Genomic DNA, 55,752 nt, shown 5'->3' with positions numbered 1-55,752 from the left:
AGCTACGTTCCTGTAGCCGGCGTGGACAATTACGCACAAGGTGCAAAATTCGAAAAGGATGAAGAATTCATCCTGGGCAAGATCGGTTCGGCCTTCCTGCCGCGCAAAGACGCCGGGCAGGAAACTTCGGACCTGTGTGTCGAAGCAGCTAATGCGCTGTTCGCCAACAATCCCGATTTGAACCGTGAATCCATCGACGTGCTGATCGTCGTCACTCAGAACGGCGACGAAGAAGGCCTGCCGCACACGGCGGCCATCGTTCAGGACAAACTCGGACTGCCGACCACCGTCGCCGCGTTTGATATTTCCCTGGGCTGCTCCGGCTACGTCTACGGCATCTACGCCATCAAGGGTTTCATGGAAGCTGCTGGCTTGAAGAATGGCCTGCTGATCACCGCTGATCCGTACTCGAAGATCGTCGACCCGGAGGACCGCAACACCACCATGCTGTTTGGTGATGCCGCCACCGCGACCTGGATGGGTGAAAACGCGCCATGGCAATTGGGCAAGGCCAAGTTCGGCACCGACGGTTCCGGTGCGCCGCACCTGAAGGTGACCGACGGGGTGTTCTTCATGAACGGCCGTCAGGTGTTCAATTTTGCGCTGCTTAAAGTCCCGGCGCATTTGCACGAGTTGCTGGCTGATTCGCAACTGACCGCTGACGATATCGATGCCTTTTGCATCCATCAGGGCAGTGCAGCGATTGTCGATGCCGTGGCGCGACGCTTCGAAGGCGAGCCTGAGAAGTTCATCAAGGACATGGTCGAGACCGGCAACACGGTGTCATCGAGCATTCCGTTGCTGTTGGAAAAACATGTACTGGACTCCACCTGGAAGCGCGTGGCGTTGAGCGGTTTCGGCGTTGGTTTGTCATGGGGCTCGGCGATTATCTATCGCCCTTGATCTTTCAAAAGCCAGGCACAAAAAAAGCGTTCAAGGTGTAACCTTGAGCGCTATTTTTTTGCCCGAACGAAAAGTGAGGCTCCATGAGCGAGTTCTTTGAGAGCAACGTCGACGTCATACAGCGCCGCTGGCCGATGCTTTCTGCGCGCTTGCTGGTTGAGAACACAAGCCTGTTGCAGGCTGAGCTGGTGGAAGGCCTGGGCTCGACGCTGAGCATCAACGGCATTCAGCTGACCAGTCGCCATGACCGCACCCGTGAGGCCAGCCTTCAGGCTGACAGCCTGCCGATCGACAGCCCCGTGGTGCATGTGTACGGCACCGGGCTTGGTGACCTGCAAATGGAGTTGTTGGCGCGCACCGGGCTTGAACGTTTGTACGTGCACATCCTCAACGGTGCGGTGTTTGCCCTGGTGCTGCAACTGTTGGATCAGCAGCAGTGGCTCAGCGATCCGCGGGTCGAGCTGATGTACGCCGGCGATCTGGCGGAAATCCAGCTGCCGTTTTTCGCCTTGCCGTCCGAGCTGGGATTGGCGGATGACTTCAATGCCAAGATCCGCGATCGCCTGATCAGTGAAACCCACTTGATGTTCAATAACCGTGAGTTTGATCCTCAGGCTCCGGACATCGTCGAGCGCTTACAGGCGAGTCTCAGCCTGGTCCAGGCCGATGATGATGTCGCCCGGCTGTTCGATACGCGGCCTGGGCTGGAAGTTTTCGTGATCGCCACCGGGCCGAGCCTGGAGCTGCACTTCGAGACATTGCGCGCAATCCGCCATCAGGTAGAGCGGCCGCTGTTCATCTGTGTCGATACCGCTTATAGGCCGCTGCTTGATCACGGCATCCGTCCCGACATCGTCGTCAGTATCGATCAGCGCATCTCGACCCGGCACCTGCCGCCTGAAGGAACGACGGACATTGCCCTGGCATACATGCCGATGGTCGATCCACATGTGCTGAAAGCCTGGCAGGGGGCGCGGTATGTCGGTTACTCCGCCAGTCCAATTTATCAACACATGCGACAGCAGTTACCGAGAGGCGAGCTGTATGTCGGTGGCAGCGTGATTCATCCGGCGGTGGACCTAGCGGTGAAAATGGGCGCGGCGCAAATTACCCTGTTCGGTGCCGACTTTGCCTTTCCAAACGACAAGACCCATGCGGGCTGGGACGATGGCGACCTGGGGCCACAACTGGGCGCGGCCAAACACTGGGTGCTTGATGGTCACGGCCAACGAGTCAAGACCCAACTCAACTTCCGTAGCTACCTGTGTGAGCTGGAGCGCTATATCACTGCGCATCCACACGTCGTCTTCTACAACAGCAGTCGAGCCGGGGCCATGATTGCCGGCACGACATTTCATCCGGAGTTCAGTCAATGAGCGAAGTGTTACTCGTTGATCAGGCCCGGCAATGTTCAGCATTGTTTCGCTTGGGAAGGGATGTCGAGGCTGCGCTGGTCATGGTCGAGATAGCGGAGCGGGTGCAGTCGCGGGTCGGCGGGGCAGACAGCCAGATTGCGGCCCGGTGGATGGCATTGCTGACATGCCTACTTGATAGTCAGGAGCGACAGGACTGGCTGGCGCTGGCGGACTACCTTGAATACGAACTGGTCGATTTGCTGGTGGCTGTCGATTCCGCGTAATCTGTAGCAGATCAGCGGGAGCGGGGCTGTAAGGAGGTTTTTCGGCAGTTCTCTGGCGTCATTTTTTGGTGGTTGGATCGTCGCTAGGCCTTTGTTTTAAAGGGGGTGGCAGGGTGATGGCAAAAAAAATTCAAAATCCCCTAAAGCAACCTGCGTTGGCGACGATAACTATTACGAAGGTTCTCTAGGCCATACCGGGCGGTTGCCAGGGCCGGAAGCCGCAGTACCCAACCAACGAGGAATTCGTCATGGCTTTAACAGTAAACACCAACACTACATCTCTGAATGTTCAGAAAAACCTGAACCGCGCTTCCGACGCTCTGTCGACTTCGATGACCCGTCTTTCTTCCGGCCTGAAAATCAACAGCGCCAAAGACGACGCCGCCGGCCTGCAGATCGCTACTCGTATGAATTCGCAAATCCGTGGTCAGAACATGGCTATCAAAAACGCCAACGACGGTGTTTCGATCGCTCAGACCGCTGAAGGCGCTCTGCAAGAGTCGAGCAACATTCTGCAGCGTATGCGTGAAATCGCCCTGCAATCGCGAAACGACTCCAACGGCACTGCTGACCGTACCGCTCTGGACAAAGAATACCAACAGTCGATCGCTGAACTGACCCGTATCGCTCAGTCGACCAACCTGAACGGCAAGGCACTGATCGACGGTACTGCTGGCGCGATGCAATTCCAGGTAGGTGCAGGTACTACTTCCGACAACCAGATCACTCTGACCCTGTCGACCAGCTTCGACGCCAGCGCCCTGGGCATGACCGGTACTACCATTTCCGGCGTTTCCAACACAGCTAACCACATCTCTGTTGATGCTTCTATCTCGGCTATCGACACTGCTCTGGCAAACATCAACGCCACTCGCGCTGACTTGGGTGCTGCTCAGAACCGTTTCTCGACTACCATTTCCAACCTGCAGAACATCAACGAAAACGCCAGTGCTGCACTGAGCCGCGTACAAGATACCGACTTCGCTGCTGAAACTGCACAGCTGACCAAGCAACAAACTCTGCAACAAGCTTCCACCGCAGTTCTGGCTCAGGCCAACCAGCTGCCATCCGCTGTACTGAAACTGCTTCAGTAATAGCTGATGAGTTTTGGCGGGGGAGTGCGCTTGTCGTGCTCCCTCGCTTTTTACTTTAAGAGGTGATGGACATGGATATGAGCGTGAAGCTGAACTTGTCTTATCCAGCTGCGAAGCCGGCGACGACCGTTGCTGACAAGCCGGTGGAAAAGCCTCGAGCCGATGCCCTTGTGGTGGCGCCGGTCAAGGATGAACAAAAGCAAGACTCGGTATCCGAGCGGGACAAACTCAAGATGGCCGTTCAGGAAATTGAAAAGTTCGTTCAGTCGGTCAAGCGCAATCTGGAGTTCTCGATCGACGAGCCTTCGGGCAAAGTAATTGTCAAGGTTATTGCCAGTGACTCGGGTGAGGTGGTTCGCCAAATCCCCAATGAAGAAGTCCTGCGGCTGGCCAATAGTTTGAATGATGCAAGCAGCCTGTTGTTCAGCGCGAAAGCCTGACAGCTGGCATGAATATTGTTGCTATGTTCTTTTGGACGTTGTAGTGGTCAAAAGACCGGCGACACACTGAAGGGAGATATGCATGGCAAGTCCAATTTTACCGGGCACGGGTTTAGGCTCTGGCCTTGATACCGGTGCTATTGTCAAAGCCTTGGTCAATGCCGACAAAGCAGCCAAGCAGAACCAGATCGACCGTCAGACGACCACCAACACCGCGCAGATTTCCGGTATCGGTAGCCTCAAAAGTGTCCTGGCGAACTTCCAGACTGCAATCAAGAATCTGGGCAATACCCAAACTCCGCAATTCCTGGGTTACAACGCCACCTCCGCTGACGCGAAAGTATTGACCGCTGTAGCCAGCAACACGGCTGTCAACGGCACTTACGTGATCAAGGTCGCTAATCTTGCGACCTCGTCCAAAGTAGCTACCGCAGCTTTTAGTGGCGGTACCAGCAGTGCCATTGCGAGCGGCACGCTCAATATCACGCAAAACGGCGTTTCCAGTTCTGTAACCATTCCGGCGGGCGCGACGTTACAGTCGGTTCGAGATGCGATTAACACCCAGCAGGGCGCCAACGGCTTCAGTGCCAACATCGTGACCGACTCGTTTGGCTCGCGTCTGGTGATGGGTTCCACGGTGACCGGTGCCGGTTCCGATATCACCCTCAGCGGTATCGCTGGTCTGGAGATCAATGCCGGCCAGCAAATGGGTGCAACACCGACAGCTACTTCGGCGGGTGCCATCGGCGAATTCGCGGTGGACGCCAAGTTCACCGTGGACGGGCTCGCGCTGACCAGCAAAAGCAACAAGGTTGACGCGGCCATTTCCGGCTTGACCCTGAATCTGGTCGCCGGTGGTGATGCAACCACGACGGTAACGGTCGGCCCGAACAGTGATGGTCTGAAAAAATCCATTCAAGCTTTCGTTGATGCGTATAACCAGGTTGTGACCAGTGTTAATGCGCTGACCAAGCCTTCCCTGGATGACGATGGCAAACCGACCATTGCTGCTGCACTGACCGGTGACCCGTTGGCACGCGGCATTCTGGCATCGATTCGTTCGCCGTTGGTCACTACCGGTGCGGGTGACAAACTTACTGTTCTGTCGCAATTGGGTATCACCACCAATCAGAAAACCGGTGCGCTGGATTTCGATAGCACCAAGTTCACCACTGCGATGGATACCCAGAAGCTCGGTGGTGAGGTTCAGAAACTGTTCCTGGGTGATCCGGCGGCGACTGGCGATGCCGCCAAAGGCCTGTTGACGCGCATGAACGATGCAATCACCCCTTACACAGTCACTGGCAGTGAGGGTGTCCTCGATGCCCGTTCGACCAGCCTGGCCAAGGCCAAGTCGAATCTGGCCAACCAGCAGCTAGCTCTGGATCGCCGTATCGAGACGCTGACTGCTGTGCTGACCAAGAAGTACAACGACATGGATTCTCTGGTGGGCAAACTCAAGGCAACTGCCAGTAACATCACTTCGATGTTCGAGGCGATGAACGCGCAGAAAAACGCCTCATAGCGCATAAACGCCAAAAGCCCGGCAGCGGATTCCGCTTGTCGGGCTTTTTTTGGTTTGGTCTAAAGATTTTTGACGCCGTGTCGATACACTGGCTATACGAATCGCAGAGTTTTGATGAGGTACAGCATGAACCCGATGTTAGCCCTTCGGCAGTACCAGAAGATTGGTGCTCAGGCCCAGACTTCCGAAGCCAGTCCCCATCGTCTGGTGCAAATGCTCATGGAAGGCGGTCTGGATCGCATCGCTCAGGCCAAAGGTGCCATGGAGCGCAAAGATATTCCCAATAAAGGCATTTTCATCGGCAAGGCGATCGGGATCATCGGCGGCTTGCGTGAAGGTCTGGACCTGGAGAATTCTGTCGAGTCCGTGGGTGAGTTGAACAAGCTGTACACCTACATGATGAAGCGCCTGACGGAAGCCAACGTCAAAACCGATCCAAAGATTCTCGACGAAGTCGCCGACCTGCTTCGCACCGTCAAAGACGGCTGGGATGCTATCGCCGCGCCGGGTCCGCAGTTTTAAGGAGATCACCATGAGTCTTGTATTGCAGCGAATCGAACAAACCCGCGAAGGCCTTGTCGGTGCTTTGGCCGAGCGTAACTGGGAAGCCATTGGTGAATTGGACCTGGCTTGCCGTTCCTGCATGGAAGACGTCTTGAGTGAAGCTTCGGTGGACGAGGCCGCGTTACGCGATAATCTTGAGGAGTTGTTGGGGGTGTATAAACAGCTTCTGGAGGCAGCGACAGGGGAGAGGCAAGCGATAGTTGATGAGATGTCGCAGATCCACCAAGCGCAGAGCGCGGCAAAGGTTTACCATCTGTTCGGTTAATTAATCCCCGGTTAATCCAAACATAGTGCGCCATAAATTTGACTGTGCACGGTTTTTTGACTTAACTAGTGGCTGGTTGAACATTTCAGGCGTCTACAGGCATCAACGTGTCTGCAAGCGTCTAGCTTGCCCCCTCATTTCGGGCATTGAGTTGACTAGGGAAGTTGCAATTGCATGTGGCGTGAAACCAAAATTCTGCTGATTGATGACGATAGCGTCCGTCGCCGCGACTTGGCGGTGATTTTAAATTTTCTCGGCGAAGAAAATTTACCCTGCGGTAGCCATGACTGGCAGGAGGCTGTCGGCTCATTGTCATCAAGTCGTGAAGTCATCTGTGTCCTGATCGGGACCGTCAATGCTCCTGGCGCACTTACGGGCCTGTTAAAGACACTCTCAACCTGGGATGAGTTCCTTCCGGTTTTGTTAATGGGCGATAATTCTTCCGTTGACTTGCCAGAGGACCAGCGTCGCCGAGTGCTTTCGACCCTCGAGATGCCGCCCAGCTACAGCAAATTGCTCGACTCCCTGCACCGTGCCCAGGTCTATCGAGAGATGTACGACCAGGCCCGCGAGCGCGGTCGTCATCGCGAACCCAATCTTTTCCGTAGTCTTGTCGGCACCAGCCGGGCGATTCAACACGTCCGTCAGATGATGCAGCAAGTCGCCGACACCGATGCCAGCGTGCTGATTCTCGGCGAGTCCGGGACCGGCAAGGAAGTGGTCGCGCGCAACCTGCACTATCACTCCAAGCGTCGTGACGCGCCGTTCGTACCGGTCAACTGCGGGGCGATCCCGGCCGAGTTGCTGGAAAGCGAACTGTTTGGCCACGAGAAGGGCGCCTTCACCGGGGCAATCACCAGCCGCGCCGGGCGTTTCGAACTGGCCAATGGCGGCACGCTGTTCCTCGATGAAATCGGCGACATGCCGCTGCCGATGCAGGTCAAGTTGCTGCGCGTATTGCAGGAGCGCACCTTCGAGCGCGTGGGCAGCAACAAGACCCAAAGCGTCGATGTGCGGATCATCGCGGCGACCCACAAGAACCTCGAAAGCATGATCGAGGTCGGCACCTTCCGCGAAGACTTGTACTACCGTCTGAACGTATTCCCGATCGAGATGGCGCCGCTGCGCGAGCGTGTCGAAGACATTCCGCTGCTGATGAACGAGTTGATCTCGCGCATGGAGCACGAGAAGCGTGGGTCGATCCGTTTCAATTCCGCGGCGATCATGTCGCTGTGCCGCCACGGCTGGCCGGGCAACGTCCGCGAGCTCGCCAACCTGGTGGAGCGCATGGCGATCATGCATCCGTACGGGGTGATCGGCGTGGTCGAACTGCCGAAGAAATTCCGTTACGTCGATGACGAAGATGAGCAGCTGGTCGACAGCCTGCGCAGCGACCTTGAAGAGCGCGTGGCCATCAACGGTCATACTCCGGACTTCTCGGCTGGCGCCATGCTGCCGCCGGAAGGCCTGGACCTGAAGGACTACCTCGGTGGTCTGGAACAAGGGCTGATTCAGCAGGCGCTGGATGATGCCAATGGCATCGTTGCGCGCGCCGCCGAACGCCTGCGCATTCGTCGCACCACACTGGTGGAAAAGATGCGCAAGTACGGCATGAGCCGCCGTGACGGTGATGAACAGGCAGATGATTGACGCCTGTTTTTCAAGTCCTTCATTTGTAGGCGGTTTTTTTTAGGCACGGGTATTGCTACATCCCTCGCAACGTTCCGTTTAACTGACGGTCAGCCAAGCGAGAGAGCACAATGCCCCAAGCCGCCCAGATGTCTCCTGTCCCTGACGCTTCGGGACAACCGTCGTCCGTAGAGCAGGCGAGCCGGCTTGGCCTTGAGCAGGCGTTTGCACTGTTCAACCAGATGTCGAGCCAATTGACCGATTCCTACAGCATGCTCGAAGCCCGGGTCACCGAGCTCAAGGGTGAGCTGGCGGTGGTCAGCGCTCAGCGCATGCAGGAATTGGCGGAAAAAGAACGCCTGGCCAACCGGCTGCAAAACCTCCTCGATCTGTTGCCCGGCGGTGTCATCGTCATCGACGCCCAAGGCATCGTGCGCGAAGCCAACCCCGCTGCTTGTGAGCTGCTCGGTCTGCCCCTTGTAGGCGAGTTGTGGCGTCATGTCATTGCCCGCTGCTTTGCACCTCGGGAAGACGACGGTCACGAAATCTCGCTCAAGGACGGTCGGCGTTTGTCGATCTCTACTCGCTCGCTGGATGCCGAGCCCGGTCAGTTGGTGTTGCTCAACGACCTGACTGAAACCCGTCATCTGCAAGATCAGTTGGCCCGCCACGAACGTCTGTCGTCCCTCGGCCGAATGGTCGCTTCGTTGGCTCATCAGATTCGTACCCCCTTGTCCGCCGCCTTGCTCTACGCCAGTCATTTGACTGAGCAGGCGTTGCCGGTCGAGACCCAGCAACGTTTTGCCGGGCGCTTGAAAGAGCGTCTGCATGAGCTGGAGCATCAGGTTCGCGACATGCTGGTGTTTGCGCGCGGCGAGCTGCCGCTGACCGATCGCGTCACACCCAAAGTGCTGATGCAGTCGCTGCAGGCGGCAGCACTGCCCCATGTGCAGGACCTGCCGATTCGTTGGCAGTGCGACAGTCACGCAGGTGAATTGCTGTGCAATCGCGACACCCTGGTCGGGGCGATCCTGAACCTGATCGAGAACGCCATCCAGGCCAGTGGCGATGACGTCCGCTTGAAGGTCCACCTCTATACCCGTGACAACAACCTGCGCGTATCTGTCAGTGACAGCGGCAGTGGCATCGACACGAAAGTGCTGGCACGACTCGGCGAGCCGTTTTTTACCACTAAAACCACCGGGACCGGCCTTGGCCTGACCGTGGTCAAGGCAGTGGCGCGTGCCCATCAGGGAGAATTTCAACTGCGCGCCCGGCTGGGGCGCGGCACTTGCGCGCAGGTCATCCTGCCGCTTTTTTTCGGTGAAAAGCCCAGCGCTCAGGGAGCGGAGTGAAGGACATGGCAATCAAGGTTTTACTGGTCGAGGACGACCGCGCGCTACGCGAAGCACTGGCGGATACGCTGCTGCTCGCGGGGCACGACTATACGGCAGTAGGTTCGGCAGAAGAGGCGCTGGCGGCGGTCGGTAATGAGGCGTTCAACCTGGTGCTGAGTGACGTCAACATGCCGGGCATGGACGGCCATCAACTGCTCGGATTGCTGCGCACTCGTCAGCCGCAGTTGCCGGTGTTGCTGATGACGGCTCACGGCGCCGTGGAGCGGGCAGTCGATGCGATGCGCCAGGGCGCGGCGGATTACCTGGTCAAGCCATTCGAGCCCAAAGCCTTGCTCGATCTGGTGGCGCGTCATGCGCTGGGCAGCCTCGGTGCGACCGAGGGCGAGGGGCCTGTAGCGTTCGAGCCGGCCAGTGCGCAATTACTGGAATTGGCCGCACGGGTGGCGCGCAGTGATTCCACGGTGTTGATCTCCGGTGAGTCCGGGACCGGTAAAGAAGTGCTGGCGCGTTACATTCATCAGCACTCCCATCGTGCCAGTCAGCCGTTCATTGCGATCAACTGTGCAGCCATTCCCGACAACATGCTCGAAGCCACGTTGTTCGGTCACGAAAAGGGCTCGTTCACTGGCGCCATCGCAGCGCAGGCCGGCAAGTTCGAGCAAGCTGATGGTGGGACCATCCTGCTCGACGAAATTTCCGAAATGCCCCTGGGCCTTCAGGCCAAGTTACTGCGGGTATTGCAGGAGCGCGAAGTCGAGCGAGTTGGCGCGCGCAGGCCGATCACGCTGGACATACGAGTGGTCGCCACCACTAACCGTGACTTGGCCGGTGAGGTGGCAGCGGGGCGTTTTCGTGAAGACCTTTACTATCGCCTGTCGGTGTTTCCGCTGGCCTGGCGTCCGTTGCGCGAACGTACCGCCGACATCCTGCCATTGGCCGAGCGTCTTCTGGCCAAGTACGTCAATAAAATGAAACATGCCGCGGCAAGGCTGTCGCCTGAGGCACAGGCGTGTCTGATCGGTTATCCATGGCCGGGTAATGTGCGTGAGCTGGATAACGCGATTCAGCGGGCGCTGATCCTGCAGCAGGGTGGATTGATACAGCCTGAGGACTTCTGCCTGGCCGGGCCGATCGCCTGTGCGCCGTTGCCAGCCTTGGCGCCAACGTCTGTGCGAACCGTGGAGGTCGAATCCGAGTCGGCCGGGGCGCTGGGTGATGACCTGCGTCGCCGTGAGTTCCAGATGATCATCGACACCTTGCGCTCCGAACGCGGCCGTCGCAAAGAGGCCGCCGAGCGGTTGGGCATCAGCCCGCGCACCCTGCGTTACAAGCTGGCGCAGATGCGTGATGCCGGAATGGACGTGGAAGCTTATTTGTTCGCCACCTGAAAGTTGACGCAAGCAACACCGATCTAAATGTGGGAGCGGCGGTGCGACGATTCGACTTGCTCGCGAAAGCTGTAGACCAGCCAGCATCTCTGTTGAATGGAAAACCGTATTCGCGAGCAAGTCGAATCGTCGCACCGCCGCTCCCACATTTGTTTTGCGGTGGTTCACGGTTGAGCAAAGCCCGGAATTGGCTTTTGTTTAGAGCGACCACGGAGCTGGCACCCTTGTTGCTAACACCTCACTACCCGCCGAGTGAGTGTCAAAAAATTGCGGGTCGCCAAAGACGTAGCTCGTCAAAGAGAGAGACCATGAGCCAAGGTATTGAATTCAATCGATTGATGCTGGACATGCGTTCCATGCAAATGGATGCCATGTCTGCGTCGAAATCGACTGCCGCCGTTCCTGAAATGGGTGGCAGCAGCTTTTCCGACATGCTCGGTCAGGCCGTCAATAAAGTGAACGAGACGCAGCAGGCGTCCAGTCAGTTGGCCAGTGCCTTCGAGATCGGCAAGAGCGGCGTCGACCTGACGGACGTGATGATTTCCTCGCAAAAGGCCAGCGTCTCTTTTCAAGCGTTGACCCAAGTACGCAACAAGCTGGTTCAGGCATACCAAGACATCATGCAGATGCCGGTTTAAGGACGAATTGAGTCATGGCAGAAGCAGTCGCCGATAATGTTCCGGCCAAGGCCACTCCAATAGACGGCAAGCCGCCGCTGTTCGGGTTGTCCTTCCTGGAAAACCTCTCCGAGATGACCATGTTGCGTCAGGTAGGCCTGTTGGTCGGCCTGGCTGCGAGCGTGGCGATTGGCTTTGCCGTGGTGTTGTGGTCCCAGCAGCCGGACTACCGGCCTCTGTACGGCAGTCTTGCCGGTATGGACGCCAAACAGGTCATGGATACCCTGGCCGCAGCCGACATTCCCTATACCGTTGAACCGAATTCCGGTGCCTTGCTGGTCAAGGCCGATGACCTGTCCCGCGCGCGAATCAAACTCGCGGGCGCTGGTGTCACTCCCAGCGACGGCAACATCGGTTTTGAAATTCTCGACAAGGACCAGGGCCTGGGCACCAGCCAGTTCATGGAAGCGACCCGCTATCGTCGTGGTCTCGAAGGCGAACTGGCCCGCACCATTTCCAGCCTGAACAACGTCAAGGGTGCCCGCGTGCACCTGGCGATTCCGAAAAGTTCGGTGTTTGTGCGCGACGAGCGCAAGCCGAGCGCTTCGATTCTGGTGGAACTGTATTCCGGCCGCTCGCTGGAGCCTGGCCAAGTGCTGGCGATCATCAACCTGGTGGCCACCAGCGTTCCCGAACTCAGCAAATCCCAGATCACTGTCGTCGACCAGAAGGGCAACCTGCTGTCGGATCAGGCGGAAAATTCCGAACTGACCATGGCCGGCAAGCAATTCGATTACAGCCGTCGCATGGAAAGCATGCTGACCCAGCGCGTGCACAACATTCTGCAACCGGTGCTGGGCAACGATCGCTATAAAGCCGAAGTCTCGGCCGATGTGGATTTCAGTGCCGTCGAGTCGACCTCCGAGCAATTCAACCCGGACCAACCGGCGCTGCGCAGCGAGCAGTCGGTCAACGAACAACGTACCGCCAGCAATGGTCCGCAAGGTGTGCCGGGTGCTTTGAGCAACCAGCCGCCGTCGCCCGCCTCCGCACCGCAAACCACCGGTGGCGCTACCGCGTCGGCCGGCATGGTGCAGCCAGGCCAGCCACTGCTGGATGCCAACGGTCAGCAAATCATGGACCCGGCCACCGGCCAGCCCATGCTTGCACCGTACCCGGCGGACAAGCGTCAACAATCCACCAAGAACTTCGAACTCGACCGTTCCATCAGCCACACCAAACAACAGCAGGGCCGTTTGAATCGTCTCTCGGTGTCGGTGGTGGTGGATGACCAGGTCAAGATCAACGCGGCCAACGGTGAAACCACCCGTGCGCCGTGGACCGCCGATGAATTGGCGCGCTTCACTCGCCTGGTACAGGACGCCGTCGGCTTCGACGCCAGCCGTGGCGACAGTGTCAGCGTGATCAACATGCCGTTCTCCGCCGAGCGCGGTGAAGTGATTGCCGAAATTCCGTTCTACTCCCAGCCTTGGTTCTGGGACATCGTCAAGCAAGTGCTGGGTGTCTTGTTCATCCTGGTGCTGGTGTTCGGTGTGCTGCGTCCGGTGCTCAACAACATCACCGGCGGCGGCAAAGACAAACAGCTGGGTATCGGCAGCGACGTCGAGTTGGGTGGCATGGGCGGCCTGGACGGCGAACTGGCCAACGACCGCGTCAGTCTCGGTGGCCCGACCAGCATTCTGCTGCCGAGCCCGAGCGAAGGCTATGACGCACAGTTGAATGCAATCAAGAGTCTGGTGGCAGAAGATCCGGGTCGCGTGGCCCAGGTCGTGAAAGAGTGGATTAACGCAGATGAGTGATAACCGAGCCGTTGCCGCCAAACTGACCAAGGTCGACAAAGCCGCGATTCTGCTGCTGTCCCTCGGTTCTACCGACGCCGCCCAAGTGCTGCGCCACATGGGGCCCAAAGAGGTCCAGCGTGTGGGTGTGGCCATGGCCCAGATGGGTAATGTGCACCGCGAGCAAGTCGAGCAGGTGATGAGCGAGTTCGTCGACATCGTCGGCGACCAGACCAGCCTCGGCGTCGGCTCCGATGACTACGTGCGCAAAATGCTCACGCAGGCCCTGGGCGAAGACAAGGCCAATGGCCTGATCGACCGGATCCTGCTGGGCGGCAACACCAGTGGCCTCGACAGCCTGAAGTGGATGGAGCCACGCGCCGTCGCCGACGTGATCCGTTACGAGCACCCGCAGATCCAGGCGATCGTGGTGGCGTATCTCGATCCGGACCAGGCAGGCGAAGTGCTCGGCAACTTCGACCACAAGGTGCGTCTGGACATCATTCTGCGGGTCTCCTCGCTGAACACTGTGCAGCCTGCGGCCCTGAAAGAACTCAACCAGATTCTCGAGAAGCAGTTCTCCGGCAACTCGAATGCCTCGCGCACCACCCTGGGTGGCATCAAGCGCGCGGCGGATATCATGAACTTCCTCGACAGCTCGATCGAAGGTCAGCTGATGGATTCGATCCGCGAAGTCGACGAAGACCTGTCCGGTCAGATCGAAGACCTCATGTTCGTGTTCAACAACCTGTCCGATGTCGACGATCGCGGGATTCAGGCGCTGCTGCGCGAAGTGTCTTCCGACGTGCTGGTGCTGGCCCTCAAGGGTTCGGACGAAGGCGTCAAAGAGAAGATCTTCAAGAACATGTCCAAACGGGCGGCCGAACTGTTGCGCGACGACCTCGAGGCCAAAGGCCCGGTGCGCGTCAGCGACGTGGAAACCGCGCAGAAAGAAATCCTCACCATTGCCCGCCGTATGGCCGAAGCCGGAGAAATCGTTCTCGGCGGGAAGGGCGGCGAAGAGATGATCTAAGGTCACTATGTCGTCCAAACATGATGAGTCCAACACCGACCTGATCCGTGGCAAGGACGTCAGTGGTTTCGACGTCTGGTCGCTGCCCAGTTTCGATCCGTTCGTGCCGGAACCCGAGCCTGAGCCGGAACCCGAGCCGCCGGAAATGGAAGAAGTGCCGCTGGATGAAGTCCAGCCACTGACCCTCGAAGAACTCGAAAGCATTCGCCAGGAGGCCTACAACGAAGGCTTCGCCACGGGCGAAAAAGAAGGTTTCCACAGCACCACGCTCAAGGTCCGTCAGGAAGCCGAGGTGGCCCTGGCCGCCAAGGTTGCCGCTCTGGAGCAACTGATGGGGCATCTGTTCGAGCCCATCGCCGAGCAGGACACCCTGATCGAAAAGTCCCTGGTCGACCTCGTGCAGCACATTACCAAACAGGTGATTCAGCGCGAACTCGCCATCGACTCGACGCAGATCGAACACGTCATGCGCGAGGCTCTCAAGCTCTTGCCGCTGGGCGTGGGCAATGTGCGGCTGTACGTCAATCCGCAAGATTTCGAACAGGTCAAAGCCCTGCGCGAACGCCATGAAGAAACCTGGCGCATCGTCGAAGACGAGGCGTTGTTGCCCGGCGGTTGCCGGGTCGAGACTGAACACAGCCGCATCGACGCCACGGTCGAAACCCGCGTTGCGCGGGTCATGGACAAGCTGTTCGATCAGTTGCACGAACAGGCTTTGCACCCGGCCGAGCCGGATCTGAGCCTGGAATTGCCAATCAGCGACAAGCCAGCGGTCGTGCCGGTCGAACCTGAACTGGACGTTCCCGATGCGCCTTGATCGCACCAGCTTCGCCAAGCGCCTCGGCAGCTACGCCGAGGCCACGGAGCTGGAAGGCGCGCCGATCCTGGAAGGCCGCTTGCTGCGCATGGTCGGCCTGACCCTCGAGGCCGAGGGCTTGCGCGCCGCCATGGGCAGCCGCTGCATGGTCATCAACGACGACAGTTATCACCCGGTGCAGGTCGAAGCTGAAGTCATGGGCTTCTCCGGCAGCAAGGTATTTCTGATGCCGGTCGGCAGTGTTGCCGGCATCGCTCCCGGTGCCCGCGTGGTTCCTCTGGCTGATACCGGCCGCTTGCCGATGGGCATGAGCATGCTCGGGCGGGTGCTTGATGGCGCCGGTCGTGCGCTGGACGGCAAGGGCGGGATGAAGGCCGAAGACTGGGTGCCGATGGACGGCCCGACCATCAACCCGCTCAAGCGCGAACCAATCAGCGAGCCGCTGGATGTGGGCATTCGCAGCATCAATGGTTTGTTGACGGTCGGTCGCGGTCAGCGTCTGGGCCTGTTCGCCGGTACCGGCGTGGGCAAGAGTGTGCTGCTGGGCATGATGACCCGCTTCACCGAGGCCGACATCATCGTCGTCGGGCTGATCGGTGAGCGGGGTCGTGAAGTTAAAGAATTCATCGAGCACATCCTCGGTGAAGAAGGGCTCAAGCGTTCGGTCGTGGTGGCGTCTCCGGCGGACGATGCGCCGCTGATGCGTCTGCGCGCGGCGATGTACTGCACGCGAATTGCCGAGTATTTCCGCGACAAGGGCAAGAACGTCCTGTTGCTCATGGACTCCCTGACCCGTTTCGCCCAGGCCCAGCGGGAAATCGCCCTGGCCATCGGCGAGCCGCCGGCGACCAAGGGTTATCCGCCATCGGTGTTCGCCAAACTGCCGAAACTGGTGGAGCGGGCCGGTAACGCGGAGAAGGGCGGCGGTTCGATCACCGCGTTCTACACCGTACTGTCCGAAGGCGATGACCAGCAGGACCCGATTGCCGATGCTGCGCGAGGCGTGCTCGACGGGCACATCGTGCTGTCCCGGCGTCTGGCCGAGGAAGGTCATTACCCGGCCATCGATATCGAAGCGTCCATCAGCCGGGTCATGCCGTCGGTGGTTACGCCCGAACACATGATGCGCGCCCAGTATTTCAAGCAACTGTGGTCGCGGTATCAGCAGAGTCGTGACTTGATCAGCGTCGGCGCCTATGTCGCGGGTGGTGATCGGGAAACCGACCTGGCGATCTCCCTGCAACCGCAGCTGGTGAAATACCTGCGCCAGGGCCTGAACGACAGCATCAGCCTGGGCGAAAGCGAAGCCTATCTCGGCACGATTTTCGCTCCCGCGGCCGGCGGCTAACCGGCCATGGCCCAGAGCCGAGCCTCGCGCCTGGCCCCCGTGGTCGAAATGGCCGAAAAGGCCGAGAAAACCGCGGTCCTGCGTCTGGGGCACTTTCAGGGGCAGGTCCGTCTGGCCGAAAGCAAGCTCGCCGACCTCGAAGCCTTTCGTCTCGACTATCAGGAACAATGGATCGTGCGCGGCAGCAGTGGCGTGTCGGGCCAATGGTTGCTGGGTTATCAAGGCTTCCTGGCGCAACTGGGTACTGCCATCGACCAGCAGCGACAAAGCCTGGTATGGCATCAAAACAACCTGAACAAGGCGCGGGAATCCTGGCAGCAGGCGTTTGCCCGGGTCGAAGGCTTGCGCAAACTGGTGTTGCGCTACATGGATGAGGCGCGGCGGCTGGAAGACCGGCGTGAGCAAAAGCTGCTGGATGAGTTGTCCCAGCGGTTGCCGCGTCAGGATCCCTATTGATCAGGCAGGGTTCAACCGTTTTCCCGCCTTGCTCCTGCCCTCGCCAAGTGCTAAACCTTGTACACGTACGTTCACCAATGACAAGGAAGCCGTTAAATGCCAGTCGTTACAGAAGTCTCCCAAGATGGGCAAAAGCTGACGATATCGGTCAAGGGACGATTCGATTTCGCCAAGCATCAGGAATTTCGTGAGTCCTACGAAAATCTTCAGCCAAAACCCGAGTCCTTCGAAGTAGATCTGAAAGACGCCACCTACCTCGACAGCTCAGCGCTCGGCATGCTGTTGCTATTGCGTGATCACGCTGGCGGCGAGAATGCCGAGATCACGTTGACCAACGCTAACGCAGATGTGCGCAAGATCCTCGCCATCTCCAACTTCGAACAAATCTTCGACGTGGCGTGACCGCCATGCAGTCCTTGTTCGAACCGCTGACGATCCTGATCGCCGAAGACAGCGCGGCCGATCGCATGCTGCTGTCGACCATCGTTCGTCGCCAGGGGCATGAGGTGCTGACGGCCGCCAACGGTGCCGAAGCCGTCGAAGCGTTTCGCCAGCAACGACCGCAACTGGTACTCATGGACGCGATGATGCCGGTGATGGACGGTTTCGAGGCGGCGCGGCAGATCAAGGTATTGGCAGGGGAAACCCTGGTGCCGATCATCTTCCTCACCTCGCTGACCGAAAGCGAAGCGCTGGCCCGCTGTCTGGAAGCCGGGGGCGATGACTTTCTGGCAAAACCCTACAACCAGGTGATCCTGGCCGCCAAGATCAAGGCGATGGACCGCTTGCGGCGGTTACAAGCCACGGTGTTGCAACAGCGCGACCAGATCGCCAGGCACCACGAGTACCTGCTCAACGAGCAGCGGGTGGCCAAAGCCGTGTTCGACAAGGTGGCCCACTCCGGCTGCCTGAGTGCACCGAATATTCGCTACCTGCAATCGCCCTATGCGTTGTTCAACGGCGATCTGCTGCTGGCCGCGTTTACCCCGGCCGGCGACATGCACGTGCTGCTCGGCGATTTTACCGGTCATGGTTTGCCGGCCGCGGTCGGTGCCATGCCCTTGGCCGAAGTTTTCTATGGCATGACCGCCAAGGGTTACGGCCTGTCCGAAACCCTGCGCGAGATGAATGCCAAGCTCAAGCGCATCCTGCCGGTGGACATGTTCTGTTGTGCAACGCTGCTGTGCCTGAGTTTTCAGCGACGTTCGGTGGAGGTCTGGAACGGCGGAATGCCGGACGGTTACCTGCACAGCATCGCCAGCGGTGAACGAACGCCGCTGACGGCTCGGCATTTGCCGCTCGGCGTGCTGAGCCCTCAATCCTTTGATGACCGCACCGAGGTGTTTCCGATGGCGGTCGGGGATCGAATCTTCCTATTGTCCGACGGGGTGATCGATACCTGCGATGCCAACGAACAGTTGTTTGGTGTGGAGCGATTGCAGCAGGTGTTTGCGGCCAATCGTCAGCCTGATGAGTTGTTCGAAGAGATCGAGCAGGCGTTGCGGGATTTTCGCGGTGAGGCCCGTGATGACGTGAGCATGGTCGAGGTCAGTCTGCTGGAGGCCGCACAACTGAGCCCGCCAGCGCTGGTGTATTCCGACAGTGGTCAGTCCTGCCCGCTGGACTGGTCAGTGAGTTTCGAATTTCGCGCCGCCACGCTCAAACGCTTCAATCCGCTGCCGTATCTTCTGCAATTGCTGCTTGAGGTCCACGGTCTGCGGGCTCAGAGCGGGGCGCTCTACAGTGTTTTGGCCGAACTGTATTCCAATGCCCTGGAGCATGGAGTGCTGGGGCTGGATTCGGCGCTCAAGCGCGATGCCTTGGGTTTCACCCGCTATTATCAACAACGCAATACACGCCTGGACGCGTTGCAGGACGGCTTCGTACGGGTGCATTTGCAGGTGACACCCAAGGGCGAGGGCGGGTGCCTGACGGTTCGGGTTGAAGACAGCGGCAAGGGTTTCGATGTCGCGCGGGTGATGGAGCGGCCCGTCGATGGTGTCCGTCTGTCGGGGCGTGGCGTCAGTCTGATCCGTCAGCTGGGCCACAATGCGAGTTGGTCCGACGATGGTCGAAGTGCCCGCGTGGAGTTTTTCTGGGGGGCTCTGGCATAATCCACGCATTCTTGATCAAGGAGTGAGCAAGTGGCTGACACACACCTGGACCGCGACGTGCTGAACGCGTTGCAAGAGGTCATGGAGGATGAGTATCCGACCTTGCTGGATACCTTTCTCGCCGATTCGGAAGAGCGTTTACGCATCTTGCGAAAGGCTGAAGATGCTGCGCAACTCATGAATGCAGCCCATAGTTTCAAGGGCAGCAGCAGCAACATGGGCGCCATTCGCCTGGCTGAGTTGTGCCATGAGCTGGAGCAACGCGCCAAGCAAAAAAGCCTCGCTGGCATTGAAAAACTGGTAGGCGAAATTGATGACGAATTTGCGTTGGTCCGGCCGCTCTATGAGGCCGAGCGTCAGCGTTCCCTCTCTGCCAATGAGACCGTCCGGCGCTTTTAGCGCCTGTCACTCAAACCTGGCGCGACCTTTGCACTAATCTCCGTCAACTGTACCTACGATCCCAGTGCAGCGGAGACCGTTCCATGCCCGTTACCCCCAATATGCTTCTTCAGGCCGCCGCGCAGGCCAAGACTCAAGCCGCTTGCGCCAATACACCGGCGCTGGCCGCTGAGCCTGGGGACAAGGCATCCAGCTTCGCTCAGGTCTACGCCGATCAAGCCCGGAACAAACCCTCTGCGGTGGGTGATGGATCGGCCAAGCCGATACGAGATAAAGCGTCGGACAGCCCCGACAAAAAGGACGTCAGCAACGACACGTCTGCCGCCCCGGAACCTGCGGTTGCCGATAGCGGCAAATCCTTGCCCGCCGATAAACCGGCGCAGGCTGACGACGAGGCCGCCAGCGATAACGGGTCGGATACTGCGCAGACGCCGGTTGTCGATGCTGCACCCGTTGACCCGACGCTGGATCCTGCGTTGATGCAGGCAGTACAACCTGCGATGCCAGCGCCGGTACCGGCAGCTCCGCCCGTTGTAGTCACCTCGCAACCGCAGGTCGAGGTGGCTGTGACGGCGGCAACGACAACGACTCCGGTTGTTGCAAGCACTGACACCGATTTCGATCCCGAAGCCGATCCCCTCGACGCATTGCCCGCCGTGCGCATGGCCATGGAGCAGAGCGGGCACGTTTCCGCTTCCAGTCAGGCTCAGCCCAAAGCGGCACCGACCTCGGCCCAGGCCCAGGCTGACGGCGAGTCAACCTCGGCGCAGACCTTCGCCGCAGGCATGGCAAGCATGCTTGATGTGCAAGCCGACAAGGGCAGCACCAGTCAGGGCGGCGACAAAGCCTTCAGTGGTCTTATCGATGACGGTCTCAAGGACCTGAAGTCCGCGAGCAGCGATACCCGGGTCGACGATTTCGCCAACCGTCTGGCGGCGCTGACCCAGGCGGCCACGCCGAAAACCGCCAACGCATTGCCGGTGAATCAACCGATCGCCATGCATCAGAGCGGTTGGACCGAAGAAGTAGTGAGCCGGGTCATGTACCTGTCCAGTGCCAATCTCAAGGCCGCAGACATCCAGTTGCAACCGGCCGAACTGGGGCGCCTGGACATTCGGGTGAACATGGTTCCGGATCAGCAGACCCAAGTGACGTTCATGAGCGCCCATCCAAGTGTTCGCGAAGCGCTGGACGGGCAGATGCATCGCTTGCGCGACATGTTTGCGCAGCAGGGCATGGGCCAGGTCGACGTCAATGTGTCCGACCAGTCCCGTGGCTGGCAGGGGCAGGAACAGGGTCAACAGGGTCAAAGCCAGGGTGGACGCACCAATGCCAGCGGTGGTCGGGTCGATTCGATGGACGAAGAGCTTCCGGCCAGCATTGCCGAAGTAGCGGCCAGCACCACCAGCGTCATCGGCTCCAGCGCAGTCGATTATTACGCCTGATCAAACGCAAAACCCCTGTGGGAGCGGGCTTGCTCGCGAAGGCGGTGTGTCAGACAACAGAAATGTTGAATGTTCAACCGTATTCGCGAGCAAGCCCGCTCCCACAGTGGATTTGCGATGTTCTTCAGATTGCCGTCACCCCTCTCCCTCCCGACACTTCTGGCATAACACTTGCTCTTGCCTTGCCGTGCGACTGTGAAAACCCGAATAGTGACGGATTATTGGCATGGCGAAGAGCGAAGCAGCAGTAAAAGACCCCGCAACCAAAGGCAAACTCAAGCTGATCATTGTGATCGTGGTGGCCCTGCTGCTGGCGATCGGTTTGTCCGTGGGAGCGACCTGGTTCTTCATGCACAGCGCCCAGAGCAAGCCTGCCGCCGCGGCTGAAACCGCCCCGGTGGGCAAGCAGCCAGCGATTTTCGAGCCCATGGCTCCGGCCTTCGTGGCCAATTACAACCAGAACGGCCGTCAGCGCTACATGCAGGTGAGCATCACCATGCAGGGTCGCAATCAGGCCGATCTGGAAGCGCTCAAAGTCCACATGCCCGTCATCCGCAATAACCTGGTCATGCTGTTCTCCGGGCAGGACTTCGCCACCCTGGCGTCGCCAGTCGGCCAGGAAATGTTGCGTCAGAAAGCCACGGCCAGCGTCCAGGAAGTGGCGCAGAAAGAACTCGGCAAAGTGGTCATCGAACAGTTGCTTTTCACTAATTTCGTACTGCAGTAGGAACACGACATGGCCGTGCAGGACCTGCTGTCCCAGGATGAGATCGATGCGCTGTTGCATGGTGTCGACGATGGTCTGGTACAGACCGATACCGCTGCTGAACCCGGCAGTGTCAAAAGCTACGACCTGACCAGTCAGGATCGCATCGTCCGTGGACGCATGCCGACCCTGGAAATGATCAACGAACGTTTCGCCCGTTACACCCGCATCAGCATGTTCAACATGCTGCGCCGCTCGGCGGACGTTGCCGTTGGTGGCGTGCAGGTGATGAAGTTCGGCGAATACGTGCACTCGCTGTACGTGCCAACCAGTCTCAACCTGGTCAAGATCAAACCGTTGCGCGGCACCGCCTTGTTCATCCTCGACGCCAAACTGGTGTTCAAACTGGTGGACAACTTCTTCGGCGGCGACGGCCGTCACGCGAAGATCGAAGGGCGTGAATTCACCCCCACCGAATTGCGTGTGGTGCGCATGGTGCTGGAACAGGCCTTCGTCGATTTGAAGGAAGCCTGGCAGGCGATCATGGAAGTGAACTTCGAGTACATCAACTCGGAAGTGAACCCGGCCATGGCCAACATCGTCGGCCCGAGCGAAGCGATTGTGGTCTCGACGTTCCACATCGAACTCGATGGCGGTGGCGGTGACCTGCACGTGACCATGCCGTACTCGATGATCGAGCCGGTGCGCGAAATGCTCGATGCCGGCTTCCAGTCGGACCTCGACGATCAGGACGAGCGCTGGATCAACGCCTTGCGTCAGGACGTGCTGGACGTTGACGTACCGATCGGTGCCACGGTTGCCCGTCGCCAGTTGCGCCTGCGGGACATTCTGCACATGCAGCCGGGGGACATTATCCCGGTCGAGATGCCGGAAGAGATGATCATGCGCGCCAACGGCGTGCCTGCGTTCAAGGTCAAGATGGGCTCGCACAAAGGCAACCTCGCGTTGCAAGTGATCGAGCCGATCGAGCGCCGCTGACCGGCGTTCCAAACCCCCTGTGCTTTTAACTGACGGCTCCTGATTGAATGGATGCCCGCCGAGGACAAATTGATGGCTAACGATATGAACACCCAGGACGACCAGGCGCTGGCCGATGAATGGGCTGCTGCCCTGGAAGAAACCGGCGACGCCGGGCAGGACGATATCGACGCCTTGCTGGCCGCCGACGCCGCCAGTTCGCCGTCCAACCGTCTGCCGATGGAAGAGTTCGGCAGCGTGCCGAAAAACAACGAGCCGGTCACCCTCGACGGTCCGAACCTGGACGTGATTCTCGATATCCCGGTGTCGATTTCCATGGAAGTCGGCAGCACTGATATCAACATCCGTAACCTGCTGCAGCTTAACCAGGGTTCGGTGATCGAGCTCGATCGTCTGGCCGGTGAACCGCTGGACGTGCTGGTCAACGGCACGCTGATCGCTCACGGTGAAGTAGTGGTGGTCAACGAGAAGTTCGGCATCCGCCTGACTGACGTGATCAGCCCAAGCGAACGCATCAAGAAGTTGCGCTGAGTGAAAAAGGTTCTGGGGTTTGTGCTGGCGTTGCCGTTCAGTGTTCTGGCAGCCGAGCCGGTTGCGACCGCTACTGCGGCCGCTGCACCCGCGGTCAGCAGTGGTGTAGCCGGGCAATTGACGCAGTTGGTGTTCGGTTTGCTGCTGGTGCTGGGATTGATCTTCTTCCTCGCCTGGTTGCTGCGTCGGGTGCAACAGGCCGGACCGGCCGGCAAGGGGCAGGTGATCGAGCTGATCGGTTCCCGCGCGCTTGGTCCTCGCGACCGATTGATGCTGGTGCAAGTCGGCAACGAGCAGATTCTGCTTGGCTTGAGCCCCGGCACCATCACCGCGTTGCACGTGCTCAAGGAGCCGGTGCAAGTGCCTAGCGGTACTGAAAAAGCGACCCCCGAGTTTGCCCAGCGCCTGATGGAGCTGATGGGCAAGGATCATAAGGATAAGAAGTAATGGGTGCGCTACGCATCGTCTTGACGCTGGCCCTGATGCTGGCTGCGCCGCTGGCGTCCGCCGCCGATCCGTTATCGATCCCGGCAATCACCCTGGGCACCAATGCCGCCGGCGCTCAGGAATACTCGGTCAGCCTGCAAATCCTGCTGATCATGACAGCGCTGAGTTTTATCCCGGCGTTCGTCATGCTGATGACCAGTTTCACCCGGATCATCATCGTCTTCTCGATCCTACGTCAGGCCCTCGGCCTGCAACAAACGCCGTCGAACCAGATCCTCACGGGCATGGCGCTGTTCCTGACCCTGTTCATCATGGCGCCGGTATTCGACCGGGTTAATCAGGATGCCTTGCAGCCGTATCTGGCGGAAAAACTCACCGCTCAAGACGCCGTGGCCAAGGCTCAAGTGCCGATCAAGGATTTCATGCTCGCCCAGACCCGCAGCAGCGATCTGGAGTTGTTCATGCGCTTGTCCAAACGCACTGATATCGCGTCGCCGGATCAGGCGCCGCTGACGATTCTGGTCCCGGCGTTCGTCACGTCCGAGCTGAAAACCGCGTTCCAGATTGGCTTCATGATCTTCATCCCGTTCCTGATCATCGACCTGGTCGTGGCCAGTGTGCTGATGGCCATGGGTATGATGATGCTCTCGCCGCTGATCATTTCCCTGCCATTCAAGATCATGCTGTTCGTGCTGGTGGATGGCTGGGCGTTGATCATCGGTACGCTGGCGAGCAGCTTCGGCGGTGTATCGCCATGACGCCAGAAGTTGCGGTAGACATCTTCCGGGAAGCGCTGTGGCTGACCACCATGATGGTTGCGGTGCTGGTGATTCCGAGTTTGCTCGTGGGCCTGTTGGTGGCGATGTTCCAGGCCGCGACCCAGATCAACGAACAGACCCTGAGCTTCCTGCCGCGCTTGCTGGTGATGCTGGTGACATTGATCGTCGCTGGTCCGTGGCTGGTACAGACCTTCATGGAATACATCCTGCAGTTGTACGGCAGTATTCCTCAGGTCATCGGCTAAACCATGTCGCTGCTCCAGCTGACCGATACTCAGATCAGTACCTGGGTGGCGACGTTCATGCTGCCGCTGTTTCGCGTCGGTTCGATGCTGATGGTCATGCCGGTTTTCGGTACGACGCTGGTGCCCAAGCGAGTGCGCCTTTATTTCGCTCTCGCGATCACGGTAGTGATTGCCCCAGGGTTGCCGCCGATGCCGCCGGTCAACGCGCTGGACTTGAGCGGGCTGCTGCTGATTGCCGAGCAGATCCTCGTCGGTGCAGTGTTGGGTTTCTCTTTGCAGCTGTTCTTCCAGGCCTTTGTGGTCGCCGGGCAGATCGTCTCCATTCAGATGGGCATGGGCTTCGCTTCGATGGTCGACCCTACCAACGGCGTCTCGGTGGCGGTGATCGGGCAGTTCTTCACCATGCTGGTGACGCTGCTGTTCCTGTCGATGAATGGTCATCTGGTGGTGTTCGAAATCCTTACCGAAAGCTTCACCACGCTGCCAGTCGGTAGCGGGTTGATGGTTAATCATTTCTGGGAGCTGGCCGGCAAACTCGGCTGGGTCCTCGGTGCGGCACTGATGCTGGTGCTGCCGGCGATCACCGCGCTGCTGGTGGTCAACATCGCGTTCGGCGTGATGACCCGGGCGGCACCGCAACTCAACATCTTTTCCATCGGCTTCCCGCTGACGCTGGTGCTCGGGCTGTTCATCGTCTGGGTCGGGCTGGCGGACATTATCAATCAGTATCAACCGCTGGCCTCCGAGGCCTTGCAGTTGTTACGCGAACTCGCACGGGCGCGCTGAGTCATGGCTGAGAGCGAAAGCGGTCAGGACAAAACAGAAGACCCCACGGAGAAGCGCAAGAAGGACTCCCGTGATAAGGGTGAGATCGCGCGTTCCAAGGAACTCAATACCTTGGCGATCATGCTCATTGGTGCCAGCGCGCTGCTGATTTTCGGCGGTGCTCTGGCCCAGGACCTGATGGAGCTGATGCGAATGAACTTCTCGTTGTCACGGGAGGTGATTCTGGATCAGCGCTCGATGGCTTCCTACCTGATGCACTCTGGGCAGATTGCCTTATGGGCGATTCAGCCCATCATGATTTCCCTGGTACTGGCGGCATTGATCGGCCCGATCTCTCTGGGTGGCTGGTTATTCTCGGCTGGCACCATGGCGCCCAAATTCAGTCGCATGAACCCCGGCGCGGGCCTGAAACGGATGTTCTCGGCCAAGGCTCTGGTGGAGCTGCTCAAGGCGCTGGCCAAGTTTTTCATCGTGTTGTTCGTGGCCTTGACGGTCTTGTCGTCGGATATTGACGATCTGCTGCGCATCGCTCACGAACCCTTGGACATGGCGATCATTCACAGCTTGCAAGTGGTCGGCTGGAGCACCTTGTGGATGGCTTGCGGGCTGATCATCATCGCTGCGGTGGACGTGCCGGTGCAGCTTTGGGAGAGCCACAAAAAACTGCTGATGACCAAGCAGGAAGTGCGCGACGAGCATAAGGATCAGGAAGGGCGCCCGGAGGTCAAGCAACGGATTCGCCAGCTGCAGCGCGAAATGTCCCAGCGCCGGATGATGGCGGCGATCCCAGACGCCGATGTGGTGATCACCAACCCGACCCACTATGCCGTAGCGCTCAAGTACGATCCGGACAAGGGCGGGGCGCCGATGCTGATTGCCAAGGGCAGCGACTTCCTGGCCTTGAAGATCCGTGAAATCGCGGTGGCCAACGAAGTGCTGCTGCTCGAGTCGCCGGCACTGGCGCGTTCGATCTATTACTCAACCGAACTTGATCAGGAAATCCCTGGCGGGCTCTACCTTGCCGTCGCCCAGGTACTCGCTTACGTCTACCAGATTCGCCAGCACCGCGCCGGCAAGGGCAAGCGCCCGGATCCGCTCAAGGACGATTTGCCGATTCCGCCGGATTTGCGGCGCGACGCCTGAATGTTATGCAGTCTGTGCCCACGATGAGTGCGAGAGCGGTCATGCTGAAGCCTATACAGCTTTTATGCCTCAAGTAGGGATGTACGCGAGTGCGCGTGCGGTTTCCAGGCTCGAGAGGAGTACATTTCCTCCTGCCTCCACTCCACTACTTGACAGCGACCTGTCAACGATGTACTGGGTTGGATAGGTAAGGTTTAAGGATACAAATCGCTTATACGCGAGGCCTAGACCGCCGTAAATGGGCATTATGTCGAAAAAGTTTATGGCATGGATACTCCATCCAATGGGGTTGCCGCTGTTGTCAAACATCTCTGCGCCAACACTGCGCAACCAACTGACGGCCTGGTTGGGTGTGAGGTAAGTGTTGTTCAGCAAAAAACGATAGACATTGGTTACCTGAACGCTATACGAGACTGTCTTGCTAGTCGCGTCCCTTACGGTGATGGTGGTTGACCCATTCCGAAGTCCCGTGACTTTGCCGGCACTATCCACCGATGCGACGGCGGGGTTCGCCGACACGTAGGTATAAGGTTGCACGCCACCAGTGGGGTAGTGGGTGGAGGTATTGCCGAGCACTTCCCTTGCCTGTAGTCCATAGTTGCCGGCCGGTATCAGTTTCTTGCCGTCTAATCTCATCAGACTGGTATCGATTACCAGCGGTGAGGTGACTGTAAATTTCCATGCGATTGTGGAGATCGGGTTGTTTTCATAAAGTCCTTTAGCGGTAACGCTGTGGGCTCCTTGGGTTACCACAATGGGAAGAGTCCAATCTGCTTGTTCGCTGACAGCCGTCGAACCGTTTGGAACTGTGTCAACGAGGATTTCAACCCTTTGATTTTTTGGAGCGCTGCCCGTCACGGTCAGTTGGGTATGGGGAGTGCTGCCACCATTCGGGACGGTCACATTGTTGGGGTCTTTCACTGCGGCAATGATGGGGGCTGGTAATACGTGTTCACCTATCCGCGCCCTCAACACCTTCGAAAACATAAACCGCTGCCCACTTCCAGATTTGTAAACGCTGTAATTGATCCGGGTGTCGATGCCTCGATTTTCTGCAATCCAGTTCGAAGGGAGTGTGAAGGTCGGCGTAACGCCAGTCTGCACTTCGCGCTCGTCGCTCTCCCATGTGGTTTTGCCGGTTGCGCGTATGCGAACGGTGTAGCCGCGCACCATGCCCACATACCTGACGCTCAGGGTTTTCTGATCTGTCGACAGGGTCGGTGCCAGCAAATCGAACTCGTAGGGGTCGATATGCAACAGGAGAGTTCTGGAAGGAATCGGAGCGGTGCCCGGTGCGGTACGCACGGTGTAGTAGACCTTGACCGTATGGCCGATGGCGTCCACCACTTCAATGCGTGGGATCCGAATATCAATAGGCCCTGGTGTACCGACGGTCACCACCTCTGAATGATAGATGTGCCGAGGATTCTCCCAGGTCGCGCGAACCGTTTGACCCCGAGCCATGCCGGTGTAGTAAGGGACTTGAGCGGTAATGAAATCACGGTGGTAAACGCTGTCGAAGTCGAGACGATCCCCTGCGGAACCATAGGCTTCGAGAATTTTTGGATTCGCTGGGTCTGTAACGGCAGTGATCGAGTTCATGAGATTTTTTCCTGTGAGTATATTGCTCCATCGGGCTGCTCTATCAGGCCTCCAAGGCACTATTCATCGCTACTGTCAAATCTGACAGTAGCGATGAACGGTTTTGTGCCTACGTCCTACCGTCTGTCGGAACACCTGCTCCACCTGTTATTTTTGACAGTAGACAGTCGCTTCCTCAAGCGGTGTCATGACTTATGGGAATCCTCCCAAATCAATGTCCTGCAGTGGCGGCCCTGATCATTTGATTAAGAGCGCCAGGATTGGTGTTTGCGTCAGTACTCTGAGGGGATAGTGTGATGACAAGGCGTATTTATAGAAAACTGCAAGGCATGGAACTGAAGTTTGTCTCCGGGGTATTGGAAGACAATCCAAAAGAATCAGCGATCGATTACATCGTTACTTTTAGGATGAGCCTGGATTTCACACACTTTGTGCAAATGGCCAACCAGTACATTCCGGGATATCTGGAGCAGCCGATCAACGCCGTCCGGCCTGAGCTCGACGGACTGGCCTATCACTATGCCTACAACTACTTCTTCGACGCTGCGGGCAAGATCGACCGCAACGAGGCGTTGTTCAATGTTTTTACTCCTTCCTCCTATTACATGGATCAATGGTCTTCTGGTGGGCTCGAAAAGCGTTATGGCAAACCCGTGTTCGACATTGTCGATGGGCAATTGCAGGTCACCGCTCGGACGGACTTTCGCTGGGAAGATAAGCGTCAGATTCAAATAAGTGATCTGCCAGTCATTAGCTTTCAATGGGCGCTCCACCTTTACGAGCGGGAACTGGCTACTCACGAAAGAACGGCGCCAGTATCAAAAGTGGTAGTCGGCTATGCAGAGGAAGATCGTGTAGAGGTGGAAGGTCATCCGATGCTTCGAGGGACGCTCTACATGGTCGGGAAGAAGCTTGAGTTTGGGGAGATCCGCAAAGACCGGATCCTGACAGCGGGTTAATCCCTATTTTTGGTCCACTGCATGTGTAGCCTATGCGAGGGCTTCGTCCTCGAACGCAGCCTCGCAGGCTCGGCAGTTGCTACAAAAGCTCAATAAATCCCTCTATTCCCCGCCTCTGCAAAAGTTGGAAGGCTTCTTGCAGTAGCCGCCCTGCGCCTGCTTCAGGCGTCAAAAGTTTGCTTTAAAGGAACGGGGAAAACCGGTGGATCGCTCTCAGTTACTCAACAGTGCTCGCACAAACGTTGCCGACTTAAGTCGGGGCAATCTGGGTGTGCCGTTGTTGCTGCTGGTCATGCTGGCGATGATGATGTTGCCCGTGCCGCCGTTCCTGCTGGACGTGTTCTTCACGTTCAACATCGCGTTGTCGATTGTCGTGCTGCTGGTGTGCGTCTACGCGTTGCGGCCGCTGGATTTCGCGGTGTTCCCGACCATTCTGCTGGTGGCGACGTTGCTGCGACTGGCGCTGAACGTGGCCTCCACGCGGGTGGTAATGCTCCACGGCCAGGACGGTCATGCCGCCGCCGGTAAGGTGATCCAGGCCTTCGGCGAAGTGGTGATCGGCGGTAACTACGTGGTCGGTATCGTTGTGTTCGCGATTTTGATGATCATCAACTTCGTCGTGGTGACCAAGGGCGCCGGGCGGATTTCCGAGGTGAGCGCACGCTTCACCCTCGATGCGATGCCCGGTAAACAAATGGCCATCGACGCCGACTTGAACGCCGGCCTGATCGATCAGAACCAGGCCAAACTGCGCCGGATGGAAGTCGCGCAAGAGGCCGAGTTCTACGGTTCCATGGACGGTGCCAGCAAGTTCGTTCGCGGTGACGCCATTGCCGGCCTGCTGATTCTGTTCATCAACCTGATCGGCGGCATGGCGGTCGGTATCTTCCAGCACGGCATGACCTTCGGCGACGCCGGCAAGGTTTACGCCCTGTTGACCATCGGTGACGGTTTGGTGGCGCAATTGCCATCACTGCTTTTATCTACAGCGGCAGCGATCATGGTGACCCGTGCTTCCGGTTCGGAAGACATGGGCAAGCAGATCAATCGCCAGATGTTCGCCTCGCCCAAAGCGTTGGCCGTGGCGGCGGGGTTGATGGCAGTGATGGGCCTGGTGCCCGGCATGCCGCATTTCTCCTTTCTCAGCATGGCAGCCTTGGCGGCCGGCGGCGCGTACCTGTTCTGGAAGAAGCAGAACGTGGTCAAAGTTCAGGCCTTGCAAGAGGTCAAGCGTCAGCAGGAGCTGTTGCCATCGCCAGCCCGCGCTCAGGAAACCAAGGAGCTTGGCTGGGATGACGTCACTCCGATCGACATGATTGGCCTGGAAGTCGGCTATCGCCTGATTCCGCTGGTGGATCGCAACCAGGGCGGTCAGTTGCTCGCTCGGATCAAGGGCGTGCGCAAGAAGCTGTCCCAGGATCTGGGCTTCCTGATGCCGACTGTGCATATCCGTGACAACCTCGACCTGGCGCCAAGTGCCTACCGCCTGACCCTGATGGGGGTGATCCTTGCGGAGGCGGAAATTTACCCGGACCGCGAACTGGCGATCAACCCGGGGCAGGTCTACGGTACGCTCAACGGCATTACCGCCAAAGATCCGGCTTTCGGTCTGGAGGCGGTCTGGATCGAAGTCAGCCAGCGTGCCCAGGCTCAGTCTCTCGGTTACACCGTGGTCGATGCCAGTACGGTAGTGGCAACCCACTTGAACCAGATTTTGTACAAGCACTCCAGCGAGCTGATCGGTCACGAAGAAGTGCAGCAACTCATGCAATTGTTGGCCAAAAGCTCGCCAAAATTGGCCGAAGAGCTGGTGCCGGGTGTGGTCTCGCTGTCGCAACTGCTCAAAGTGCTTCAGGCTTTGCTGGCCGAGCAGGTGCCAGTACGGGACATTCGCAGCATTGCCGAAGCCATCGCCAACAATGCCAGCAAGAGTCAAGATACTGCCGCGCTGGTGGCCGCGGTGCGTGTCGGCGTATCCCGCGCAATCGTCCAAAGCATTGTAGGCACTGACTCCGAGCTACCAGTGATCACCCTGGAGCCAAGGTTGGAACAAATATTGCTCAATAGTCTTCAGAAGGCAGGACAAGGCTCGGAAGAGGGCGTTCTGCTGGAGCCAAGCATGGCTGAAAAATTGCAGCGCTCGTTGATCGATGCCGCGCAGCGTCAGGAAATGCAAGGTCAACCGGTGATTCTGCTGGTAGCCGGTCCGGTTCGCGCGATGCTGTCGCGATTCGGCCGATTGGCAGTCCCGGGTTTGCATGTGTTGGCTTACCAGGAAATTCCTGACAACAAGCAAGTGACCATCGTTGCGACAGTAGGGCCCAACGGCTGAGGTAGTGGTTTATGCAAGTTAAGCGTTTTTTCGCCGCCGATATGCGTCAGGCCATGAAACTGGTTCGTGATGAGCTGGGCGCTGATGCCGCCATCATTGGCAACCGCCGGATCGCCGGTGGTGTCGAGCTGACGGCTGCCCTGGATTACAAGTTGTCGGCGCTGGCTCCGCGCGTTCCGAACATGGAACTCGAAGACGAGCTGCGCAAGACCCAATCGCGCATCGTCACCGCCCAGGCCGAACTGAGCCTGCGCAGCGATGGCGAGAGCGATAAGTCCACCAATCGCCAATTGTTCGCCGGCCTGCCACTGACCGCCGCCGAGCCGCTGATCGAGCCGACCTACACCGAACCCCGTCGTCCTGCACCGGCTGCGGCACATGCCACCGGTGGCGTCGACCCACGGGCGTTCGACTCGATGCGTTTCGAACTCAACAGCCTGCGCGAACTGATGGAAGTGCAACTCGGCTCCCTGGCCTGGAATCAGCTGCAAGGCAGCCGTCCGGCCCAAGCCAACCTTTGGCGTCGCCTGCAACGTATCGGCCTGTCCGGCCCGCTGTCGCGCGATTTGCTGGCGCTGATTACCGATATTGAAGAACCTCGTCAGGCCTGGCGCATGTTGCTGGCACACCTGGCGCGGATGATCGCCACACCGGAAATCGAGCCTCTGGAAGAGGGCGGCGTGATTGCCATGGTCGGCCCCGCCGGCATGGGCAAGACCACCACCCTGGCCAAACTCGCGGCCCGTTACGTGCTCAAGTACGGTGCGCAAAATATCGCGCTGGTGAGCATGGACAGCTACCGTATTGGTGCTCAGGAACAACTCAAGACGTTGGGCCGGATCCTCAATGTGTCGGTGACGCATGTCGATCCGGGCCAATCGCTGGTACAGGCGTTGGAGCCCTTGCTGCGCAAGCGCGTGGTGCTGATCGATACCGCGGGCCTTCAGGCCAGCGATCCGGCACTGCGCATGCAGCTCGAAAGCCTGGCCGGTCGTGGCATCAAATCGAAAAATTACCTGGTCCTGGCAACCACCAGCCAGAAACAGGTTCTAACGGCCGCTTATCACAGTTACAAGCGTTGTGGGCTCGCTGGCTGCATCCTGACTAAACTGGATGAAACGGCAAGTCTGGGCGAGGTGTTGAGCCTGGCCATCAGTCATGAATTGCCGGTGGCCTACCTGACCGATGGCCCGCGCATTCCAGATGATTTGCATCTACCGCGTCGTCATCAGTTGGTCAGCCGAGCGGTCAGCGTGCAAATGCAAGAAGAACCCAGCGAAGAAGCCATGGCTGATATGTTCGCTGATATTTACCACAGCCCGACCAAGCAGGTCGGCTGAGGTATTAATGAACAGTTTTTGTACCTACATCGATGGTCTGCCATGCATTGTTCAGTTAGTGAACGCGCAGCCAGTAATGTGGCCTCCGTCTAAGTAAGACAAGGTAAAGAAAATTCATGGGCAGCATGCATCCCGTACAGGTGATCGCGGTGACCGGCGGCAAAGGTGGCGTCGGGAAGACTAACGTGTCAGTGAACTTGTCCCTGGCTCTAGCTGAGCTCGGCCGGCGCGTGATGCTGCTGGACGCCGATCTGGGGCTGGCGAACGTCGACGTTCTGCTGGGGCTGACACCCAAACGTACTTTGGCCGACGTGATCGAAGGCCGCTGCGAGCTGCGCGACGTACTGTTGCAGGGCCCCGGCGGCATTCGCATCGTCCCGGCCGCGTCCGGCACACAGAGCATGGTTCATTTGAGCCCGGCCCAACACGCCGGCCTGATCCAGGCGTTCAGCGATATCGGCGACAACCTCGACGTGCTGGTGATCGACACCGCGGCGGGCATTGGTGACTCGGTCGTCAGTTTCGTCCGCGCAGCGCAAGAAGTCTTGCTGGTGGTCTGCGACGAACCGACCTCGATCACCGACGCCTACGCACTGATCAAACTGCTTAACCGCGATTACGGCATGAACCGCTTCCGCGTCCTGGCCAACATGGCCCAGAGCCCGCAGGAAGGGCGCAACCTGTTCGCCAAGTTGACCAAGGTCACGGATCGCTTCCTTGACGTCGCCTTGCAATACGTCGGCGCGGTGCCTTACGACGAAAGCGTGCGCAAGGCCGTGCAGAAGCAGCGCGCCGTCTATGAAGCCTTCCCGCGTTCCAAGTGCTCACTGGCGTTCAAGGCCATTGCACAGAAGGTCGATACCTGGCCGCTACCTGCCAACCCGCGTGGGCACCTGGAGTTTTTCGTCGAGCGCCTCGTGCAACAAACGGCAGGACCCGTCCTATGACAGCCAGTGGCTACAACCTCTACAAGAAGTCGGCACGTGACGCGCAGTACGAGCTGATCGAGCGTTACGCGCCACTGGTTAAACGCATTGCCTACCACTTGCTGGCGCGTCTGCCGGCCAGTGTCCAGGTCGAAGACCTGATCCAGGCCGGGATGATCGGCCTGCTTGAAGTGTCGACCAAATACGACGCCAGCAAAGGCGCGAGTTTCGAGACGTACGCGGGCATTCGAATCCGTGGCGCGATGCTCGACGAAGTACGCAAGGGGGACTGGGCGCCGCGTTCGGTCCACCGCAATACCCGCATGGTCAGCGACGCCATTCGCTCTATTGAAGCTAAAACCGGCCGTGACGCTAAAGATCACGAGGTTGCGGCCGAACTCCAATTGAGTCTCGACGATTATTACGGGATTTTGAACGACACCCTGGGCAGCCGCTTATTCAGTTTCGACGATCTGTTGCAGGACGGCGAACACGAAGGGCTGCACGAGGATGGCGCGAGTGCTCATCTCGAGCCGTCACGCGATCTGGAAGATGAACGCTTCCAGGCGGCGCTGGCGGACGCGATTGCCAATTTGCCGGAGCGTGAGCGACTGGTGTTGGCGCTGTACTACGACGAAGAGTTGAATCTCAAGGAAATCGGTGAGGTCCTGGGGGTCAGCGAATCTCGGGTCAGCCAGTTACACAGCCAGTGCGCGGCCCGTTTGCGGGGGCGTTTGGGGGAGTGGCGAGCGCGCTGAAGGCAGTGTGGGGACACTGCGAACGCGGCGGGTGGGGTGTTGAACCTTACCGGTCCCGATCTGTTGTGCTCCAGACAGTCATTGAGTGCTTTGCCGGATTGATTGAAATGGCGCGTCCAGGTGCTGGGCGCGTTTAAGACTGCTTGGAGGTCGAATTGGACAAGAACATGAAAATCCTCATCGTTGATGACTTCTCAACGATGCGGCGGATCATTAAAAACCTGTTGCGTGACCTTGGGTTCACCAACACGGTCGAGGCCGACGATGGCACTACTGCCATTCCGGTTCTCAACAGCGGCAGCATCGACTTTCTGGTAACAGACTGGAACATGCCTGGCATGACCGGTATCGACCTGCTGCGCCACGTGCGTGCCGATGAAAAGCTCAAGCACCTGCCGGTGCTGATGGTGACCGCTGAAGCCAAGCGCGAGCAGATCATCGAGGCAGCCCAGGCCGGTGTTAACGGCTATGTGGTCAAGCCCTTCACGGCCCAGGCGTTAAAAGAAAAAATCGAGAAGATTTTCGAACGCATCGGTTGATGTGCGAAGCCACTGCGCCACGGGGGAGCTATGGAGCATAACGAGTCTTCACAGGGCGATTTCGAATCGACTCTGAAAAAACACGCGGTCGAACTGGTCGAAAGCCTTGAAAAAGGCAGGTTCGGCGACGCTGTGCAACTGATCCATGAGCTCAATCAGACCCGTGACCGTGGCCTGTATCAGGAAGTGGGCAAGCTCACTCGCGAGCTGCATAGCGCGATCGTCAATTTCCAGATTGACCCGCACATGCCGCAAGCCGAGGAAGTCTCGCAGATCACAGATGCCACCGAGCGTCTGGGGTATGTGGTCAAGCTGACCGAGGCCGCTGCCAACCGCACCATGGACCTGGTGGAAAACGCCACGCCACTGGTCAACGGTCTGAGCAACGAGGCCCAAGCCTTGAGCACCGACTGGGGACGGTTCATGCGTCGCGAAGTCGGGGCTGAAGAGTTCCGTGAGCTGGCCCGGCGAGTCGACGGTTTCCTGACACGCAGCAGCGAAGACAATCGCGTTGTGTCGAGCAACCTCAACGACATTCTGCTCGCTCAGGATTACCAGGACCTCACCGGTCAGGTGATCAAGCGTGTGACCCAATTGGTCACCGAAGTTGAAAGCAACCTGCTCAAGCTCGTGCTTATGGCCAGTCAGGTGGACCGCTTTGCGGGTATCGAACATGACCGTGAAGCGATGCTGGCAGAAAAAGATCCGCAAAAACATCTCTCTCAGGGTGAAGGTCCGCAGATTCATGCCGATAAAAGAGAAGACGTTGTGTCCGGTCAGGACGATGTGGACGATTTGCTATCCAGTCTTGGATTTTAGGTTTTTAGGTTTTTAGACCTTTAGGAGCACCCCCTTAATGAGCTTCGGCGCCGATGAAGAGATCCTTCAGGATTTCCTGGTTGAGGCCGGCGAGATTCTAGAGCAACTGTCCGAACAGCTGGTCGAGCTTGAAAGCCGACCCGATGATGCGGACTTGCTCAATGCAATTTTTCGCGGTTTTCACACTGTAAAAGGAGGCGCCGGCTTCCTCCAGCTCAACGAGCTGGTGGAGTGCTGTCACATCGCCGAGAACGTGTTCGACATTCTGCGCAAGGGTGAACGTCGCGTCGACTCGGAACTGATGGACGTGGTTCTCGAAGCGCTGGATGCGGTGAACGGCATGTTTACCGAAGTCCGCGAGCGCAGCCCGATCACGGCTGCCACGCCTGAATTGCTGGCAGCGCTGGCGCGTCTGGCCGAGCCGCAAACCGCCGATGAAACGGCACCGGTCGCCGAAGTGGTGGAAGAACCTGCCGCCGAAAGCGAATCGGGTGACATCACCGATAACGAATTCGAACAACTGCTGGACTCGCTGAACGCCGTCAAGGCTCAGGCAGAAGCCCCGGCAGCTGTGCCAGCGCCGAGCAGCAATGCGGCGGGCAGCGACGAAATCACCGATGCCGAGTTCGAGTCGTTGCTCGATCAACTGCACGGTAAAGGCCAGTTCGCCGTCGATGCGGTAGCCCCTGCGCCAGCCGCACCGGCTGCCCCGAAAGCGCCAGGCGACAGCTCCGATATCACCGACGACGAGTTCGAAGCACTGCTCGATCAGTTGCACGGCAAGGGCAACTTTGCCGTTGATGCGCTGGAGTCGGCCATTGCTGCGGTCCCGGCCCCGGCTGCGCCAACCGCTAAAGCGGCTGGCGGCGATCTGATCTCCGATCACGAGTTCGAATCACTGCTCGACGAATTGCACGGCAAAGGCAAGTTCACTGAAGTCGGTACCGCGTCGGGCGCCAGCGCTTCGGTTGTGGCGCCAATTGCCAAGGCTGTTGCACCGAAACCCATTGCCAAAGCGCCCGAGCCTAAAGCCGAAGCGCCGAAGCCTGCCGCTGCTGCCCCGGCTCCGGCGCGTGCCCCGGCCGCGCCGCCACCGGAAAAACCGGCCAGCGAAGCCGAGACTACCGTGCGGGTCGATACCGCGCGTCTCGACGAAATCATGAACATGGTCGGCGAGTTGGTACTGGTGCGTAACCGCTTGGTCCGTCTGGGCCTCAACAGCGGCGACGAAGCCATGTCCAAGGCCGTGTCGAACCTCGACGTGGTCACGGCCGACCTGCAAACCGCGGTCATGAAGACCCGGATGCAACCGATCAAGAAGGTTTTCGGGCGCTTCCCGCGACTGGTTCGCGACCTGGCTCGCCAGCTCAAGAAAGAGATCAACCTGGAACTGGTCGGCGAAGAAACCGACCTCGACAAGAACCTCGTCGAGGCCCTGGCCGACCCGCTGGTCCACTTGGTGCGCAACTCGGTCGACCACGGTATTGAAGAACCGGCCGAGCGTGAAGCGATGGGCAAGCCTCGCAGCGGCAAGGTGATCCTGTCCGCTGAACAGGAAGGCGACCACATCCTTCTGTCGATCTCCGATGACGGCAAGGGCATGGACGCCGATGTTTTGCGCGGTATCGCGGTCAAGAAAGGCTTGATGGACAAGGATGCAGCCGATCGCCTCAGCGAATCCGATTGCTTCAACCTGATCTTCGCGCCGGGTTTCTCGACCAAGACCGAAATTTCCGATGTCTCCGGACGCGGCGTGGGCATGGACGTGGTGAAAACCAAAATCGCCCAGCTCAACGGCACCATCAATATCTATTCGACCAAGGGCAAGGGCTCGAAGATCGTCATCAAGGTCCCGTTGACCCTGGCGATCATGCCGACGCTGATGGTCATGCTGGGCAACCAGGCGTTTGCGTTCCCGCTGGTGAACGTCAACGAGATATTCCACCTCGACCTGTCGCGCACCAACGTGGTGGACGGCCAGGAAGTGGTGATCGTGCGGGACAAGGCGCTGCCATTGTTCTACCTCAAACGCTGGCTGGTCAGCTCCGCCGCTCACGAAGAGCAGCGCGAAGGCCATGTGGTGATCCTTTCGGTGGGCACTCAGCGGATCGGCTTCGTCGTCGATCAACTGGTGGGCCAGGAAGAAGTGGTCATCAAGCCATTGGGCAAAATGCTTCAGGGAACCCCGGGCATGTCCGGCGCCACCATCACCGGTGACGGCCGCATTGCGCTGATTCTCGATGTTCCGAGCATGCTCAAGCGTTACGCCGCACGGCGTATTTGATTCTGGTGGGGCGGGGCGACTGAGCCTCGCTCCGTCTAACGGAGTGTTTATGGCAGTTAAAGTCCTGGTGGTGGACGATTCGGGGTTTTTCCGCCGCCGCGTCTCGGAAATTCTTTCAGCGGATCCGAATATCCAGGTCGTCGGCACGGCGACCAACGGAAAAGAGGCGATTGATCAGGCGCTGGCCCTCAAGCCAGATGTGATCACCATGGACTACGAGATGCCGATGATGGATGGCATCACGGCGGTGCGGCACATCATGCAGCGCTGTCCGACCCCGGTGTTGATGTTCTCCTCGCTGACCCACGAAGGCGCTCGGGTAACCCTCGACGCGCTGGACGCTGGCGCGGTGGATTTCCTGCCGAAGAATTTCGAAGACATCTCCCGCAACCCGGAGAAGGTCAAGCAACTGCTGTGCGAGAAGATTCTCAGCATCTCGCGCAGTAACCGTCGCGCCAATACCTACAGCGCTCCGGCACCTGTCGCCGCACCCGCCCCGACGCCTGCACCTTCGAGCGTCAGCAGCTACGGCAGCAGCGCGCCTGCGCGTCTGGCACCGGCGCCGATTCCGGCGCGTACCCACACCCCGGCCTCGTCGTCGCCCGCGCCGAAACGCAAAGCCTACAAACTGGTCGCCATCGGTACGTCCACCGGCGGCCCGGTTGCCCTGCAGCGGGTTCTGACCCAATTGCCGGCCAACTTCCCTGCACCCATCGTATTGATCCAGCACATGCCGGCCGCCTTCACCAAGGCCTTCGCCGAACGACTGGACAAGCTCTGCCGCATCAGCGTCAAGGAAGCCGAGGATGGCGACATCCTGCGTCCGGGCCTGGCGTTGCTGGCGCCGGGTGGCAAGCAAATGATGATCGACGGCCGTGGCGCGGTGAAGATCCTCCCGGGTGACGAACGTCTGAACTACAAGCCGTGCGTGGACATCACCTTCGGTTCCGCGGCCAAGTCTTACGGTGACAAAGTTCTGGCGGTCGTTTTGACCGGCATGGGCGCCGATGGTCGCGAAGGCGCGCGTCTGCTCAAGCAGGGCGGCAGCTCGATCTGGGCTCAGGATGAAGCCAGCTGCGTGATCTACGGCATGCCGATGGCCATCGTCAAAGCCGAACTCGCCGACGCGGTGTACGGCCTGGACGATATTGGCAGGCATCTGGTCGAGGCTTGTATCTGATGGATGTTTTAAGCCTCATCGGGATCATCATGGCGTTTGTCGCCATCATTGGCGGCAACTACCTTGAAGGCGGTCACCTCGGCGCTCTGGCCAACGGCCCGGCGGCGTTGATCGTACTCGGTGGGACCATCGGTGCGGCGCTGTTGCAAGCACCGATGAGCGCTTTCAAGCGTGCCATGCAGATTCTGGCCTGGATCCTGTTCCCTCCACGCATCGACCTCGCCGGTGGCGTCGATCGCGTCGTCAACTGGAGCCTGACCGCACGCAAGGAAGGCTTGCTCGGTCTGGAAGGGGTGGCTGACGCCGAACCTGACAACTACTCGCGTAAAGGCCTGCAACTGCTGGTGGACGGCGCCGAACCGGAAGCGATTCGCAGCATTCTGGAAGTGGATTTCTACACCCAGGAAAGCCGCGACATCGAAGCCGCCAAAGTCTTCGAAAGCATGGGCGGCTACGCGCCGACCATCGGCATCATCGGTGCGGTGATGGGCCTCATTCACGTGATGGGCAACCTGGCCGATCCATCGCAACTGGGTAGCGGCATAGCCGTGGCCTTTGTCGCGACCATCTACGGCGTGGCCAGTGCCAACCTGGTGCTGCTGCCGATTGCCGCCAAACTCAAGTCCGTCGCTTTGCGGCAGTCGCGTTATCGCGAAATGTTGTTGGAAGGCATTCTGTCGATCGCCGAAGGTGAAAACCCTCGCTCTATTGAGCTGAAGCTTCAGGGCTTCATGGATTGATGGGGGTAATGGACTATGGCTCGTCGTCGGCAACCTGAAGAACATGTAAACCATGAACGTTGGCTGGTTTCGTACGCCGACTTCATTACGTTGCTGTTCGCTTTCTTCGTGGTGATGTACTCGATCTCTTCGATCAACGAAGGCAAGTACAAGGTTATTTCCGAAGCGTTGATCGGGGTCTTTACCGACTCCGACCGCGCCCTCAAGCCGATCCCGATCGGCGACGAGCGACCGAAGACCGTGACCCCGGCCAAGCCGCTGGTTAAAGACGCCGAGCAGGTTGACGCCGGTATCGCAGGTGTCAGCGATCCGCTCAAAAGCATCGCCGACGACATCAGCGCCGCGTTCGGCGACTTGATCAGCTCCAACCAGATGACCATTCGCGGCAACGAGCTGTGGGTCGAGATCGAACTCAATTCCAGCCTGTTGTTCGGCAGCGGCGACGCCATGCCCAGCGATATCGCGTTCAACATCATCGACAAGGTTGCAGGGATCCTGAAGCCGTTCGACAACCCGATTCACGTCGAAGGCTTCACTGACGATCAGCCGATTCGCACCGCGCAGTACCCGACCAACTGGGAGCTGTCCTCGGCACGTTCGGCGAGCATCGTGCGCATGCTGGCGATGCAGGGTGTGAACCCCGGTCGCTTGGCGTCGGTGGGTTACGGCGAGTTCCAGCCAGTGGCCAACAACGCGACTGCCGAAGGGCGGGCGCGTAACCGTCGCGTGGTGTTGGTGGTGTCACGAAATCTGGATGTACGCCGCAGCCTCACGGGTACCGGAACCGCCAATGCGAAACCGGATGCCGCGTTGAAGCGTGCTGGCACACAAACTGCACCGACCCCGGTAAAGTCGCCGGGACGAGAGAGTGCCGTCAATTCTCCGTCACCCGCATTAATACGTTGAGCTTTTCCTCGGTCGACCATTTCGACCGGGAGGAACAATCCGAATGAGAGTCTGGGCAGTCGCCAATCAAAAGGGTGGTGTCGGTAAAACCACTTCCTCTATCGCTTTAGCCGGTTTACTGGCCGAGGCGGGCAAGCGCGTGGTCGTGGTCGATCTCGACCCGCACGGCTCCATGACCAGCTACTTCGGTTACGACCCCGACAGCCTGGAACACAGCAGCTACGACCTGTTCCTGCACAAGGGCAGTGTGCCGCAAGGCTTGCCCGGTCAGTTGTTGTTGCCCACCAGCCACGAGAGTATTTCCCTGTTGCCGTCGAGCACCGCACTCGCGACCCTCGAGCGCCAGTCGCCGGGGCAGAGTGGCTTGGGGCTGGTGATTGCCAAGAGCCTGGCGCAACTTTGGCAGGACTTCGATTACGCCGTGATCGACAGCCCGCCGTTGCTCGGCGTGCTGATGGTCAATGCCTTGGCGGCGAGCCAGCAATTGGTGATTCCGGTGCAGACCGAGCACCTGGCGGTCAAAGGCCTGGAGCGCATGGTCAATACCCTGGCGATGATCAACCGTTCGCGTAAACAGGCGCTGCCTTTCTGTATCGTGCCGACTTTGTTCGACCGCCGCACGCAGGCGTCCCTCGGAACGCTGCGGGTTTTGCGCGACAAATACCCGGAAGAAATCTGGCAGGGCTACATTCCAGTCGATACCCGCTTGCGTGACGCCAGCCGTGCCGGCGTGACGCCTTCGCAGTTCGACGGCAAGAGCCGTGGAGTGCTGGCTTATCGCGCGTTGCTCAAGCATCTGCTGGCAGCACAACTTGTTCCGCAGGTGGCGTGAGATGAACCGCCCGGTAAAAATCACCTCGCGTCCGCAACTGGCACTCCAGTCTTATCTGGACAGTTTGCTGATGGAGGCGACCGAAGAGTTGCCGCCGCAAATCGAAGCGCTGCCCGAGGTGGTCGAGGTTGAAGCTGCGCTGGACGAGTTCCAGGCAGCGGTGCTCGAAGAGCAGGCTCGCGATGCGCAGAACCCCGCCGTGGTTGCCGCGCCGGTAGCAGCGCCCGTGGCGAAAGCATCGGTAGCCGTGATCGAAGCACCAGCGCCGGTTCTCGCACCGGTCTCGACCATCGCCCCGCTGCTGCAGGCCTTGGTACCACCGGTGGTCGAAGTCCACCTGCCACCGAGCAACACTCCACCACCAATGGAAACCGATGGTCGCCCGTCCTGGGCTGCCGAGCCGTTCGAATGCCTGTTGTTCGACGTCGCCGGGTTGACCCTGGCCGTGCCGCTGGTGTGTCTGGGCTCGATTTATTCCCTGGCCGGTCACGAGCTGACACCGCTGTTCGGTCAGCCGGAATGGTTCCTCGGGATCCTGCCGAGCCAGGCCGGCAACCTGAAAGTATTGGACACCGCGCGTTGGGTCATGCCCGACCGCTACCGCGACGATTTCCGCCAGGGCCTGCAATACGTTATTTCGGTTCAGGGCTACGAATGGGGGCTGGCGGTGCATCATGTCAGCCGCTCGTTGCGCCTGGACCCGAACGAAATCAAATGGAGAAGTCATCGAGGTCAGCGGCCATGGCTCGCCGGCACGGTGATTGAGCACATGTGTGCGCTGCTGGACGTTTCCGCCCTGGCCGAGTTGATCGCCAGCGGTGGGGCAAAGCACATGAGCGGCAGCAAGCCGCTACACAAACCGACATAGCTGCCGACATAACAAGTATGCGACGGCATTGTTGAATGCCGCCAACAGAACACACACCGCCAGAAGCGGTTTTTCGAGGGGTCAGGGTATGAGTAGTCAAGCGACGAATGCAAAAGGTTCTGAAGATCCGATCCTGCAATGGGTGACCTTCAAACTGGACAACGAAACCTACGGCATCAACGTGATGCGCGTTCAGGAAGTCCTGCGTTACACCGAAATCGCCCCGGTCCCGGGTGCCCCGAGCTACGTGCTGGGCATCATCAACCTGCGCGGTAATGTGGTCACCGTGATTGACACCCGTCAGCGCTTCGGCCTGATGAATGCCGAGATCAGTGACAACACCCGTATCGTCATCATCGAAGCCGACAAGCAAGTCGTCGGGATCATGGTCGACAGCGTGGCCGAAGTGGTTTACCTGCGTCAGTCGGAAATCGAAACCGCGCCGAACGTCGGTAACGAAGAATCCGCCAAGTTCATTCAAGGCGTGTGCAACAAGAACAACGAACTGCTGATCCTGGTCGAGCTGGACAAGATGATGAGCGAAGAAGAATGGTCGGACCTGGAGAACATCTGATTGATTCTTGAGGTAGCGGTCATTGTCCTGTTCCTCTTCTGGGCAGGCACGCTGGCGATGTTTCTGGCGTACATACGAGGCCAACGACTGATCGCCGCGCAACAGGCCCAGGGCGATGCGCTGCGCGATCAGCGCATCAAGGACCTGGGCAAGCGCGTTGACGACTACCAGAGCGGCAACGTGCGCATGGGTGAAGACCTGCACGAACTGCGCGCGGTGGTGGGCCCGTTACCGGACAAACTGGCTCAGCTGGAACAACGCGATCCGTCGAGCCTGTCGTTTGCCCAGGCGGCAAAACTGGTCGGCATGGGCGCGAGCGTCGATGAACTGACTCAATCCTGCGGCTTGACCCAGGCTGAGGCGGAGTTGATGAGTAAGTTGCACAAGAACTGACAGATCAAAAGATTGCAGCCTCGTTTCACTCGACAGCTCCTACATTGGGATGGCGTACCCCGTGTAGGAGCTGTCGAGTGAAACGAGGCTGCGATCTTTTTGCATTCAACACAGAATCAATAGTCATCCCCACGCTCGGTAATGTCCTTCTCGACCATCGCCGCATCTGGATCTTGCCCCTTGGGAAACTTCCCCTTCAGATTCCACGCAAACGCAATGATCTCGGCAATCGTGCGATACAACTCCTCCGGAATACTCTCCCCCAATTCCATCCGCGCCAGCAGTTTCACCAGCTCGGCGTTTTCGTAGATGGGCACTTCATAATCGCGGGCAATCTTCAGAATGGCTTCGGCCAGTGCGTCGTCACCTTTGGCCGTGAGGGTAGGGGCGTGGTTGCCGTCGTACTTGAGGGCGATGGCCTGGCGCGGGGTATTGGGGTTTTTCATGCGGTTTCGTCGACCCAGCGTTGTTCGAGACGGGTTTGAGGGCCTTGTGGCGGTGTGCCAAGGTGGCAATCGAGATCGCCGACATTCAGGCCGGACGCCAGCAGCCGTTGGCGCAGTTCGGCCAGATGACTTTCGATGAGGTTGGCGGTGTACGGGCGTTCGGCCCACAGCTGACTGGACAGGCTGCCTTTGATCAGTTGTGCCTGAATCTGCAACGGGCCTAAGGGCTCCATGTCGAACGCCAGGTCCACTCGCCACAATTGTTGTTTGGGTTCGCGCCCGTCGCGGCGTTCGTTTTGCTGTTCTTTCTCGGGCGCTTCTTCACGCTGGAACTTGACCTGCAACGGCACGATGTCCTGCAGATTGCGCATCGGGATTTCCAGCTGCCAGGTGCTCATCAACCGACCGTCGTCAGTAACGCCGGTCTGTTCCAGGCTCGACAGTTGATGGCTTTGCAGGCGCGAAACCGCCGCTGCGGCCAAACGCAGCAAGTGCTCGAGATCGCCTTCGCCGTCCATGCTTTGGAGCAGGCGCTCGGGCAGCGGGAAACTGGTTGGCTGCGGTTTGGCGCTGACCTGGCCGAGCATGCCGAGGGCGCTGCGCACGAAGTTCGGCATGGCCTGGGCCAGGGTATTGGCGGCAATGATTGCGTTTAAATGGGTGTTGGCCGGGGTCAGTTGTGCGATCAGCTTGAGCAGATCACCTTTCATGTCCGGGGCCAGCGTCGGGTTCTGACCGCTGAGCAGTTTGGCTTCAAGGAACAGCCCGCTATTGGCCAGTGCCTGGGCCAGCCCCTTTGGCGTGCTGAGTTGTTGAACATCGGGCAGGCCGGCGAGCAACTTGTCGACGGCAGCACGCAGATCGCTGGACGTCTGATTCGAGGACGGCAGGTTTTGCAGGAGCTTGAGCAGGCCATCCAACGAACCCTGGCGACTCTGTTGACTGACCAGCTGTTGGGTCACCGCCAATTGCTCTTGGCGACTGCTCAGTGGCACGAACTTCAACGTCTGGGTGTCCTGCACAAGCGCACTCAGCAAAGTGCCGATGCGCAGCGGCGTCGGGCTGTCGATGCTCAAGGTGCTGCCGCTCAACGCGGTGTTGAGCAAGCTCACCATCGAGCGAAACACCGTCGGCTGGCCCGGCACCTGCGGCAACACCTGAGAGGTCAGCACTTTGCCTTGCAGCAGGGTGCCGACCGGCAGTTGCGCGGTGTCGATACGGGTGAGGGTGGCGACGCTGGAGGCGATGGCCTGTTGCACGGTGATGGCCAGATTACCCGCCGACGGTTGGGTGATCGCCAGGCTGGTGCCCTGAGGCAACGGTTGGGTGCTGGTGGCCTGGACCGTGGTCTGACGGCCGCTGTCGAGGGTGACCTTGAGCAACAGTTGAAAGGTCTGATCCGCCTGCTTGAGTGACAGCACTTCGGCCTTGGCGCTCTGACCGGCAGTGATCAGGCCCTCCATCGGCGTCAGTAATTTCAGCAGGTCGCCACTCACCAGCAGCGGTCGCGGAGTCGCGGGCATGGTTTGCGGTAGCGGAAGGATGTTCATTTCGCCTGTCATACGCGGTCACAACCTGAGGAAATTGCCCTCTTTAGAGTAGGGCATGGCATGTATAATGCCGCCCCGTTGTATCCGGGGCGCTGAAAACATTTCAAATACTTGATCCAGCTCCTTAGAACGGGCCGCCAATGCATTTATCCTGCATATCTTTAACGGCCGCTCCACTGCCGACTTGAACCCAAAAGGCCCGTGATCTCTTGACCAGTCCTGTCCTGCAAACCGTTGCCCTCGCCTGTGAGCGAGACCTTCGGCTGCTTTTCGAAAATCTCGAATTGAGACTGGCCAGTGGCGAAATGTTGCAAATCAGCGGCCCCAACGGCAGTGGCAAGACCAGCCTTTTACGTCTGCTTTGCGGTTTGATGCAGCCGACTGCCGGTCAGGTGCTGCTCAACGGCCAGCCATTGAACGAGCAACGCTTTGAGCTGGCGCGTAACCTGCTGTGGATCGGCCATGCCGCAGGGATCAAGGATTTGCTGACGCCGGAAGAGAATCTGAGCTGGCTGTGCGCCTTGCATCAACCGGCCTCCCATGAGGCGATCTGGCAAGCGCTGACGGCCGTCGGACTGCGCGGTTTCGAGGATGTTCCTTGCCACACGCTGTCTGCCGGGCAGCAACGCCGGGTCGCGTTAGCGCGGCTGTACCTGGAAAGTCCGCCGCTATGGATCCTCGATGAGCCATTCACCGCGCTCGACAAACAAGGCGTGGCGCAACTCGAAGAACACCTGGCCGCACACTGCGAGCGCGGTGGCATGGTGGTCTTGACCACTCACCACACGCTGACCCGGATGCCGGCCGGCTATCGCGACATTGATCTGGGGAATTGGGCCGTATGAGTGTTTTCGGCCTGTTGGTCGCCCGTGAAGCCCGATTGTTGTTCCGCCGTCCTGCGGAACTGGCCAATCCGCTCGTATTCTTCGCGATCGTCGTTTCCCTGTTCCCGTTGGCGGTCGGACCCGAGTCTCAATTGTTGCAAACCTTGTCTCCGGGACTGGTCTGGGTAGCGGCCCTTTTATCGGTCTTGCTCTCGCTGGACGGGCTTTTTCGCAGTGATTTCGAAGACGGATCGCTTGAACAGTGGGTCCTTTCGTCGCACCCCCTGCCTCTTCTGGTTTTGGCCAAGGTACTGGCACACTGGTCCTTCTCTGGCCTGGCACTGGTTTTGCTCGCTCCATTACTGGCATTGATGCTCGGTTTGCCAACCGCCTGTCTGCCGGTGTTGCTGCTTTCTTTATTGCTGGGTACACCGGTGCTGAGCCTGCTCGGTGCGGTGGGCGCAGCCCTGACGGTGGGATTGAAGCGCGGTGGCCTGTTGCTGGCGCTGCTGATTCTGCCGTTGTACATCCCGGTATTGATTCTTGGCAGTGGCGCCTTGCAGGCGGCATTGCAGGGAATGCCGGCGACCGGTTATCTCCTGTGGCTTGGTAGCCTGACCGCCCTGGCGATAACCCTGACACCTTTTGCAATAGCTGCTGGCCTGAAGATCAGCGTCGGCGAATAATGAGGTCTGGTCAATTTTTGATCAGTAAAGACCCTGGGCTCCTCATAGCGAAGAGCAACCGTGATGGAAACAGTAATGAACTGGACTTGGTTTCATAAGCTCGGCTCGCCCAAATGGTTTTACGGCATCAGCGGCAAACTGCTGCCGTGGCTGAGTGTCGCGGCGTTGCTGCTGATCAGCGTTGGCGTAGTATGGGGCCTGGCCTTCGCGCCGCCGGACTACCAGCAAGGCAACAGCTTTCGCATCATTTATATCCACGTTCCGGCCGCCATGCTGGCCCAGTCCATCTACGTGATGCTGGCGATCTGTGGCATCGTCGGGCTGGTGTGGAAGATGAAGCTGGCCGACGTCGCCCTGCAATGCGCGGCGCCCATCGGTGCCTGGATGACCGCCGTGGCGCTGGTCACCGGCGCGATCTGGGGCAAACCGACCTGGGGCTCGTGGTGGGTCTGGGATGCACGACTTACGTCCATGCTTATTCTGTTGTTTCTGTACTTCGGTCTTATTGCGCTGGGCAACGCGATCAGCAATCGTGACAGTGCCGCCAAGGCCTGCGCGGTATTGGCGATTGTCGGCGTGATCAACATCCCGATCATCAAATACTCGGTGGAGTGGTGGAACACCCTGCACCAGGGCGCAACGTTCACCCTCACTGAAAAACCGGCGATGCCCGCCGAGATGTGGCTGCCACTGCTGCTGACGGTGCTGGGTTTCTACTGTTTCTTCGGCGCGGTGTTGCTGCTGCGCATGCGTCTTGAAGTGCTCAAGCGCGAAGCCCGCGCCAGTTGGGTCAAGGCCGAAGTGCAGAACAGTCTGGAGGCCGCTCGATGAGTTTTGCTTCATTCGGCGACTTTCTCGCCATGGGCCATCATGCCCTGTATGTCTGGTCAGCCTATGGCATCTGCCTGGCGGTGCTGGCCCTCAACGTGGCGGCGCCCATCCTGGCCCGCAAGCGGTATCTGCAACAAGAGGCGCGTCGTCTGCGCCGGGAGAACGGCAAGTGAATCCGCTGCGCAAAAAGCGTCTTATCATCATTCTCGCGATCCTGGTCGGTGTCGGTGCTGCCGTCGGCCTGGCCCTGAGCGCCCTGCAGCAAAACATCAATCTGTTTTACACCCCGACCCAGATCGCCAACGGCGAAGCCCCGCAAGACACGCGCATCCGCGCTGGCGGCATGGTCGAGAAAGGTTCGCTGCAACGTTCCGGCGATTCGCTGGACGTGAAATTCATCGTCACCGACTTCAATAAATCCGTGACCATCACTTATCGCGGCATTCTTCCGGACCTGTTCCGTGAAGGGCAGGGCATCGTCGCCCTGGGAAAAATCAACGCCGACGGCGTGGTGGTGGCCGACGAAGTGCTGGCCAAGCACGATGAGAAATACATGCCGCCGGAAGTGACCAAGGCTTTGAAAGACAGTGGTCAATCTGCTCCAACGCCCGCGAAGGAGGGTTGATCGATGACGTCCGGACTCTTTATTCCTGAACTCGGCCACCTGGCCATGATCCTGGCGCTGTGTTTCGCGCTGGTTCAGGCCGTGGTGCCGTTGTTCGGTGCCTGGCGCGGTGACCGCTTGTGGATGAGCCTTGCTCAACCGGCCGCCTGGGGGCAATTCGCGTTTCTGCTGTTCTCCTTCGGTTGCCTGACTTACGCCTTCATGGCCGACGATTTCTCCGTCGCCTACGTCGCCAGCAACTCCAACAGCGCCTTACCGTGGTACTACAAGTTCAGCGCGGTGTGGGGCGCTCACGAAGGGTCGTTGCTGCTCTGGGCTCTGATCCTCGGCGGCTGGACCTTCGCGGTGTCGGTGTTCTCCCGACAATTGCCGCAAGTGATGCTGGCTCGCGTGCTGGCGGTGATGGGCATGATCAGCACGGGTTTCCTGCTGTTCCTGATCCTCACGTCTAACCCGTTCGCCCGCATCCTGCCGCAGATTCCTGCGGACGGTCGTGACCTCAATCCCTTGCTGCAAGACATCGGCCTGATCGTTCACCCGCCGATGCTGTACATGGGCTATGTCGGTTTCTCCGTGGCGTTCGCTTTCGCCATCGCTGCACTGCTGGGCGGTCGTCTTGATGCGGCGTGGGCTCGCTGGTCCCGTCCGTGGACCATCGTCGCCTGGGCCTTCCTCGGTATCGGTATCACCCTCGGTTCATGGTGGGCGTACTACGAACTCGGCTGGGGCGGCTGGTGGTTCTGGGACCCGGTGGAAAACGCCTCCTTCATGCCATGGCTGGTGGGTACGGCGCTGATTCACTCCTTGGCGGTCACGGAAAAACGTGGCGTGTTCAAGAGCTGGACCGTGTTGCTGGCCATCGCTGCCTTCTCGTTGAGCTTGCTGGGGACCTTCCTCGTACGTTCCGGCGTGCTGACCTCGGTTCACGCCTTTGCGTCCGACCCTGAACGCGGCGTGTTCATCCTGATCTTCCTGCTGTTCGTGGTCGGTGGTTCGCTGACGCTGTTTGCCCTGCGCGCTCCCGTGGTGAAAAGCCACGTCGGCTTCAACCTCTGGTCCCGGGAAACCCTGCTACTGGGTAACAACCTGGTGCTGGTGGTGGCGGCGTCGATGATTCTGCTCGGCACGTTGTATCCGCTGATTCTCGATGCAATGACCGGCGCCAAGTTGTCGGTCGGCCCGCCGTACTTCAACGCACTGTTCATTCCGTTGATGGCCTTGCTGATGATGGTGATGGCAGTCGGCATGCTGGTGCGCTGGAAAGACACTCCGGTCAAATGGCTGTTGAGCATGCTGACCCCGGTGTTGCTCGGCAGCGCCGCGCTGGCCGTGGTAGCCGGTGTTGCTTATGGCGATTTCAACTGGGCGGTGATCGCGACCTTCATGCTCGCAGCCTGGGTGTTGCTGGCCGGTGTGCGTGACATCTTCGACAAGACTCGCCACAAAGGCCTGATCAAAGGCCTGCCGACCCTGACCCGCAGTTATTGGGGCATGCAGGTCGCTCACCTCGGCATCGCCGTGTGTGCCCTCGGCGTGGTGTTGTCGAGCCAGAACAGTGCCGAGCGCGACCTGCGTCTGGCACCGGGCGAATCCATGGACCTGGCCGGTTACCACTTCGTGTTCGAAGGCGCCAAGCACGTCGAAGGTCCGAACTTTACGTCCGATAAGGGCACCGTACGGGTGATCCGCGAGGGAAAGGAAGTCAGCGTGCTGCACCCGGAAAAACGCCTCTACACCGTGCAGAACTCGGTGATGACCGAAGCCGGGATCGACGCCGGTTTCACCCGCGACCTCTACGTCGCACTCGGCGAACCGTTGGGCGATGGCGCCTGGGCCGTTCGCGTCCACGTCAAACCGTTCGTGCGCTGGATCTGGTTCGGTGGTCTGCTCACCGGTTTGGGCGGGTTGCTGGCGGCGCTGGATCGCCGTTACCGGGTCAAGGTGAAAAGCCGTGTGCGTGAAGCACTGGGCATGACGGGAGCCACGGCATGAGACGTTGGTTGATGCTGTTGCCACTGGTGATTTTTCTGGTAGTGGCTGTTTTCCTTTACCGCGGCCTGTACCTGGACCCGGCCGAGTTGCCTTCGGCGATGATCAACAAGCCATTCCCGGAGTTTTCCCTGCCGGCCGTGCAGGGTGACAAGACCCTGACCAAGGCCGACATTCTGGGTAAACCTGCGCTGGTCAACGTCTGGGGCACCTGGTGCATTTCTTGCCGGGTCGAGCACCCGGTGTTGAATAAACTGGCCGAGAAGGGCGTGGTGATCTACGGCATCAACTACAAGGACGTTAACGCTGACGCCTTGAAGTGGCTGGTGGAATTCCACAATCCGTACCAGTTGGACATCCGTGACGACGCAGGCACATTGGGTCTGAACCTGGGTGTGTACGGCGCTCCGGAAACCTTCTTCATCGACGCCAAGGGCATCATCCGCGACAAGTTCGTTGGCGTGATCGATGAGCAGGTCTGGCGTGAAAAACTGGCGGCCAAGTATCAGGCGCTGGTCGATGAGGCCAAGCCATGAAGCGCTGGATAGCCGCCGCGGTATTGGGTTTGAGCATGGCCGGCGTGGCGCACGCGGCCATCGACACCTACGAGTTCGCCAAAGAAGGTGATCGCGAGCGTTTTCGCGAGCTGACCAAAGAGCTGCGTTGCCCCAAGTGTCAGAATCAGGACATTGCCGATTCCAACGCACCGATCGCCGCCGACCTGCGCAAAGAGATTTTTCGCATGCTCGGCGAGGGCAAGGACAATCAGCAGATCATTGACTTCATGGTCGACCGCTACGGTGATTTCGTCCGCTACAAACCCGCTCTGAACGCCAAGACTGCTTTGCTCTGGTTCGGCCCGGCCGGCCTGCTGCTGGGCGGTTTTGTGATCATCGCCGTGATCGTCCGCCGTCGTCGCGTGCAACGCGCTGACACCAAGGATGAGCTCTCTGCCGAGGAGCGTGAGCGCCTCGACCACCTGTTGGATAAAACCAAGAATGATTGATTTCTGGCTCGCTGCAGGTCTGCTACTTCTGGTTGCCCTGAGTTTTCTGCTGATTCCCGTTCTGCGTGGTCGTCGCGCCCAGCTTGAAGAGGATCGTACGGCCCTGAACGTCGCGCTGTATCAGGAACGCGTGGCTGAGTTGCAGACTCAGCAGGAAGAGGGCGTTCTCGACGCCGCGCAAATGGACACCGGTCGCGCCGAAGCCGCCCGTGAATTGCTCGCCGATACCGAAGGCGCCGAGTCGCCGCGCGTGTCCCGCCTGGGCAAACCGTGGCCCTTGCTGGCGGCGATTCTGGTGCCGGTGCTGGGTCTTGGCCTGTATCTGCATTTCGGGGCGAGCGACAAGGTCGAACTGACCCGCGAATTCTCCCAGGCGCCGCAGTCGATGGAAGAGATGACCCGCCGCCTGGAGCGTGCAGTCGCGGCTCAACCTGATTCGGCTGAAGGCCTGTATTTCCTCGGTCGCACGTACATGGCTCAGGACCGCCCTGGCGAAGCGGCGAAGATCTTCGAGCGCACGGTGAACCTGGCCGGTCGTCAGCCGGAGCTGTTGGGTCAATGGGCGCAGGCCCAGTACTTCGCCGACGGCAAGAAGTGGTCGGACAAGGTTCAGGCCCTGACCGATGAAGCCCTGAAAGCCGATCCGAAAGAAGTCACCAGCCTTGGCTTGCTCGGTATCGCTGCCTTTGAAACCGAGCGTTATCAGGACGCCATCGATTACTGGAATCGCCTGCTGGCGCAACTGCCGCCGGAAGACAATTCTCGCGCCGCGCTGCAAGGCGGCATCACTCGGGCGACCGAGAAACTTGAAGCCAGCGGCGGCAAGGTTGCCCAGGCGCCTGTCACCAAAGGCGCATTGCTCAAGGTTCGCGTCGATCTCGCGGCCGACTTGAAAGCCAAGGTTCAACCGGGCGACAGCGTGTTCATCTTCGCCCGCGCGACCTCCGGGCCACCGGCACCGCTGGCGGCCAAACGCCTGACGGTGGCCGACCTGCCGGCAATCGTTGAATTGGGCGATGCCGACGCAATGATGCCGCAGTTGAAACTGTCGAACTTCCCTGAAGTCCAACTGGTTGCGCGCATCTCCCGCGCCGGCAAACCGACTGCCGGCGAATGGATCGGTCGCAGCCAGCCTCTGGCCAGCAGCACCACTGCGCAGCAAACACTGACCATCGACAGCCCGGACAAATGACAGGAAACGCCACTATGACCGCCATCGCTCGTATCACCCTGCTCAGTATGGTTTTGGGGTTAAGTGCTTGTGTGGTCCAACCGCAGCAGCCTGAACGGCTGCCACCGATCCCGCCGTCGCAGCCGCGTCCGACGCCCTCAACATCACCGTCACCGGGCAAGCCGAGCATTCCGGCCAAGCCCGCCAAACCGCTGCCACGCACCTCCGCCAGCTTCGCGCCGCCGCCGGGTGGCAACAGCCATTGGGATGCCAAGCTAGGGGTGTACGTTCTCGATGATCAGACCAATACCTTCTACCGCCAGCGCACGTACTACCGCTGGGACAACGGCTGGAGCCGGTCGATCAGCCCGAACGGGCCATGGGAAGAGACAGACATCCATGGTGTGCCGGGCGGGTTGGGACGGCAATTCGGGCAGTAAACAAAAACGGCGATCCTTGGATCGCCGTTTTGCTATCTGAGCGTTTATCAGACCTTCTTTGTCAGCAACCCCTGCACATACTCCATAAACGCCCGAGCCTTGGCGCTGGCCATTCTGTCCGTGGGAAACACCGCCCAAAGGTCCTGATTCGGCAACGTCCAATCCTTCATCACTTCCCTGACCGCGCCGTTGGCCAGTTCCGGTGCAAACATCCATTCGGGCGCCATGGTCAGCCCTTGATGGGCTAGCACGGCTGCACGCAGACCTTCGGCGGCATTGACGCGGATTCGCCCGCTAATGATGACTGACTGATCATCTGTCCCGTTGCGGAACTGCCAGTTGGCCGAAAAAGGCCAGGCCAGCTTCGGTGGGCGTCAGACCTCGGGTCGAACGCAACAGCAGCCTGACCGCAAGGCGCGCTTCCAATTGCGCGATGGCTTTCGAGACGGCGGGCTGGCCGATGTTCAGGCGCCGGGCGGCGGCGGAAAACGAACCGGTTTCCACCACGTAGACGAAGGTTTCCATTGCGCCGAGGCGGTCCATCGAGGGCCCTTGTTTTGATCAATGTTCAGCTCAGAACGCCGCTTTGCCTATCGAGGACCCACCGTCGACAAACAAGGTTTGCCCGGTGAGAAACCCGCTCTGCTCGGACAACAAGAACGCAATCGCCGCAGCGATCTCTTGCGGCTGCCCCAACCGACCCATCGGCACGTCGGCCAGATAACGCGCTTCACCCTCACTGCCTGGCGGGTTGTTGGCGCGAAACAGTTCGGTTTCGGTCGGTCCCGGGGCCACGGCGTTTATCGTCACGCCGGTTTGCGCCAGTTCCAGTGCCCAGGATCGAGTGAAGCTGATCAACGCCGCGATTCGCGGCTGAACCGATCAAATGACGCCTGACCCGCGGCATGTACTTTCAAGGAGTGTGCAATGACCCGCCGTACCTTTCTCATCACCGGCGCCAGCAAAGGCATTGGCCGAGCGGTCGCCGAGCACCTGGATCGCGCGGGTCATCGGGTGGTCGGAATCGCCCGATCGCCCGACCTGAGCTTTCCCTGCATTCTGTTTCCGCTGGATCACAGCATCGCGTCAGGCTCAGGACGCTGAGTGTAATCCGGGTTGACCTCCGCGTAACGGATCAGGCTGAGCGAAAGTATTCATTCCTGGGAAGAATGCCACGGCCCGCAATCACACTCTGTAAAACAACCGAACGTCGCGATCCGGATTTTTGTGCTTGAGTAAAGATAACTCTAGAGTTACGTTTGTTTGGGCCTGAGCAAGGAGGCTAATGGTGCAGAGCAGGCTATTGATCAAGGAGTTGGAGGAGGCCGGCTGGATACTGGATCGGATTGCCGGCAGTCATCACCTCTTCAAACACCGATACAACCCGTACACGATACCCGTCCCTCATCCGAAAAAAGATTTACCGATCGGGACAGTCAAAAGCATCAGGAGGCGAGCCGGGTTGTATTGCCCGGGAGCCAGTTATGCAGGAGATCCATAATGCAATATCCAATCTGTATCGAGTGGGGCGACGAGAACACCGCCATAGGTATTCAGATCCCCGATATTCCAGGCGCCGTAACGGCCGGGGATACGTTTGAAGACGCCTACAACGCGGCGGTCGAGATTGCCCACATCATGCTTCAGGAGATTGCGGCTGACGGGGAGTCAATTCCCATGCCTACATCTGCTGCCGCCCACCGTGGCAATCCGGACTTTGCCGACATGGGCTGGGGAATGCTGGAGCTGGACATCGCGCCGTACATGGGCAAAACCGAGAAGGTCAATGTGACGCTGCCCGGCTATGTGATCCAGCGTATCGATCGTTATGTGCGTGAGCACAATGTCAAAAGCCGCTCTTCATTTCTGGCAGATGCGGCGATGGAGAAGTTGGTTCGGCACTGAGTGGTGTCAGTCACACAGCAATTGCAGGCAACCTCGCTCCCGTAGGAGCGAGTGGTGCGGCGCTCAAGACTTACCCGCGATGCTTTTAAAGCTTCACGCCGTCGCCAACGGACGCTTCTCTGAAACACTCAAAAACCGTAATAACGCCAACAGCGGAAACGCGCTACCCACCATCACGATCCACAACCAGCCACCGTGCTCATACACCGCACTGGCCACCGAAGAACCAAATGCGCCGCCGATGAAGATGCTGGTCATGTACAGCGCATTCAGGCGACTGCGGCTTTTGGCGTCGAGGGCGTAGACCGCGCGTTGGCCGAGGACCATGTTCATCTGCACGCAGAAGTCGAGCACCACGCCGGTGACCGCGAGGCCGATGACGCTGTAGGCCGGGTGGATGAAGGCGGGCAGGAAGCTCAGGCTGGCGAACAGCAGGGCCAGCAGTGAAGCGATGCGGGTGTGGCCGGCATCGGCCAGTCGACCGGCAATGGGGGCGGCGATGGCGCCGATGGCCCCGACCAGGGCGAAGATCGCGATCTGCGTTTGCGACAAGCCATGATGGCGCGCCAGTTCCAGCGGCACGGCGGTCCAGAACAGGCTGAACGTGGCAAACATGCACCCCTGGTAAAACGCGCGCTGACGCAACACCGGTTGTTGACGCAACAGGGTCCACAGAGACCCCAGCAACTGACCATAAGAAGCGCTGTGATCAGGCTGACGCTTGGGAATCGTCAGCGCCAGCACGATGCTGATCGCCG

Annotated in this window: 60 protein-coding genes and 3 pseudogenes (2 of these 63 only partly in view); 57 read left to right on the top strand and 6 right to left on the bottom strand. The window is 59.2% G+C overall.

The annotated features are described in order from the left end of the window. The 29 genes from FQ187_RS08945 to flhB form a co-directional block, all read left to right on the top strand. Positions 1-903, top strand: partial view of a ketoacyl-ACP synthase III gene (locus FQ187_RS08945; protein ID WP_149629170.1) — the 3' portion only. 24 nt of this gene lie to the left of the window's left edge; the window shows 903 of its 927 coding nt (coding positions 25-927); its start codon lies off the left edge, out of view; the stop codon is at positions 901-903. Positions 904-986: 83 nt separating this feature from the next. Continuing rightward, a complete protein-coding gene (locus FQ187_RS08940) occupies positions 987-2,279 on the top strand; it encodes a motility associated factor glycosyltransferase family protein (protein WP_149629169.1) in 1,293 nt (430 codons plus the stop codon). Next, positions 2,276-2,542, top strand: coding sequence for a hypothetical protein (locus FQ187_RS08935; protein WP_134421376.1), 267 nt, complete (start codon positions 2,276-2,278; stop codon positions 2,540-2,542). Before FQ187_RS08940 ends, FQ187_RS08935 begins: the two co-directional genes overlap by 4 nt. A 248-nt stretch (positions 2,543-2,790) precedes the next feature. Further along, positions 2,791-3,636 carry a flagellin domain-containing protein gene (locus FQ187_RS08930; protein ID WP_149629168.1) on the top strand — a complete coding sequence of 282 codons (846 nt, stop codon included), beginning with the start codon at positions 2,791-2,793 and terminating at the stop codon, positions 3,634-3,636. Between the two features lie 71 nt (positions 3,637-3,707). Continuing rightward, the gene (locus FQ187_RS08925; RefSeq protein ID WP_008151040.1) at positions 3,708-4,076 is read left to right on the top strand and encodes a flagellar protein FlaG; all 369 of its coding nucleotides are present in this window, start codon (positions 3,708-3,710) and stop codon (positions 4,074-4,076) included. An 82-nt stretch (positions 4,077-4,158) separates the two neighbouring features. Next, on the top strand, positions 4,159-5,601 hold the full coding sequence (gene fliD, locus FQ187_RS08920) for a flagellar filament capping protein FliD (protein ID WP_149629167.1): 1,443 nt from the start codon (positions 4,159-4,161) through the stop codon (positions 5,599-5,601). A gap of 126 nt (positions 5,602-5,727) precedes the next feature. Next, a complete protein-coding gene (fliS, locus tag FQ187_RS08915) occupies positions 5,728-6,123 on the top strand; it encodes a flagellar export chaperone FliS (protein ID WP_149629166.1) in 396 nt (131 codons plus the stop codon). A gap of 10 nt (positions 6,124-6,133) precedes the next feature. Further along, positions 6,134-6,430: a hypothetical protein gene (locus FQ187_RS08910; RefSeq protein WP_008151048.1), complete on the top strand. Its 297-nt coding sequence runs from the start codon at positions 6,134-6,136 to the stop codon at positions 6,428-6,430. 174 nt (positions 6,431-6,604) lie between these two features. Continuing rightward, entirely contained in the window at positions 6,605-8,080 is a 1,476-nt protein-coding gene (locus FQ187_RS08905; RefSeq protein WP_149629165.1) for a sigma-54 dependent transcriptional regulator, read from the top strand. A 128-nt stretch (positions 8,081-8,208) separates the two neighbouring features. Next, positions 8,209-9,414 (top strand): PAS domain-containing sensor histidine kinase, encoded by a 1,206-nt coding sequence (locus FQ187_RS08900; protein WP_178122692.1) that lies wholly within the window; start codon positions 8,209-8,211, stop codon positions 9,412-9,414. A 5-nt stretch (positions 9,415-9,419) separates the two neighbouring features. Continuing rightward, the gene (gene fleR / locus FQ187_RS08895; RefSeq protein ID WP_149629163.1) at positions 9,420-10,805 is read left to right on the top strand and encodes a sigma-54-dependent response regulator transcription factor FleR; all 1,386 of its coding nucleotides are present in this window, start codon (positions 9,420-9,422) and stop codon (positions 10,803-10,805) included. Positions 10,806-11,113: 308 nt separating this feature from the next. Then, positions 11,114-11,443, top strand: a complete 330-nt coding sequence (fliE, locus tag FQ187_RS08890; protein WP_129442173.1) for a flagellar hook-basal body complex protein FliE — start codon at positions 11,114-11,116, stop codon at positions 11,441-11,443. A gap of 14 nt (positions 11,444-11,457) precedes the next feature. Next, positions 11,458-13,242: a flagellar basal-body MS-ring/collar protein FliF gene (fliF, locus tag FQ187_RS08885; protein ID WP_095127773.1), complete on the top strand. Its 1,785-nt coding sequence runs from the start codon at positions 11,458-11,460 to the stop codon at positions 13,240-13,242. After that, complete coding sequence (gene fliG, locus FQ187_RS08880) at positions 13,235-14,254, top strand: flagellar motor switch protein FliG (RefSeq protein ID WP_007894195.1); 1,020 nt, start codon at positions 13,235-13,237, stop codon at positions 14,252-14,254. Before fliF ends, fliG begins: the two co-directional genes overlap by 8 nt. Positions 14,255-14,261: 7 nt before the next feature. Then, positions 14,262-15,071, top strand: coding sequence for a flagellar assembly protein FliH (fliH, locus tag FQ187_RS08875; RefSeq protein ID WP_149629162.1), 810 nt, complete (start codon positions 14,262-14,264; stop codon positions 15,069-15,071). Further along, positions 15,061-16,419 carry a flagellar protein export ATPase FliI gene (fliI, locus tag FQ187_RS08870; RefSeq protein WP_046046383.1) on the top strand — a complete coding sequence of 453 codons (1,359 nt, stop codon included), beginning with the start codon at positions 15,061-15,063 and terminating at the stop codon, positions 16,417-16,419. Before fliH ends, fliI begins: the two co-directional genes overlap by 11 nt. Before the next feature lie 6 nt (positions 16,420-16,425). After that, a complete protein-coding gene (gene fliJ / locus FQ187_RS08865; RefSeq protein WP_033055981.1) occupies positions 16,426-16,875 on the top strand; it encodes a flagellar export protein FliJ in 450 nt (149 codons plus the stop codon). Positions 16,876-16,971: 96 nt separating this feature from the next. Further along, positions 16,972-17,277 carry an STAS domain-containing protein gene (locus tag FQ187_RS08860; protein WP_008151067.1) on the top strand — a complete coding sequence of 102 codons (306 nt, stop codon included), beginning with the start codon at positions 16,972-16,974 and terminating at the stop codon, positions 17,275-17,277. Between the two features lie 5 nt (positions 17,278-17,282). Then, on the top strand, positions 17,283-18,989 hold the full coding sequence (locus FQ187_RS08855) for a fused response regulator/phosphatase (protein WP_149629161.1): 1,707 nt from the start codon (positions 17,283-17,285) through the stop codon (positions 18,987-18,989). Positions 18,990-19,019: 30 nt separating this feature from the next. Continuing rightward, positions 19,020-19,388, top strand: a complete 369-nt coding sequence (locus FQ187_RS08850; protein WP_149629160.1) for an Hpt domain-containing protein — start codon at positions 19,020-19,022, stop codon at positions 19,386-19,388. 83 nt (positions 19,389-19,471) lie between these two features. Beyond that, positions 19,472-20,833 carry a flagellar hook-length control protein FliK gene (locus FQ187_RS08845; RefSeq protein WP_149629159.1) on the top strand — a complete coding sequence of 454 codons (1,362 nt, stop codon included), beginning with the start codon at positions 19,472-19,474 and terminating at the stop codon, positions 20,831-20,833. Positions 20,834-21,059: 226 nt separating this feature from the next. Then, positions 21,060-21,560, top strand: coding sequence for a flagellar basal body-associated protein FliL (fliL, locus tag FQ187_RS08835; RefSeq protein WP_033055987.1), 501 nt, complete (start codon positions 21,060-21,062; stop codon positions 21,558-21,560). Between the two features lie 9 nt (positions 21,561-21,569). Continuing rightward, a complete protein-coding gene (gene fliM, locus FQ187_RS08830) occupies positions 21,570-22,538 on the top strand; it encodes a flagellar motor switch protein FliM (protein ID WP_149629158.1) in 969 nt (322 codons plus the stop codon). 72 nt (positions 22,539-22,610) lie between these two features. After that, the gene (gene fliN, locus FQ187_RS08825; protein ID WP_129442187.1) at positions 22,611-23,069 is read left to right on the top strand and encodes a flagellar motor switch protein FliN; all 459 of its coding nucleotides are present in this window, start codon (positions 22,611-22,613) and stop codon (positions 23,067-23,069) included. Continuing rightward, positions 23,070-23,516, top strand: a complete 447-nt coding sequence (fliO, locus tag FQ187_RS08820; RefSeq protein ID WP_149629157.1) for a flagellar biosynthetic protein FliO — start codon at positions 23,070-23,072, stop codon at positions 23,514-23,516. Continuing rightward, positions 23,516-24,274 (top strand): flagellar type III secretion system pore protein FliP, encoded by a 759-nt coding sequence (fliP, locus tag FQ187_RS08815; RefSeq protein WP_149629156.1) that lies wholly within the window; start codon positions 23,516-23,518, stop codon positions 24,272-24,274. Before fliO ends, fliP begins: the two co-directional genes overlap by 1 nt. Next, a complete protein-coding gene (gene fliQ, locus FQ187_RS08810; RefSeq protein WP_007948918.1) occupies positions 24,271-24,540 on the top strand; it encodes a flagellar biosynthesis protein FliQ in 270 nt (89 codons plus the stop codon). The genes fliP and fliQ overlap by 4 nt, the downstream gene beginning before the upstream one ends. A gap of 3 nt (positions 24,541-24,543) precedes the next feature. Further along, entirely contained in the window at positions 24,544-25,326 is a 783-nt protein-coding gene (gene fliR, locus FQ187_RS08805) for a flagellar biosynthetic protein FliR (protein WP_149629155.1), read from the top strand. A 3-nt stretch (positions 25,327-25,329) separates the two neighbouring features. After that, positions 25,330-26,469: a flagellar biosynthesis protein FlhB gene (gene flhB, locus FQ187_RS08800; RefSeq protein WP_149629154.1), complete on the top strand. Its 1,140-nt coding sequence runs from the start codon at positions 25,330-25,332 to the stop codon at positions 26,467-26,469. Positions 26,470-26,538: 69 nt separating this feature from the next. Here flhB and FQ187_RS08795 read toward each other — a convergent pair whose 3' ends face one another. Then, positions 26,539-28,071 carry an Ig-like domain-containing protein gene (locus FQ187_RS08795; RefSeq protein WP_149629153.1) on the bottom strand — a complete coding sequence of 511 codons (1,533 nt, stop codon included), beginning with the start codon at positions 28,069-28,071 and terminating at the stop codon, positions 26,539-26,541. Positions 28,072-28,400: 329 nt separating this feature from the next. Between FQ187_RS08795 and FQ187_RS08790 the strand changes: the two genes are divergently transcribed. The 15 genes from FQ187_RS08790 (at position 28,401) to FQ187_RS08720 (ending at position 43,521) form a co-directional block, all read left to right on the top strand. Continuing rightward, a complete protein-coding gene (locus FQ187_RS08790; RefSeq protein ID WP_256667284.1) occupies positions 28,401-29,030 on the top strand; it encodes a hypothetical protein in 630 nt (209 codons plus the stop codon). Positions 29,031-29,232: 202 nt separating this feature from the next. Then, positions 29,233-31,362, top strand: coding sequence for a flagellar biosynthesis protein FlhA (gene flhA / locus FQ187_RS08785; protein ID WP_149629151.1), 2,130 nt, complete (start codon positions 29,233-29,235; stop codon positions 31,360-31,362). An 11-nt stretch (positions 31,363-31,373) separates the two neighbouring features. Further along, positions 31,374-32,702 carry a flagellar biosynthesis protein FlhF gene (gene flhF, locus FQ187_RS08780; RefSeq protein WP_149629150.1) on the top strand — a complete coding sequence of 443 codons (1,329 nt, stop codon included), beginning with the start codon at positions 31,374-31,376 and terminating at the stop codon, positions 32,700-32,702. Positions 32,703-32,818: 116 nt separating this feature from the next. Next, positions 32,819-33,649: a flagellar synthesis regulator FleN gene (gene fleN / locus FQ187_RS08775; protein ID WP_008001746.1), complete on the top strand. Its 831-nt coding sequence runs from the start codon at positions 32,819-32,821 to the stop codon at positions 33,647-33,649. After that, positions 33,646-34,386, top strand: a complete 741-nt coding sequence (gene fliA, locus FQ187_RS08770) for an RNA polymerase sigma factor FliA (protein ID WP_007894214.1) — start codon at positions 33,646-33,648, stop codon at positions 34,384-34,386. Before fleN ends, fliA begins: the two co-directional genes overlap by 4 nt. Before the next feature lie 167 nt (positions 34,387-34,553). Further along, the gene (locus tag FQ187_RS08765) at positions 34,554-34,925 is read left to right on the top strand and encodes a chemotaxis response regulator CheY (protein ID WP_003183998.1); all 372 of its coding nucleotides are present in this window, start codon (positions 34,554-34,556) and stop codon (positions 34,923-34,925) included. 30 nt (positions 34,926-34,955) lie between these two features. Then, entirely contained in the window at positions 34,956-35,744 is a 789-nt protein-coding gene (locus FQ187_RS08760) for a protein phosphatase CheZ (RefSeq protein ID WP_046046370.1), read from the top strand. 37 nt (positions 35,745-35,781) lie between these two features. Continuing rightward, positions 35,782-38,028: a chemotaxis protein CheA gene (locus FQ187_RS08755; RefSeq protein WP_149629149.1), complete on the top strand. Its 2,247-nt coding sequence runs from the start codon at positions 35,782-35,784 to the stop codon at positions 38,026-38,028. 49 nt (positions 38,029-38,077) lie between these two features. Further along, the gene (locus FQ187_RS08750; RefSeq protein ID WP_149629148.1) at positions 38,078-39,208 is read left to right on the top strand and encodes a chemotaxis response regulator protein-glutamate methylesterase; all 1,131 of its coding nucleotides are present in this window, start codon (positions 38,078-38,080) and stop codon (positions 39,206-39,208) included. Beyond that, entirely contained in the window at positions 39,208-39,948 is a 741-nt protein-coding gene (locus FQ187_RS08745) for a flagellar motor protein (protein ID WP_008155813.1), read from the top strand. The genes FQ187_RS08750 and FQ187_RS08745 overlap by 1 nt, the downstream gene beginning before the upstream one ends. A gap of 15 nt (positions 39,949-39,963) precedes the next feature. Further along, complete coding sequence (gene motD / locus FQ187_RS08740) at positions 39,964-40,854, top strand: flagellar motor protein MotD (protein WP_149629147.1); 891 nt, start codon at positions 39,964-39,966, stop codon at positions 40,852-40,854. Between the two features lie 43 nt (positions 40,855-40,897). Beyond that, a complete protein-coding gene (locus FQ187_RS08735) occupies positions 40,898-41,686 on the top strand; it encodes a ParA family protein (RefSeq protein ID WP_129442213.1) in 789 nt (262 codons plus the stop codon). A 1-nt stretch (position 41,687) separates the two neighbouring features. Beyond that, positions 41,688-42,554 carry a CheW domain-containing protein gene (locus tag FQ187_RS08730; RefSeq protein ID WP_149629146.1) on the top strand — a complete coding sequence of 289 codons (867 nt, stop codon included), beginning with the start codon at positions 41,688-41,690 and terminating at the stop codon, positions 42,552-42,554. An 88-nt stretch (positions 42,555-42,642) separates the two neighbouring features. Beyond that, a complete protein-coding gene (locus FQ187_RS08725) occupies positions 42,643-43,128 on the top strand; it encodes a chemotaxis protein CheW (RefSeq protein ID WP_010456928.1) in 486 nt (161 codons plus the stop codon). After that, a complete protein-coding gene (locus FQ187_RS08720) occupies positions 43,129-43,521 on the top strand; it encodes a DUF2802 domain-containing protein (protein ID WP_134422236.1) in 393 nt (130 codons plus the stop codon). A gap of 116 nt (positions 43,522-43,637) precedes the next feature. Here FQ187_RS08720 and FQ187_RS08715 read toward each other — a convergent pair whose 3' ends face one another. Continuing rightward, on the bottom strand, positions 43,638-43,967 hold the full coding sequence (locus FQ187_RS08715; RefSeq protein ID WP_149629145.1) for an EscU/YscU/HrcU family type III secretion system export apparatus switch protein: 330 nt from the start codon (positions 43,965-43,967) through the stop codon (positions 43,638-43,640). Beyond that, entirely contained in the window at positions 43,964-45,529 is a 1,566-nt protein-coding gene (locus FQ187_RS08710; RefSeq protein ID WP_149629144.1) for a flagellar hook-length control protein FliK, read from the bottom strand. The genes FQ187_RS08715 and FQ187_RS08710 overlap by 4 nt, the downstream gene beginning before the upstream one ends. Before the next feature lie 197 nt (positions 45,530-45,726). Between FQ187_RS08710 and ccmA the strand changes: the two genes are divergently transcribed. The 10 genes from ccmA to FQ187_RS08660 all read left to right on the top strand — a co-directional run bounded on the left by ccmA (position 45,727) and on the right by FQ187_RS08660 (position 53,089). After that, positions 45,727-46,362, top strand: a complete 636-nt coding sequence (gene ccmA, locus FQ187_RS08705; protein WP_007894233.1) for a cytochrome c biogenesis heme-transporting ATPase CcmA — start codon at positions 45,727-45,729, stop codon at positions 46,360-46,362. Then, positions 46,359-47,027 (top strand): heme exporter protein CcmB, encoded by a 669-nt coding sequence (ccmB, locus tag FQ187_RS08700; protein WP_008155797.1) that lies wholly within the window; start codon positions 46,359-46,361, stop codon positions 47,025-47,027. The genes ccmA and ccmB overlap by 4 nt, the downstream gene beginning before the upstream one ends. A gap of 75 nt (positions 47,028-47,102) precedes the next feature. Then, entirely contained in the window at positions 47,103-47,858 is a 756-nt protein-coding gene (locus FQ187_RS08695) for a heme ABC transporter permease (protein ID WP_046054301.1), read from the top strand. Further along, positions 47,855-48,031, top strand: coding sequence for a heme exporter protein CcmD (ccmD, locus tag FQ187_RS08690; protein WP_008145547.1), 177 nt, complete (start codon positions 47,855-47,857; stop codon positions 48,029-48,031). Before FQ187_RS08695 ends, ccmD begins: the two co-directional genes overlap by 4 nt. Continuing rightward, on the top strand, positions 48,028-48,483 hold the full coding sequence (ccmE, locus tag FQ187_RS08685) for a cytochrome c maturation protein CcmE (protein WP_149629143.1): 456 nt from the start codon (positions 48,028-48,030) through the stop codon (positions 48,481-48,483). The genes ccmD and ccmE overlap by 4 nt, the downstream gene beginning before the upstream one ends. Before the next feature lie 3 nt (positions 48,484-48,486). Then, positions 48,487-50,475 (top strand): heme lyase CcmF/NrfE family subunit, encoded by a 1,989-nt coding sequence (locus tag FQ187_RS08680; protein ID WP_149629142.1) that lies wholly within the window; start codon positions 48,487-48,489, stop codon positions 50,473-50,475. Then, positions 50,472-51,008, top strand: coding sequence for a DsbE family thiol:disulfide interchange protein (locus FQ187_RS08675; RefSeq protein ID WP_123364573.1), 537 nt, complete (start codon positions 50,472-50,474; stop codon positions 51,006-51,008). Before FQ187_RS08680 ends, FQ187_RS08675 begins: the two co-directional genes overlap by 4 nt. Next, complete coding sequence (locus tag FQ187_RS08670; RefSeq protein WP_129442231.1) at positions 51,005-51,478, top strand: cytochrome c-type biogenesis protein; 474 nt, start codon at positions 51,005-51,007, stop codon at positions 51,476-51,478. Before FQ187_RS08675 ends, FQ187_RS08670 begins: the two co-directional genes overlap by 4 nt. Continuing rightward, positions 51,471-52,670, top strand: coding sequence for a c-type cytochrome biogenesis protein CcmI (gene ccmI / locus FQ187_RS08665; protein ID WP_149629141.1), 1,200 nt, complete (start codon positions 51,471-51,473; stop codon positions 52,668-52,670). Before FQ187_RS08670 ends, ccmI begins: the two co-directional genes overlap by 8 nt. A 14-nt stretch (positions 52,671-52,684) precedes the next feature. Beyond that, on the top strand, positions 52,685-53,089 hold the full coding sequence (locus tag FQ187_RS08660) for a hypothetical protein (RefSeq protein ID WP_149629140.1): 405 nt from the start codon (positions 52,685-52,687) through the stop codon (positions 53,087-53,089). A 47-nt stretch (positions 53,090-53,136) separates the two neighbouring features. On the opposite strand, the pseudogene FQ187_RS08655 reads toward FQ187_RS08660, so the two are convergent. Both FQ187_RS08655 and FQ187_RS08650 read right to left on the bottom strand, forming a co-directional pair. After that, positions 53,137-53,632: pseudogene (locus FQ187_RS08655) on the bottom strand (LysR family transcriptional regulator). A 30-nt stretch (positions 53,633-53,662) separates the two neighbouring features. Then, positions 53,663-53,953: pseudogene (locus FQ187_RS08650) on the bottom strand (SDR family oxidoreductase); the annotation flags it as partial. A gap of 63 nt (positions 53,954-54,016) precedes the next feature. On the opposite strand from FQ187_RS08650, the pseudogene FQ187_RS08645 reads away from it, so the two are divergent. The 3 genes and pseudogenes from FQ187_RS08645 to FQ187_RS08635 form a co-directional block, all read left to right on the top strand. Beyond that, positions 54,017-54,169, top strand: a pseudogene (locus FQ187_RS08645) (SDR family NAD(P)-dependent oxidoreductase); the annotation flags it as partial. 208 nt (positions 54,170-54,377) lie between these two features. Then, on the top strand, positions 54,378-54,590 hold the full coding sequence (locus tag FQ187_RS08640; RefSeq protein ID WP_129442243.1) for a type II toxin-antitoxin system HicA family toxin: 213 nt from the start codon (positions 54,378-54,380) through the stop codon (positions 54,588-54,590). After that, positions 54,590-54,994: a type II toxin-antitoxin system HicB family antitoxin gene (locus tag FQ187_RS08635; RefSeq protein ID WP_056742059.1), complete on the top strand. Its 405-nt coding sequence runs from the start codon at positions 54,590-54,592 to the stop codon at positions 54,992-54,994. The genes FQ187_RS08640 and FQ187_RS08635 overlap by 1 nt, the downstream gene beginning before the upstream one ends. 93 nt (positions 54,995-55,087) lie before the next feature. On the opposite strand, the gene FQ187_RS08630 is transcribed toward FQ187_RS08635, so the two are convergent. Further along, on the bottom strand, positions 55,088-55,752 hold the 3' portion of the coding sequence (locus FQ187_RS08630) for an MFS transporter (RefSeq protein WP_149629139.1). 541 nt of this gene lie beyond the right edge of the window; only the last 665 of its 1,206 coding nucleotides appear in the window; its start codon lies off the right edge, out of view; it ends in the stop codon at positions 55,088-55,090.

Origin of the sequence: Pseudomonas sp. ANT_J28 (genome assembly GCF_008370005.1) — a bacterium.
GTDB classification, from domain to species: Bacteria; Pseudomonadota; Gammaproteobacteria; order Pseudomonadales; family Pseudomonadaceae; genus Aquipseudomonas; species Aquipseudomonas frigoris.
Note: the sequence above shows the minus strand (reverse complement) of the source record. Positions and strands in the feature narration are given on the sequence as shown.

Bases quoted from the DNA above. Each gene is read 5' to 3' on its own strand.
- FQ187_RS08635 (WP_056742059.1), top strand. From the start codon at position 54,590: ATGCAATATCCAATCTGTATCGAGTGGGGCGACGAGAACACCGCCATA.
- FQ187_RS08925 (WP_008151040.1), top strand. From the start codon at position 3,708: ATGGATATGAGCGTGAAGCTGAACTTGTCTTATCCAGCTGCGAAGCCG.
- fliI (WP_046046383.1), top strand. From the start codon at position 15,061: ATGCGCCTTGATCGCACCAGCTTCGCCAAGCGCCTCGGCAGCTACGCC.
- FQ187_RS08735 (WP_129442213.1), top strand. From the start codon at position 40,898: ATGAGAGTCTGGGCAGTCGCCAATCAAAAGGGTGGTGTCGGTAAAACC.
- FQ187_RS08680 (WP_149629142.1), top strand. From the start codon at position 48,487: ATGACGTCCGGACTCTTTATTCCTGAACTCGGCCACCTGGCCATGATC.
- FQ187_RS08695 (WP_046054301.1), top strand. From the start codon at position 47,103: ATGAACTGGACTTGGTTTCATAAGCTCGGCTCGCCCAAATGGTTTTAC.
- ccmB (WP_008155797.1), top strand. From the start codon at position 46,359: ATGAGTGTTTTCGGCCTGTTGGTCGCCCGTGAAGCCCGATTGTTGTTC.
- fliS (WP_149629166.1), top strand. From the start codon at position 5,728: ATGAACCCGATGTTAGCCCTTCGGCAGTACCAGAAGATTGGTGCTCAG.
- FQ187_RS08845 (WP_149629159.1), top strand. From the start codon at position 19,472: ATGCCCGTTACCCCCAATATGCTTCTTCAGGCCGCCGCGCAGGCCAAG.
- fliA (WP_007894214.1), top strand. From the start codon at position 33,646: ATGACAGCCAGTGGCTACAACCTCTACAAGAAGTCGGCACGTGACGCG.
- FQ187_RS08930 (WP_149629168.1), top strand. From the start codon at position 2,791: ATGGCTTTAACAGTAAACACCAACACTACATCTCTGAATGTTCAGAAA.
- fliH (WP_149629162.1), top strand. From the start codon at position 14,262: ATGTCGTCCAAACATGATGAGTCCAACACCGACCTGATCCGTGGCAAG.
- FQ187_RS08670 (WP_129442231.1), top strand. From the start codon at position 51,005: ATGAAGCGCTGGATAGCCGCCGCGGTATTGGGTTTGAGCATGGCCGGC.
- FQ187_RS08760 (WP_046046370.1), top strand. From the start codon at position 34,956: ATGGAGCATAACGAGTCTTCACAGGGCGATTTCGAATCGACTCTGAAA.
- fliJ (WP_033055981.1), top strand. From the start codon at position 16,426: ATGGCCCAGAGCCGAGCCTCGCGCCTGGCCCCCGTGGTCGAAATGGCC.
- fleN (WP_008001746.1), top strand. From the start codon at position 32,819: ATGGGCAGCATGCATCCCGTACAGGTGATCGCGGTGACCGGCGGCAAA.
- fliE (WP_129442173.1), top strand. From the start codon at position 11,114: ATGAGCCAAGGTATTGAATTCAATCGATTGATGCTGGACATGCGTTCC.
- flhB (WP_149629154.1), top strand. From the start codon at position 25,330: ATGGCTGAGAGCGAAAGCGGTCAGGACAAAACAGAAGACCCCACGGAG.
- FQ187_RS08660 (WP_149629140.1), top strand. From the start codon at position 52,685: ATGACCGCCATCGCTCGTATCACCCTGCTCAGTATGGTTTTGGGGTTA.
- ccmD (WP_008145547.1), top strand. From the start codon at position 47,855: ATGAGTTTTGCTTCATTCGGCGACTTTCTCGCCATGGGCCATCATGCC.
- fliD (WP_149629167.1), top strand. From the start codon at position 4,159: ATGGCAAGTCCAATTTTACCGGGCACGGGTTTAGGCTCTGGCCTTGAT.
- FQ187_RS08730 (WP_149629146.1), top strand. From the start codon at position 41,688: ATGAACCGCCCGGTAAAAATCACCTCGCGTCCGCAACTGGCACTCCAG.
- fliM (WP_149629158.1), top strand. From the start codon at position 21,570: ATGGCCGTGCAGGACCTGCTGTCCCAGGATGAGATCGATGCGCTGTTG.
- FQ187_RS08750 (WP_149629148.1), top strand. From the start codon at position 38,078: ATGGCAGTTAAAGTCCTGGTGGTGGACGATTCGGGGTTTTTCCGCCGC.
- FQ187_RS08860 (WP_008151067.1), top strand. From the start codon at position 16,972: ATGCCAGTCGTTACAGAAGTCTCCCAAGATGGGCAAAAGCTGACGATA.
- FQ187_RS08795 (WP_149629153.1), bottom strand. From the start codon at position 28,071: ATGAACTCGATCACTGCCGTTACAGACCCAGCGAATCCAAAAATTCTC.
- FQ187_RS08675 (WP_123364573.1), top strand. From the start codon at position 50,472: ATGAGACGTTGGTTGATGCTGTTGCCACTGGTGATTTTTCTGGTAGTG.
- FQ187_RS08900 (WP_178122692.1), top strand. From the start codon at position 8,209: ATGTCTCCTGTCCCTGACGCTTCGGGACAACCGTCGTCCGTAGAGCAG.
- FQ187_RS08940 (WP_149629169.1), top strand. From the start codon at position 987: ATGAGCGAGTTCTTTGAGAGCAACGTCGACGTCATACAGCGCCGCTGG.
- FQ187_RS08745 (WP_008155813.1), top strand. From the start codon at position 39,208: ATGGATGTTTTAAGCCTCATCGGGATCATCATGGCGTTTGTCGCCATC.
- FQ187_RS08855 (WP_149629161.1), top strand. From the start codon at position 17,283: ATGCAGTCCTTGTTCGAACCGCTGACGATCCTGATCGCCGAAGACAGC.
- FQ187_RS08905 (WP_149629165.1), top strand. From the start codon at position 6,605: ATGTGGCGTGAAACCAAAATTCTGCTGATTGATGACGATAGCGTCCGT.
- fliR (WP_149629155.1), top strand. From the start codon at position 24,544: ATGTCGCTGCTCCAGCTGACCGATACTCAGATCAGTACCTGGGTGGCG.
- FQ187_RS08790 (WP_256667284.1), top strand. From the start codon at position 28,401: ATGGAACTGAAGTTTGTCTCCGGGGTATTGGAAGACAATCCAAAAGAA.
- fliQ (WP_007948918.1), top strand. From the start codon at position 24,271: ATGACGCCAGAAGTTGCGGTAGACATCTTCCGGGAAGCGCTGTGGCTG.
- FQ187_RS08910 (WP_008151048.1), top strand. From the start codon at position 6,134: ATGAGTCTTGTATTGCAGCGAATCGAACAAACCCGCGAAGGCCTTGTC.
- fliP (WP_149629156.1), top strand. From the start codon at position 23,516: ATGGGTGCGCTACGCATCGTCTTGACGCTGGCCCTGATGCTGGCTGCG.
- fleR (WP_149629163.1), top strand. From the start codon at position 9,420: ATGGCAATCAAGGTTTTACTGGTCGAGGACGACCGCGCGCTACGCGAA.
- FQ187_RS08935 (WP_134421376.1), top strand. From the start codon at position 2,276: ATGAGCGAAGTGTTACTCGTTGATCAGGCCCGGCAATGTTCAGCATTG.
- FQ187_RS08710 (WP_149629144.1), bottom strand. From the start codon at position 45,529: ATGACAGGCGAAATGAACATCCTTCCGCTACCGCAAACCATGCCCGCG.
- fliL (WP_033055987.1), top strand. From the start codon at position 21,060: ATGGCGAAGAGCGAAGCAGCAGTAAAAGACCCCGCAACCAAAGGCAAA.
- FQ187_RS08725 (WP_010456928.1), top strand. From the start codon at position 42,643: ATGAGTAGTCAAGCGACGAATGCAAAAGGTTCTGAAGATCCGATCCTG.
- motD (WP_149629147.1), top strand. From the start codon at position 39,964: ATGGCTCGTCGTCGGCAACCTGAAGAACATGTAAACCATGAACGTTGG.
- fliN (WP_129442187.1), top strand. From the start codon at position 22,611: ATGGCTAACGATATGAACACCCAGGACGACCAGGCGCTGGCCGATGAA.
- flhF (WP_149629150.1), top strand. From the start codon at position 31,374: ATGCAAGTTAAGCGTTTTTTCGCCGCCGATATGCGTCAGGCCATGAAA.
- ccmI (WP_149629141.1), top strand. From the start codon at position 51,471: ATGATTGATTTCTGGCTCGCTGCAGGTCTGCTACTTCTGGTTGCCCTG.
- FQ187_RS08765 (WP_003183998.1), top strand. From the start codon at position 34,554: ATGAAAATCCTCATCGTTGATGACTTCTCAACGATGCGGCGGATCATT.
- fliG (WP_007894195.1), top strand. From the start codon at position 13,235: ATGAGTGATAACCGAGCCGTTGCCGCCAAACTGACCAAGGTCGACAAA.
- fliF (WP_095127773.1), top strand. From the start codon at position 11,458: ATGGCAGAAGCAGTCGCCGATAATGTTCCGGCCAAGGCCACTCCAATA.
- FQ187_RS08755 (WP_149629149.1), top strand. From the start codon at position 35,782: ATGAGCTTCGGCGCCGATGAAGAGATCCTTCAGGATTTCCTGGTTGAG.
- FQ187_RS08715 (WP_149629145.1), bottom strand. From the start codon at position 43,967: ATGAAAAACCCCAATACCCCGCGCCAGGCCATCGCCCTCAAGTACGAC.